Origin of the sequence: Nonomuraea sp. AD125B (assembly GCF_041402765.1) — a bacterium.
Classification (GTDB): Bacteria; Actinomycetota; Actinomycetes; order Streptosporangiales; family Streptosporangiaceae; genus Nonomuraea; species Nonomuraea bangladeshensis.
This window is the reverse complement of sequence record NZ_JBGLOU010000031.1, coordinates 1-56,035: the sequence shown is the minus strand read 5'-3', so window position 1 is coordinate 56,035 and position 56,035 is coordinate 1. Positions and strand designations below refer to the sequence as shown.

55 protein-coding genes (1 of these 55 cut by a window edge) are annotated in these 56,035 nt (G+C 70.0%); 24 read left to right on the top strand and 31 right to left on the bottom strand.

Going from position 1 to position 56,035, the window contains the following annotated elements; all coding sequences use genetic code 11:
- Positions 1-72, top strand: partial view of a hypothetical protein gene (locus tag ACBR40_RS45805; protein ID WP_371252811.1) — the 3' portion only. The gene continues 285 nt to the left of window position 1, outside the view; only the last 72 of its 357 coding nucleotides appear in the window; its start codon lies off the left edge, out of view; its stop codon occupies positions 70-72.
- A 405-nt stretch (positions 73-477) separates the two neighbouring features.
- Here the strand turns inward: ACBR40_RS45805 and ACBR40_RS45800 are convergent, their stop codons facing one another.
- Together ACBR40_RS45800 and ACBR40_RS45795 are read right to left on the bottom strand one after the other, a co-directional pair.
- Positions 478-1,119: an RNA polymerase sigma factor gene (locus ACBR40_RS45800; protein WP_371252810.1), complete on the bottom strand. Its 642-nt coding sequence runs from the start codon at positions 1,117-1,119 to the stop codon at positions 478-480.
- Positions 1,116-1,319, bottom strand: coding sequence for a hypothetical protein (locus ACBR40_RS45795; protein WP_371252809.1), 204 nt, complete (start codon positions 1,317-1,319; stop codon positions 1,116-1,118). Before ACBR40_RS45795 ends, ACBR40_RS45800 begins: the two co-directional genes overlap by 4 nt.
- Positions 1,320-2,559: 1,240 nt before the next feature.
- On the opposite strand from ACBR40_RS45795, the gene ACBR40_RS45790 reads away from it, so the two are divergent.
- Positions 2,560-3,075, top strand: coding sequence for a hypothetical protein (locus ACBR40_RS45790; protein WP_371252808.1), 516 nt, complete (start codon positions 2,560-2,562; stop codon positions 3,073-3,075).
- Between the two features lie 66 nt (positions 3,076-3,141).
- On the opposite strand, the gene ACBR40_RS45785 is transcribed toward ACBR40_RS45790, so the two are convergent.
- Both ACBR40_RS45785 and ACBR40_RS45780 read right to left on the bottom strand, forming a co-directional pair.
- Entirely contained in the window at positions 3,142-3,537 is a 396-nt protein-coding gene (locus ACBR40_RS45785; RefSeq protein WP_371252807.1) for an STAS domain-containing protein, read from the bottom strand.
- 67 nt (positions 3,538-3,604) lie between these two features.
- Complete coding sequence (locus ACBR40_RS45780; RefSeq protein WP_371252806.1) at positions 3,605-3,799, bottom strand: hypothetical protein; 195 nt, start codon at positions 3,797-3,799, stop codon at positions 3,605-3,607.
- 429 nt (positions 3,800-4,228) lie between these two features.
- Between ACBR40_RS45780 and ACBR40_RS45775 the strand changes: the two genes are divergently transcribed.
- Entirely contained in the window at positions 4,229-5,485 is a 1,257-nt protein-coding gene (locus ACBR40_RS45775; RefSeq protein WP_371252805.1) for a hypothetical protein, read from the top strand.
- A 104-nt stretch (positions 5,486-5,589) separates the two neighbouring features.
- Here the strand turns inward: ACBR40_RS45775 and ACBR40_RS45770 are convergent, their stop codons facing one another.
- Positions 5,590-6,087 carry a hypothetical protein gene (locus ACBR40_RS45770; RefSeq protein WP_371252804.1) on the bottom strand — a complete coding sequence of 166 codons (498 nt, stop codon included), beginning with the start codon at positions 6,085-6,087 and terminating at the stop codon, positions 5,590-5,592.
- A gap of 270 nt (positions 6,088-6,357) precedes the next feature.
- Here ACBR40_RS45770 and ACBR40_RS45765 point away from each other — a divergent pair, with 270 nt between their 5' ends.
- Positions 6,358-6,528 (top strand): hypothetical protein, encoded by a 171-nt coding sequence (locus ACBR40_RS45765; RefSeq protein ID WP_371252803.1) that lies wholly within the window; start codon positions 6,358-6,360, stop codon positions 6,526-6,528.
- A 344-nt stretch (positions 6,529-6,872) separates the two neighbouring features.
- Here the strand turns inward: ACBR40_RS45765 and ACBR40_RS45760 are convergent, their stop codons facing one another.
- From ACBR40_RS45760 to ACBR40_RS45750, 3 genes are all read right to left on the bottom strand, one after another.
- Positions 6,873-8,018 (bottom strand): hypothetical protein, encoded by a 1,146-nt coding sequence (locus ACBR40_RS45760; RefSeq protein ID WP_371252802.1) that lies wholly within the window; start codon positions 8,016-8,018, stop codon positions 6,873-6,875.
- A gap of 387 nt (positions 8,019-8,405) precedes the next feature.
- Positions 8,406-9,203 (bottom strand): hypothetical protein, encoded by a 798-nt coding sequence (locus ACBR40_RS45755; RefSeq protein WP_371252801.1) that lies wholly within the window; start codon positions 9,201-9,203, stop codon positions 8,406-8,408.
- Positions 9,200-9,415 carry a hypothetical protein gene (locus ACBR40_RS45750; RefSeq protein ID WP_371252800.1) on the bottom strand — a complete coding sequence of 72 codons (216 nt, stop codon included), beginning with the start codon at positions 9,413-9,415 and terminating at the stop codon, positions 9,200-9,202. The genes ACBR40_RS45755 and ACBR40_RS45750 overlap by 4 nt, the downstream gene beginning before the upstream one ends.
- Before the next feature lie 717 nt (positions 9,416-10,132).
- On the opposite strand from ACBR40_RS45750, the gene ACBR40_RS45745 reads away from it, so the two are divergent.
- Entirely contained in the window at positions 10,133-10,402 is a 270-nt protein-coding gene (locus ACBR40_RS45745) for a hypothetical protein (RefSeq protein ID WP_371252799.1), read from the top strand.
- Positions 10,403-10,451: 49 nt separating this feature from the next.
- Here ACBR40_RS45745 and mobF read toward each other — a convergent pair whose 3' ends face one another.
- From mobF to ACBR40_RS45730, 3 genes are all read right to left on the bottom strand, one after another.
- Complete coding sequence (mobF, locus tag ACBR40_RS45740; protein WP_371252798.1) at positions 10,452-14,609, bottom strand: MobF family relaxase; 4,158 nt, start codon at positions 14,607-14,609, stop codon at positions 10,452-10,454.
- A 440-nt stretch (positions 14,610-15,049) separates the two neighbouring features.
- Positions 15,050-15,457 carry a hypothetical protein gene (locus ACBR40_RS45735; RefSeq protein ID WP_371252797.1) on the bottom strand — a complete coding sequence of 136 codons (408 nt, stop codon included), beginning with the start codon at positions 15,455-15,457 and terminating at the stop codon, positions 15,050-15,052.
- Complete coding sequence (locus ACBR40_RS45730) at positions 15,454-16,131, bottom strand: hypothetical protein (RefSeq protein ID WP_371252796.1); 678 nt, start codon at positions 16,129-16,131, stop codon at positions 15,454-15,456. The genes ACBR40_RS45735 and ACBR40_RS45730 overlap by 4 nt, the downstream gene beginning before the upstream one ends.
- A 1,202-nt stretch (positions 16,132-17,333) precedes the next feature.
- On the opposite strand from ACBR40_RS45730, the gene ACBR40_RS45725 reads away from it, so the two are divergent.
- Complete coding sequence (locus ACBR40_RS45725) at positions 17,334-18,185, top strand: hypothetical protein (protein ID WP_371252795.1); 852 nt, start codon at positions 17,334-17,336, stop codon at positions 18,183-18,185.
- Here ACBR40_RS45725 and ACBR40_RS45720 read toward each other — a convergent pair.
- The 16 genes from ACBR40_RS45720 to ACBR40_RS45645 all read right to left on the bottom strand — a co-directional run bounded on the left by ACBR40_RS45720 (position 18,128) and on the right by ACBR40_RS45645 (position 33,343).
- Positions 18,128-19,756: a hypothetical protein gene (locus tag ACBR40_RS45720; RefSeq protein ID WP_371252794.1), complete on the bottom strand. Its 1,629-nt coding sequence runs from the start codon at positions 19,754-19,756 to the stop codon at positions 18,128-18,130. The two genes, ACBR40_RS45725 and ACBR40_RS45720, sit on opposite strands and share 58 nt — an antisense overlap.
- Positions 19,757-20,464: 708 nt before the next feature.
- The gene (locus ACBR40_RS45715; RefSeq protein WP_371252793.1) at positions 20,465-21,295 is read right to left on the bottom strand and encodes a hypothetical protein; all 831 of its coding nucleotides are present in this window, start codon (positions 21,293-21,295) and stop codon (positions 20,465-20,467) included.
- Complete coding sequence (locus tag ACBR40_RS45710; protein ID WP_371252792.1) at positions 21,292-21,786, bottom strand: Pycsar system effector family protein; 495 nt, start codon at positions 21,784-21,786, stop codon at positions 21,292-21,294. Before ACBR40_RS45710 ends, ACBR40_RS45715 begins: the two co-directional genes overlap by 4 nt.
- On the bottom strand, positions 21,783-22,355 hold the full coding sequence (locus tag ACBR40_RS45705) for a hypothetical protein (protein ID WP_371252791.1): 573 nt from the start codon (positions 22,353-22,355) through the stop codon (positions 21,783-21,785). The genes ACBR40_RS45710 and ACBR40_RS45705 overlap by 4 nt, the downstream gene beginning before the upstream one ends.
- A 252-nt stretch (positions 22,356-22,607) precedes the next feature.
- Positions 22,608-23,003: a hypothetical protein gene (locus ACBR40_RS45700; RefSeq protein WP_371252790.1), complete on the bottom strand. Its 396-nt coding sequence runs from the start codon at positions 23,001-23,003 to the stop codon at positions 22,608-22,610.
- 41 nt (positions 23,004-23,044) lie between these two features.
- On the bottom strand, positions 23,045-23,518 hold the full coding sequence (locus ACBR40_RS45695; RefSeq protein WP_371252789.1) for an ATPase: 474 nt from the start codon (positions 23,516-23,518) through the stop codon (positions 23,045-23,047).
- Positions 23,519-23,574: 56 nt separating this feature from the next.
- Positions 23,575-24,738: a M48 family metalloprotease gene (locus ACBR40_RS45690; protein WP_371252788.1), complete on the bottom strand. Its 1,164-nt coding sequence runs from the start codon at positions 24,736-24,738 to the stop codon at positions 23,575-23,577.
- A gap of 241 nt (positions 24,739-24,979) precedes the next feature.
- Positions 24,980-27,310 (bottom strand): hypothetical protein, encoded by a 2,331-nt coding sequence (locus ACBR40_RS45685; protein ID WP_371252787.1) that lies wholly within the window; start codon positions 27,308-27,310, stop codon positions 24,980-24,982.
- Positions 27,311-27,455: 145 nt separating this feature from the next.
- The gene (locus ACBR40_RS45680) at positions 27,456-29,171 is read right to left on the bottom strand and encodes a hypothetical protein (protein ID WP_371252786.1); all 1,716 of its coding nucleotides are present in this window, start codon (positions 29,169-29,171) and stop codon (positions 27,456-27,458) included.
- Complete coding sequence (locus ACBR40_RS45675) at positions 29,168-29,425, bottom strand: hypothetical protein (protein WP_371252785.1); 258 nt, start codon at positions 29,423-29,425, stop codon at positions 29,168-29,170. The genes ACBR40_RS45680 and ACBR40_RS45675 overlap by 4 nt, the downstream gene beginning before the upstream one ends.
- Positions 29,422-29,850 carry an ATP-binding protein gene (locus ACBR40_RS45670; protein ID WP_371252784.1) on the bottom strand — a complete coding sequence of 143 codons (429 nt, stop codon included), beginning with the start codon at positions 29,848-29,850 and terminating at the stop codon, positions 29,422-29,424. Before ACBR40_RS45670 ends, ACBR40_RS45675 begins: the two co-directional genes overlap by 4 nt.
- Positions 29,850-30,101 carry a hypothetical protein gene (locus ACBR40_RS45665; RefSeq protein ID WP_371252783.1) on the bottom strand — a complete coding sequence of 84 codons (252 nt, stop codon included), beginning with the start codon at positions 30,099-30,101 and terminating at the stop codon, positions 29,850-29,852. Before ACBR40_RS45665 ends, ACBR40_RS45670 begins: the two co-directional genes overlap by 1 nt.
- A complete protein-coding gene (locus ACBR40_RS45660) occupies positions 30,098-30,859 on the bottom strand; it encodes an SsgA family sporulation/cell division regulator (protein WP_371252782.1) in 762 nt (253 codons plus the stop codon). Before ACBR40_RS45660 ends, ACBR40_RS45665 begins: the two co-directional genes overlap by 4 nt.
- Complete coding sequence (locus ACBR40_RS45655; RefSeq protein WP_371252781.1) at positions 30,856-32,034, bottom strand: hypothetical protein; 1,179 nt, start codon at positions 32,032-32,034, stop codon at positions 30,856-30,858. The genes ACBR40_RS45660 and ACBR40_RS45655 overlap by 4 nt, the downstream gene beginning before the upstream one ends.
- Positions 32,031-32,993 carry a hypothetical protein gene (locus ACBR40_RS45650; protein ID WP_371252780.1) on the bottom strand — a complete coding sequence of 321 codons (963 nt, stop codon included), beginning with the start codon at positions 32,991-32,993 and terminating at the stop codon, positions 32,031-32,033. Before ACBR40_RS45650 ends, ACBR40_RS45655 begins: the two co-directional genes overlap by 4 nt.
- Positions 32,994-33,136: 143 nt before the next feature.
- Positions 33,137-33,343 carry a helix-turn-helix domain-containing protein gene (locus ACBR40_RS45645; protein WP_371252779.1) on the bottom strand — a complete coding sequence of 69 codons (207 nt, stop codon included), beginning with the start codon at positions 33,341-33,343 and terminating at the stop codon, positions 33,137-33,139.
- Positions 33,344-33,597: 254 nt separating this feature from the next.
- Between ACBR40_RS45645 and ACBR40_RS45640 the strand changes: the two genes are divergently transcribed.
- The 9 genes from ACBR40_RS45640 to ACBR40_RS45600 all read left to right on the top strand — a co-directional run bounded on the left by ACBR40_RS45640 (position 33,598) and on the right by ACBR40_RS45600 (position 40,622).
- The gene (locus ACBR40_RS45640; protein ID WP_371252778.1) at positions 33,598-34,344 is read left to right on the top strand and encodes a GntR family transcriptional regulator; all 747 of its coding nucleotides are present in this window, start codon (positions 33,598-33,600) and stop codon (positions 34,342-34,344) included.
- Between the two features lie 10 nt (positions 34,345-34,354).
- Positions 34,355-35,191 (top strand): phosphoribosylaminoimidazolesuccinocarboxamide synthase, encoded by an 837-nt coding sequence (locus ACBR40_RS45635; protein WP_371252777.1) that lies wholly within the window; start codon positions 34,355-34,357, stop codon positions 35,189-35,191.
- A gap of 473 nt (positions 35,192-35,664) precedes the next feature.
- Complete coding sequence (locus ACBR40_RS45630; RefSeq protein ID WP_371252776.1) at positions 35,665-36,477, top strand: AAA family ATPase; 813 nt, start codon at positions 35,665-35,667, stop codon at positions 36,475-36,477.
- Positions 36,474-37,334 carry a hypothetical protein gene (locus tag ACBR40_RS45625; protein WP_371252775.1) on the top strand — a complete coding sequence of 287 codons (861 nt, stop codon included), beginning with the start codon at positions 36,474-36,476 and terminating at the stop codon, positions 37,332-37,334. Before ACBR40_RS45630 ends, ACBR40_RS45625 begins: the two co-directional genes overlap by 4 nt.
- A 228-nt stretch (positions 37,335-37,562) precedes the next feature.
- On the top strand, positions 37,563-37,802 hold the full coding sequence (locus tag ACBR40_RS45620) for a hypothetical protein (protein WP_371252774.1): 240 nt from the start codon (positions 37,563-37,565) through the stop codon (positions 37,800-37,802).
- A gap of 252 nt (positions 37,803-38,054) precedes the next feature.
- Complete coding sequence (locus tag ACBR40_RS45615; protein ID WP_371252773.1) at positions 38,055-38,588, top strand: RNA polymerase sigma factor; 534 nt, start codon at positions 38,055-38,057, stop codon at positions 38,586-38,588.
- Positions 38,578-38,793: a hypothetical protein gene (locus tag ACBR40_RS45610; protein ID WP_371252772.1), complete on the top strand. Its 216-nt coding sequence runs from the start codon at positions 38,578-38,580 to the stop codon at positions 38,791-38,793. Before ACBR40_RS45615 ends, ACBR40_RS45610 begins: the two co-directional genes overlap by 11 nt.
- Before the next feature lie 432 nt (positions 38,794-39,225).
- A complete protein-coding gene (locus ACBR40_RS45605) occupies positions 39,226-40,170 on the top strand; it encodes a hypothetical protein (protein WP_371252771.1) in 945 nt (314 codons plus the stop codon).
- A 188-nt stretch (positions 40,171-40,358) separates the two neighbouring features.
- Positions 40,359-40,622 (top strand): DUF1883 domain-containing protein, encoded by a 264-nt coding sequence (locus tag ACBR40_RS45600; RefSeq protein ID WP_371252770.1) that lies wholly within the window; start codon positions 40,359-40,361, stop codon positions 40,620-40,622.
- Between the two features lie 151 nt (positions 40,623-40,773).
- Here ACBR40_RS45600 and ACBR40_RS45595 read toward each other — a convergent pair whose 3' ends face one another.
- Positions 40,774-41,073: a hypothetical protein gene (locus ACBR40_RS45595; protein ID WP_371252769.1), complete on the bottom strand. Its 300-nt coding sequence runs from the start codon at positions 41,071-41,073 to the stop codon at positions 40,774-40,776.
- A 210-nt stretch (positions 41,074-41,283) separates the two neighbouring features.
- Positions 41,284-41,619 carry a hypothetical protein gene (locus ACBR40_RS45590; RefSeq protein ID WP_371252768.1) on the bottom strand — a complete coding sequence of 112 codons (336 nt, stop codon included), beginning with the start codon at positions 41,617-41,619 and terminating at the stop codon, positions 41,284-41,286.
- Between the two features lie 878 nt (positions 41,620-42,497).
- Between ACBR40_RS45590 and ACBR40_RS45585 the strand changes: the two genes are divergently transcribed.
- The 3 genes from ACBR40_RS45585 to ACBR40_RS45575 all read left to right on the top strand — a co-directional run bounded on the left by ACBR40_RS45585 (position 42,498) and on the right by ACBR40_RS45575 (position 44,022).
- The gene (locus ACBR40_RS45585; protein ID WP_371252767.1) at positions 42,498-42,689 is read left to right on the top strand and encodes a hypothetical protein; all 192 of its coding nucleotides are present in this window, start codon (positions 42,498-42,500) and stop codon (positions 42,687-42,689) included.
- Complete coding sequence (locus ACBR40_RS45580) at positions 42,689-43,510, top strand: hypothetical protein (RefSeq protein WP_371252766.1); 822 nt, start codon at positions 42,689-42,691, stop codon at positions 43,508-43,510. The genes ACBR40_RS45585 and ACBR40_RS45580 overlap by 1 nt, the downstream gene beginning before the upstream one ends.
- A 377-nt stretch (positions 43,511-43,887) precedes the next feature.
- Complete coding sequence (locus tag ACBR40_RS45575; protein ID WP_371252765.1) at positions 43,888-44,022, top strand: hypothetical protein; 135 nt, start codon at positions 43,888-43,890, stop codon at positions 44,020-44,022.
- Between the two features lie 57 nt (positions 44,023-44,079).
- Here the strand turns inward: ACBR40_RS45575 and ACBR40_RS45570 are convergent, their stop codons facing one another.
- Together ACBR40_RS45570 and ACBR40_RS45565 are read right to left on the bottom strand one after the other, a co-directional pair.
- Positions 44,080-44,715, bottom strand: a complete 636-nt coding sequence (locus tag ACBR40_RS45570) for a recombinase family protein (RefSeq protein WP_371252764.1) — start codon at positions 44,713-44,715, stop codon at positions 44,080-44,082.
- Between the two features lie 4 nt (positions 44,716-44,719).
- The gene (locus ACBR40_RS45565; RefSeq protein ID WP_371252763.1) at positions 44,720-44,950 is read right to left on the bottom strand and encodes a hypothetical protein; all 231 of its coding nucleotides are present in this window, start codon (positions 44,948-44,950) and stop codon (positions 44,720-44,722) included.
- 708 nt (positions 44,951-45,658) lie between these two features.
- Between ACBR40_RS45565 and ACBR40_RS45560 the strand changes: the two genes are divergently transcribed.
- The 6 genes from ACBR40_RS45560 to ACBR40_RS45535 all read left to right on the top strand — a co-directional run bounded on the left by ACBR40_RS45560 (position 45,659) and on the right by ACBR40_RS45535 (position 55,939).
- Complete coding sequence (locus ACBR40_RS45560; protein WP_371252762.1) at positions 45,659-47,770, top strand: hypothetical protein; 2,112 nt, start codon at positions 45,659-45,661, stop codon at positions 47,768-47,770.
- Positions 47,767-48,180, top strand: coding sequence for a hypothetical protein (locus tag ACBR40_RS45555; protein WP_371252761.1), 414 nt, complete (start codon positions 47,767-47,769; stop codon positions 48,178-48,180). The genes ACBR40_RS45560 and ACBR40_RS45555 overlap by 4 nt, the downstream gene beginning before the upstream one ends.
- A gap of 372 nt (positions 48,181-48,552) precedes the next feature.
- Positions 48,553-48,942 (top strand): hypothetical protein, encoded by a 390-nt coding sequence (locus ACBR40_RS45550; RefSeq protein ID WP_371252760.1) that lies wholly within the window; start codon positions 48,553-48,555, stop codon positions 48,940-48,942.
- The gene (locus tag ACBR40_RS45545) at positions 48,939-52,358 is read left to right on the top strand and encodes a tetratricopeptide repeat protein (RefSeq protein ID WP_371252759.1); all 3,420 of its coding nucleotides are present in this window, start codon (positions 48,939-48,941) and stop codon (positions 52,356-52,358) included. Before ACBR40_RS45550 ends, ACBR40_RS45545 begins: the two co-directional genes overlap by 4 nt.
- A 274-nt stretch (positions 52,359-52,632) precedes the next feature.
- Positions 52,633-52,962 (top strand): trypco2 family protein, encoded by a 330-nt coding sequence (locus ACBR40_RS45540; protein WP_371252817.1) that lies wholly within the window; start codon positions 52,633-52,635, stop codon positions 52,960-52,962.
- Positions 52,963-53,047: 85 nt separating this feature from the next.
- Positions 53,048-55,939 (top strand): tetratricopeptide repeat protein, encoded by a 2,892-nt coding sequence (locus ACBR40_RS45535; RefSeq protein ID WP_371252758.1) that lies wholly within the window; start codon positions 53,048-53,050, stop codon positions 55,937-55,939.
- The last annotated feature ends 96 nt before the right edge of the window (positions 55,940-56,035 follow it).

Sequence of the window (56,035 nt, the reverse complement as noted above, 5' to 3'; positions counted from 1 at the left end):
AAGGTCCCAGGCAGCGCCAAGGTGGTCGTCTGTCCGCGCTGTTACACCGCCCAGCCCGGCCCTGCCGAATAGCTCCCGCCTTCGCTATGACCGGCGTTCGAGACGCTCGTCAGCACGCCTTCCGCGGCTCCTGCGCCTTCCAACCCACGTCCCCGGCCGCCGGCGTGCAAGGGCGAGTTGTCCGGCGTGATTGTCCGGGCTGGTGAAAGACAACGGCCTTCCCGGGGCAAATTGGGAAGGCCGTTGTGTGTCTCCCTGAGCGCTCGTCCGGACCAATGAACTGACGCCTCGGGGCGGTCGACCTGGGCCGACCTCGCCGCGGGGTCTAGACCAGCGGCTGTGGGTTCCATGATGCACTGCAAGTTGGTTGTCCAACCTCGCGACCGGACCAGACCGTCTGCAGCCGATGTTTCCCGGACCACTCCGATACCCGCAAGACCTGACCCGGCCGTGGCTCACACCTGGCTGACCTGTCGGTCAGGCAGCAGCCAGGCGCTCTCTTGCCGCCCCCCGCAGCTTCTTGCGGGCGTGGTGCAGGGTGACCCGCACGTTGTTGGGATTGGTTCCCAGGAGTGTGGCGATCTCGGCGGGCGTGTACCCGTCGTAGCGCAGGGCCAGGACGCGCCGCTGCTGGGGCGGCAAAGCGGCGATGGCCTCACGGACCATCTGCTCGTCGGCGCCGTCGTGGCGGGTGGCGAGGTCGCCATGGCACGACGGCGCCGTCGGCGCTTGGCGGAGCTTGAGGGCTTCCCGCTTCCGGAGAGCGAAGAACAGGTTGCGGGCGGCCGTGATGGCGTACGCAGTGGGGTGATCGATCCCCTGGCGGTGCTTGTACACCGCCAGCAGTGCCTCCTGGGCCAGGTCCTCGGCTTCGTCTCGCAGAGCTCCGAGCCCCTGCAGGTACTGCCGCAGCTGTGGAAAGGCCTCGGCGTAGAAGGCGGCGAACGTCCGCTCGTTGCCGAGCGCGCCGAACATGACCACGGCCCACCGGTTGGATGCCTCGGCGACGGCCGCAGCCCGCGCGCGCAGTTCCTTGCGTTGGGCAGGGCTCAGCTTTTCCAGCAAGGAGTGGGCACGCGCCTCCCACTCCCTCGCCGAGCCGATTTCGAGCGGCGTCATGGCGTGCTCTCGCGGGCGGACGTGACCGCCTTCAACGCCGGAGCGACGCCCAGGGCGAGGAGGAGGCTGAGGATCTGCTCGGGCGTCCAGTCCACGAGCGTGAGCACGATGATGACGATCACCACCGTCCAGGGCAGCGCGCCGGGACGGGGTCCCGGGAGGCCGGGCCGGTCGAGGACCGGCGGCACGTTCTGCGGCATGAGGCATCGTTCCTTCGTTGGGGGCCTTGATCGCCGAACGCTCCCGGCAAGAGATGCCAGCGGCTCAGGGCCACACGGATGACTGTGTGGCATCAAGGGTGAAGGGTGCTCCCGCGGGCCCGGAAGAAGCCCCGCGGAGACAGTTTTCGCACTACAGCCCGGTTTAATGCTGCCGGCTCTTCGTCACACTTAACCAGCGACGGACAACGTCTACCCGGCGTGCAAGTTGCACTGCATCACCTTGCTCCGCTGGAGACCGTCCTTCGTTGGGGGCCCGGCCGCCGAACGCTCCCGGCAAAGAGATGCCGGCGACCGGGCCATACCCCCTTCGTGCGGGCCCGGCTTGCCCTTGGTGCCCCCCAGCTAGCGTCGGCGCGCGGCCGGATCCCGGCTTTGCTGCCAGCGGCGCGGCTCCTGGGTCGTCAACGCCGACCGGCACTACGCCTGGCAGAGGCAGCAGTCAACGATCAGCTCGCTGCCCGCAGAGCGGAACAACGCGACCGTTGATCCACCCGTCGTACTCAGCAGCCGATCGCGGTCATGACGACGGGCCGTCAGCCTCGGTGGTCGGCGGTGGGCTCGGCGTCGGTCTGGCGCTCGCGGTCGACGGCGCGGGCGATCGCGTTGTACGCCTCGCCGGTCCGGGCCATCCGCAGGGCCGCACCCGCCATTTCTGAGGAAGCCGTGGTGGTCGACGCGGTGAGGGAGGGTCCTCATGCGCATGCCGCCACTCGCGGGTGGAAGCGGTTCAACCTCCGGGGGATGGAATAGCTCCCAGGGAGGATAGGACCGCTTCCATTCCCAGCAGCCTCGCAGGGGGCACTGCGGGCAGCCCGTACCGTGAGGTTCGGGTGTTTTCCCCTCCACGATCGGCAGCGTCCGCACGGCTTGCCGGAACGTCGTCGGAGGGATCACGCCTTGAGGGAGACGATCGACATCAGTGATCTCGGGCGGCCCTGGCGCTTGGCCGGCCGCCAAGCCGACAGAGACCATCAGTTGATCGTGCCGCCCAGTAGGGCGGACGGGCTTCCTGCCGAAGGATCTCCTGCCCCTGCTGGCAGGAAGCCCGGTCCATAGATCCCAAGCGTAGGCTCCGTTCGCGCCGGTGGTCCGCAAAGGATATTGAGCGGAGCCCTCTTACCCCTCTAGGGCATCCGGATTGCCTCCGCAGTACAAGTTCCCTCTACTCCGTTTTATGTGAAGCTCACATATGCCATGTGTGGATAACGTAGGAGAGGTTGTGCCGAACAAGACCCTGAGCGTTCGCAAGGACGAGCTGTCGCTGTGGGAGCGCGCCAGCCGGGCTGCGAAGGAGTCGCACACCACGGTGTCGGCGTTGGTAGCCTCCGCGCTCGCGCGCTACCTGGGGACCACCGAAGCCATCACCGTGCGCATGTACAGCAGCAACGGCGCGGATCGGCTCGAAGCCTTTACCGGCCGCTGGCTCGTCGACGCCCAACTCGACTCCGATCAAGACCCTGACCGGCATAAGACGGAGCTGCTGCGCGGCCGCTTCGGCCATAAGGGAGCCAGCGCGGAGTGGCGCACAGGCATCGCCGAGACCGGCCGCGGCCGGATCGCGGTCTACCTGCACCACTGGAACTACTTCAACGACTACCCGCCGGAACTGCACGTGTTCGACGACCTCGACCTCGCGCTGCACAAGCTCGCTGACGACGTCCGCATCCCTCCGGGAGTGTGGACCGACGCCAGGATTGCGCTCGTGCGTCGTCCCGTGGTGTGGCGCGACATTTAAGGCCTTCCCAGCGGCAGCGGACATCTGATCCCTCACGCATCGGCCTGGGCGTCGATGTCCTGTGGCTCACTCGGTACGTGGCGGTCCGTTATCGGAGGCCTGACTGCCGTGCAGCGCCGCGAGGATGGCCTGTTCCACGCTGCGATGCACAGTCAACAGGGGTCTGGCGCCGGCGTTGGTCAGCAGGCGCGCGGGTGACTGCTGCAGGGCGGCCAGGTGCAGATCGCCGCCGTGCTGACGGGACAGGGCCCGGACGTTGAGCAGCACGCGCAGGCCGGAGTAGCCCAGCAGTGGTACTTCGCTCAGGTCGAGGACCACGTGGTCATCGGGCTGGCGGCGCGCTCGGGTGATGAAGGCGTCCAGCCGGTCAGCGGCGCCGGCCTCCAGGTCGCCGGCCACCGAGATCACGGTGACGCCTGGCATGTGCTGGCAGGCGAACGTGGGTGGGGTCATCGGCATCATCGCGGCCCCCTGGCAGCGGACGGACCTTCCAGCAGTGCGGGAACAGGTGTGCAGGGTCATGCGGGGTTCAGCCCTGCGTGCGGGTCAGGAACGTCATGACGGCCAGGGCTAGGCCGACGAACCCGGCGAAGCCGGCCGCCCCGGCCAGGATGGCCAGCGGCGCGGGGGTACCGCCCAGCCAGGCCAGGCCGCCGCCGGCGAAGGCGACGACGAGACCGGCGGTGACGATCACGGCCACCCACAGTCCCCGGTTGTTGTTCATGGCGTTCCTCACGACGTGGTGAAGGTCAAGGTCATCGGGCGCGCCGACCGGTGATGGATGCAGGAAAGCGCGTGACGACGATCACGATGACGACGTTCGCCATGCCGTCGCCAGCGGTTCAAACAGGGTCGAACGATGTCGATGCAGGTACGCCAGAGGCGGTGCGAGCCGGAACGAAGTCGACCGGCCCCTGGCCGGGAGGGCGAGGCGTTCGGCTTCGTTCGGTCTTCTTCGATGCTCGTCGAGGTCCACCTGCACCTGCCGGGTGGACATGGCCTACTTTCCTGCAGGCCATGTCGAACAACCTCGAATGAATGATCAGCGCGCGGCTTGCCCTGTATCGGTGGCAACATGACTGCCGTCACGATTCGTAGATCCCTTTAATCACGGCGTGACTCCCCCATTAGAGATCACGAATCGACCGAAGCCATGACCCAAGAGCAAGGCGCTTCCCATCGCGCTTTCATCGGCCAGCTCAACGAGCTGCGGGACCAGGCCGGCAAGCCGCCCCTGGCCCAGTTGCGCAGGCTGTCTCGCAAACCGCTGCCCAACGGCAGGGAGGGGCGCGAGCTCGCCGCCAGCACCACCCAGGAGATCCTCAGCGGCAAACGGCGTCGTCTGCCCCCGTGGAGCTGGGTGGTCTCCTACGTCGCGGCCTGCCACGAGGCGGCCCAGGAGGGGAACCTGGACCTCGGCCCGATGGATATGGAGATCTGGAGGGCCCGCTTGCTGCACGCCCGGCGGGGTGATCGGCCGGTCACAGCCTCGGACGACCGCGCCGCTGTCCTTCCCGCCTTGCCCGGTCCCGCCACGATGCTGTCCGCCGATCGGCTGACCGCCGACGAGATCGTCCAGTGCTACCTCGACATTCACGGGCGTATCGCCGCGCGCCTAGCCCGCACGGCCCTGAGCGGTGACGCTGAGGCATGTTTTCACCTGGCGCTGTTCACCCTGCTGCGCGGCTGGGGCCACGACGGCATGGGCTGGCTTCAGCGTGCCGTCGACGCCGGTCATGAAGCCGCGCTGGCCCTGCAGGACGCCGACGACCTACGCCTCCAGGCCGCCGACGTCGCCTACCGTCACGGCTGCGCCCTGGAGGCGGGTGGCGTCACCAGAGCCAGCATCGCCCGTTGCTTCTACCGGCTCGCCGCCGAGACCGGCCACGCCGAGGCGATCGCGAAGATCACCAGCATGGCCGCGCCTTCCGCAGAACCGCCGGCCACCTCCATGGCTGCCCCTGCCAGCGACGCCTCCTTCGCAGAGGGCCTTTCCTCATCAGAGGACCTTCCCTCATCACTGGACGATGTCTGCGCCGAGCACTTGTCCTGCCGGCACGGCTTGCCATGGCAGCCTGCGCCGCACGTGATCAAATCGGCCCCGGACCAGACACGTCCCGCCAGCGCCCCACCTGCTTCTAGCAGGCTGCCGCACAGCCCCTCCCCAGCACGGGCGTGGTACGGGCCGGCCTGGCAGTCCATGATGGACCTTGTCGGGGCCATTAAAACGGCGCAAGCGCAAGCACAAGCCGTAAAGGAAAAGAAGAACGGCACCGCGTCCGACAACGCCACCAGCTATGGCAAGGACGTTCCGATCTGGCTGTCAGAGACCAACCAGCGCCCCTTCACCGTCTGGCCGGACGGTCCGCAGCTCCCGGAGCGGCCCACGCCACCGAGCACCCCCGGGTGACCAGGCTTCGGCGTGGTCACCCGCCAACGGTGACGAGCGAGGGATCGTGGGCGCTGCCGCGCAGGCCGCGCCGGACCGGCCGAACCCTCTGATCGCTGCCGCGGCTAAAACGGCGGCCCATCGCTGAGCCCTCCTCCAAAACCCCCCTGTGATGAAGCTGGCGTGGCGGAGGCCCATGGATCGTCCTGCGGGGCAGGGGCAAAGCCGCCTCGGGGCGGCACGTACTTCGTACGGGACGGGATGGGAAGGTCGTCGCCGTCCACCGTGGCGTTCCATCGCCGCTGCAGCTCTTCGCGATGTGTGATGCGGTAGGGGCCGTCGTACCCGTTGGAGTCTTCCTCGTACACATCGTCGGGGTCGATGTCGGCCAGGGCGCACAGCGGGGCGTAGATCGCCCACATGGTGGACCACCGTTCAGGCACCGTCAGCCCCTTGAGGACGCGCCGGATCGTCTCCTGGCTGGCGGTCCCTTCAAGGTCCATCCGATCGGCCTGCGCCACGATGGCACGCAGCACCGGGCGGCCGGCTTGCCGGTACATGTGGTGGAGTTCTGCCAGCAGGAGCCTGTGGGGTCCCTGGGGGATCTCCTCCTGGGACGGCATCCGGATGCCTCTGCCCTTGGCCATCGCGTCGCGCCTCTCTACGACCGTTGGTGGCAAGAGAAGTCTAGGTTTGACAACTCCTGACTCGCCGCGATTTTCGATAACCGCCGTGCGCGCCGGGCTGACCCTCTTTCACCTGATTAATCCCTCAGGTCCTACCGCTCTGAGCAGGGCTGAGCCTGGATCTGGGCGCCCTTCCGCATCAGGTTTCGGGGCGCTCAGCAGCGAAGACGAAGAGCGTCTTCGCGTAAGCACTGAGGAGAGAACGCCTTGGCTCTGCTGACTACCCGCGCCGCGCTCGTCTTCGGCATGGCCGCCGGCGCGGCCGCCCTCGCTGGCGCCCTGGTCCTGAAAGAGGGGAGGTCCTGGCCTACCGCGATCCTGGTCGGCGCTGGCGCCTTCGTGGGTGCCGTCACCTTCATGAACGGGGTGATCTCGTAACCGCTCACACGGAGCGCTGCCTGGCGGGCGGCCGGGACCGGCCGGAGAGCCGCATGCCCGGCCGTCCGATCCACCAACAGCGCCTGGTGCCGTGCGCGCCGGGCACTCTTGATGGCCCTCCGCCCGGGTCCGTGCCATGAGCCCCAAAGTAGAACGTTGCCGCAGGCCACAGCGGGTGACGGCTGCGGTACCCGACTGCGGGTTTCGGCCTGGACGGTCGGGGGCCGGAGCGGATCGGGGAGTCAGGGGCGCGGCGCTTACGCCCGAGCGGTGGGTGGTGGGGATTGATGTCGCCAGCGTTCGGTTCATGAGTAGTCGTAGTGGGGGCTACCACCGAATTCCTTTCACGGTTTGTGCTCTTCACATCGCCACCCACAGGCATACAGGCGCGCCGGCGACCTGAGGCATGGCCCTGTTCCCGCGCCGCACACGTAGCGCCGGATCTTCGGTGGCGGCAACGAGACGTACGGCTCCACCTTGGTGATCAGCGGTAGGTCGGCATCGTCGCTGTCTCGGGCAGGCCTTGGGGCTGCACGGATTCCACTGTCCTCGCCGTAGCGGCATTCGTCGTCGAGGGGCCGCGGGTTGGGCGGCTCGATCACCTTGAGCCTGCGTCGTCGTTGCAGGTCTTCCTCGGTGATCAGACCGCCGACGCTGTCGGCGTATTGGTCGCGGTCGGTGGCTCGGACCCACCATCTGCGGTTCAGTCGCTTACCGACGACGATGACGGGAACATAGTCGCCGGCCGCAGTGTCGCGCACGAGGTCATCAAGCTGATATGGGAAGGCGGGCACCCACTTCCCGTGGAGTCGGCCACACTTGCCGCGCACGCGGACCGGGCAGGGTTCAGGGTTTCTGATGTTGCAACGCTCCATTTCCAGGGTGCGGACGCCGCCACGAATCTGGAGGTTCCCGCCCTCGGAGATGTACTTCCACGGGAAGTTGTCGGTTCGTGCCCAGGGGACATGGTTGATGAAGTCCCGTTGTGGGTCCACGGTGGTCCACAACGACGTTATGCCGTCGTCGCGGGCCAGCTTGGTGCGCTTTTTGACCGATGTCAGGCTGGCGTAGGCCAGCTGCACTTCGTGGCCCACTATGAGATCCCCGGCGCCCTTGACGAGAACGTCGGTTCGCCGACGGCCGTCCCGGGCACGGTCCTCGACCTCAACCGTGAACCCGCCGAGTTCGGCGGCCCGGGCGATGCGCTCCTTGAACGCCTTGTGTTGATCACCCTCGCCTGCGGGGTGGTCGGCGATCGTGGTGTTGAAGTGGCTGGCGAACCGGACGCCGTCGCGCTCGGTGAGGAACATCCACTCGGGGCACTCTGGCCGCGCTTCCCGGCATTGCATGCACTGAAGCTGGCGTTGTGGGACCGGCCGTTTGTCGGCGCGCAGGCGCTCCCACAGTCCTGGCAACTCCGGGTGGCCCAGGTCTGGTTCCGTGAGGTTGAGCTCGAGGTCGAGGCCGACGTGATAAACGCTGGAAGCCATAACCCGCACACCTCTCTGCGGTCGGGGGACATTTCAAGGATCCGCCATGCACCCGACAGAAAACCTGAGAAACGTTCCCGCAGGTCAAGGCCATGATTGTTTGCGTTTCTGCAGGTAAACGCGCATGAATTGGGCCCGTGAAACGCCGGGAGGTTTTGCGATCAAAGCTCGTTCCGCTCTGTTGGGCGGGACGGCCCGGATGCGCCGTGATATCGACGGGTGGCTCGGCGAGCCTGGCCGCGGCCTGGCGGCCTTGTACACAAGCTGCGCCCGCGCCCCGGCTGAGGAGGAACCACCTCAGCCGGCCGTGTCAGCGGCTGCGGCCATCGTGGGCCGCAGGGGCCGGGGGCGAAGTGCTTCGCCTCCCGGCCCTGGAGGCGGGGTGGATCATCCAGCTCGGGGAGGCCAGACCAGCTCAGGCTTCGTGCGCTGAGCGCTGTTGGCACGGTTGGCGCGGTCCAGGAGACGCCAGGCGCTGGCCCACCGTTGCTGTTCTTGGGCGTCACCGCCACACCCGCGGATCAGGCCGATCAGGTACTGCATCGTGAGGGCCGGCCTTCCCGGCTTCTCATAGATGATCCTCGCGATGGTGGCGTGGGAGAAGGCGCCTCCTGAACGCTCTGCAAGATGGCGACTGGAGGGCTTGTCGACCCATCGCCAAAACTCTCGGGCCAGTTCTTCCAGTTCAGCCACGGATCGCGCGGTGAACGGGTCCGGCTTGAGGTCATACCCGGGTGCGTCCGGGATCGCTGGTTCAGCGAGCCGTTCCGCCCGCCTGGAGTATCGGCGTTCGGAGTGGAGATGGATCGTGCCACCGGTGTTGTTGATGACGTACGTTCCGGCCTGATCATCCGCGTGGGAGATACGGACGGTGTCGGACCAAGGCCGGTAGAGCTTGGCCCGCTCGTAGGCGGCGTGGAAGGCCGTGTAGCTGGATTCTGGCGCTCCCAGCTGGTGCAGGAGACTGTTGATCAGGCGCCAGGAGGGAAGCTGCTTTGTGGGGCTGAGTGATTGCCGCAAAGCGCTGATCATCGTTCCAGGGGGCCATGTGTGCTGCTGCCAGTCTCGCCCATCGGTGTGACGGTCGATCAAGGCCTTCATGAGCCCTTCGAAGGTGGCGAGGCTCTCAGAGGCAGCGATGGGCGTCGGGACGATCGGCGACGCCGGGGGTTGAGGCGTCGTCACGCGCGTTTCCTTTGGGCCTTGGTCGCCCTGCGCCCGGTCCAGTTCAGGATCCGTCCGTAGGACACGCCCATGATGAACACGATCGCGGTCGTAACGACCGTTGGCAGATAGGCGATCTGCATGAAGGCCAGGCCTCCCCCCGTCATCACGGTGTGGACCACGGGCACCAGCCAAGGTGGTGGGCTGATCTCGGCTTTGAAGGTGAGCTTCACCTAACGTTCCTCCCTTGCTAGGAGCACAAGGGAGGGACCCGTCAGTCCACTCCCTTGTGCGACTGGAACACTTCGGCGCGAAAATGTCCGCGTACGCGAACAGGTCGGCCTGGCACAGCCGACCTGTCACGGGAAACACTCGCTCCGTTAACGGACAATAGTGGCCCTCTTCGCCTCAGGACGCAAAGTCGTAACGATTTCCTTCTCTATTACGGAAAACCGTATTTGCAGAGTTTCGGCTATCTCGTAAAACCATCGGCTGTATAGCCATGTCAACGGGTCGACTTTATCCGTATAAACCTGTCTGCTGCTGTATCAACCTGTAAAAGCTACTTCCCAGTACATGGCGCATAATCGATACTCGGACAGGTCCGCGACGCGCTCAGCGAGGTCGCGGGCCGTGTGCGTTCCGGCACCCCTTGCTCGACTGGAACACGACAAGACATCGGACGCGCATCACAGGGAGACGCACCCGTCTGGCACCGGGTCCTCCCGGACATGAGCGGAGGCAGCTTCGAGGCCTCCGCTCTTTGTCGTTCCGGCCGGTACCGGCCAAGCCGCCGGTAAGAATCGCGCCACACGGCCCAAACGAGCGGCATCGCCCCAGGTCACGGTGCGACTGCGCCACCCGCCAAGGGCCAGTTTCGGTCCGGGTACGACGCGATTCCCACCGGCACCCCAACATGACCAACGATGCGATGGCGAGGGGAGACGAGCATGCAACGTCCTGGACCGTTCGGGTTCCTGCTGGAGGGCTGGGAGAACCGGAGCGTGTGGGGCTGGGATGAAGGCACCGGCAGCTGGTGGGCGCAACTGTGGCGCAACGATCTGCCCGACGACCCGGTCGCCGACGCTCCGCACGTGAGCATCGGCCCGCTCGCCGGGCAGCACATCTCCGCGGTGAGCGGCCTGGTGCCGCTGATCGCCGCCGCCACGGGGCAGGATGCGGATCACATCGACCAGCTGCTGGCCGAAAGCATGCGCTGACCACCCCGGTCCCCGCCGCCCGTCGGCGTAGCCGGCGGGGGCCGTGTGGTCAGCGGCTCAGCCCCGGGCCGCGGTCGACGCCCCGGCTGGGTGGCGGCCAGTAGGCCTGGCGGCGCTCCTGTTCACGCTGCCGGCCGGGTGCCGGGATGGTGGGGCCGTCCGGCCGGGCGGCCGCCTCTCGTTGGCGTTGGGCGTGCTCGGCGCGGGCGGCGCGTTCGAGCTCGCGCCGGTCGGGCGGCAGGTCGGCGCGGCGCTCCCGTTCGTCGTGGAAGGCGGCCAGCTCGGCTTGGAGGAGCTGGTGCTCGTGGCGGGCGCGGCTGGCCCGGTGGGTGGCGTCGTCGACGTCGCGGGCCCGGGCAGCACGCTGGACGGTTTCCAGGTCGCGTTCGAGGTTGTTGCGCTGGCGCCGCACCAGCGGCCAGGCCGTACGGGGCGGCGCCGCGGCGGCGGCCTGCTGGGCGGCCTGCTCCAGGGCGGGGCCTTCCTCGAGGACGGGCGCCAGGCGCTCGTGCACGGCGGCCAGGTCCTCGCGGATGCGGGGCAGGATCGCGTCCAGTTCGCGGCGGCGGGCCCGGTGGGAGGGGCGCAGGTTGCCCAGCCCGTCGAGTTCGCGCTGCAGGTCGGCCTCGCGCCGGCGTAGCCGGCGGATCTCCTCGCGGCCGTCCAGGACGCTCTGGCGGGCCTGCTGCAGGCGGCGGGCGGCGTGCTCGGCGGCGTCGACCTGGCGAACGTGCTCGGCGAGCCGGGCCCGCGTCTGCTGCAGCTGGCGCTCGGCGGGGCCGCCGCCGTCGCGGGCGTAGCGGTGAGCTTCCTGTTCGGCGGCCGCGAGCGCAGCGGCCGCCGACGCGACGCGTTCGGTCAGCGGCTGCATGCGGGCGGCCAGCTGTGCGTCGGACAGCAGTCCGACCCCGTGCGGGTATTGGGTCAGGGTCAGCAGGGCGCTGGCGCGCCGGACGGCGGCCTTCGCCTCGCGCTCGGCGTCCTGCAGCTGCTGGCGGGCTTGGCGCAGGCCTTCGTCGTCAGCGTCGACCGGCCCGGTGTCGACCGGCCTGGCGGCGGTCGCCGGCGCGGCTGCATCGCGGTCGGCGGCGCGGTCGACGGCGCGGTCCACGTCGATCTGGCGGCCCGGGTCGCCGGCGCGGTCGGGGGCCTGGCCGGTCAGCCGCTCGACCGTCCGCGGTCGGCGGGCGGGCTCGGCGTGTTCATGCTCGGCGTGCCGGCGGGCGATCGGCTCGGGCTCGGCGGTCACCAGCCGGTCGGCGCGATCGCCTCGCAGGGTGGCGGCGTAGGCGGCCAGCGCGCGCTGCAGCTCGACGGCGTAGCCGGCGGGCTCGCCGAGCCGGGCCCGGTCGGCGTCGCTCTCCAGCAGCTCGCGCGGCAGATACAGGCGGGCCGTCTCCCGGTCCCGGGACATCGCGGCGTAGAGGCTGTGCGGGTCCAGACCGTGGCCGTAGACGAGCGCCTGGTCGACGGTGGCGCCCTGGGCGGAGGCGACTGTCAAGGCGGTGCCATAACCGAGCCCGCCGGCAGCGATGTAGCCGGGGGTGATCCATTCCTGTTCCACGCGCGGCCCGTCGGCGTACGAAGCGCGCCATGCGACCAGCACCCGCCGCTGGTCGTCGATCGCCATGACGCGGCCGCGGTAGCCGTTGAGCACGTTGGCGCCCTGGCCGCGCCGGGCCCGGTAGTCGTTGGTGTGCACGCGCACGTGGTCGCCGACCGCCAGCGCGATGCTGCGGCCGCCGGTCTGGCGGTAGCGCACGTCGGGGCCGATGATCTCACCGGCGGCGCGGCGCACCGCCCGCGCCGCAGCGTTTAGCCGGTCGACGTCGGCGTTGGTGGCGGCCAGCAGCGCCACATTCGCCAGCTCGGCGTGCACGTCCCCGGCGTAGGCCTGGCGGGCGTGCTGCCAGTCGGCCAGCATCGCCGCCATCGTGTCGTCCGCGCCCCGCCCGGCGTGCACCCGCCCGGCCTGGCCCCAGGTGCGCAACGCCTGCTCACGCCGCCCGCCGCGCCACAAGGCGAGGGCGGCCCGCTCGCCGACGTCACGCTGGCGCCGGTTCTCGCCCAGCACCAGGCCGTCGACCTGGCGGTGGATCGCGGCGAACAGGCCGCCCACGCCGATCGCCCGCAGCTGGACCGGGTCACCGATCAGCACCACCTTCGTGGCCGTGCGCTGCGCCTCAGTCAGCAGCTCGGTCAGCTGCCGGTCATCGACGATCGCGGCCTCATCGACGACCAGGACGTCGACGCCGTCCAGGCCGGGACCGCCCTTGATGCGCAGCAGCCAGGTGGCGATCGTGTCGGAGGCGATACCGGACTCGGCGGCCAGCCCCATGGCCGCCACCGCGGCGGTGGCCGCGCCGGCCACGACCAGGCCGCGACTCTCCCACGCCGAGCGGGCGGCCGCCATGATCATGGTTTTGCCCGCGCCGGCCACGCCGATGACCGCGTCCACCGCGTGCCCGCCGCCCACCAGGCGTTCCAGCACCTCGCGCTGGGAGTCCGACAGCGTGATCCCGGCGCCGGCCTCGAACGCGCCCACCGCGAGCTCGGCGGCCGCGGCGTCGACCACGGCCAGACCTGCGCCATAGCCGACGCGGGCGGCCGCCAGCGCCGTCTCCTCAGCGCCGGTGACGTCGCTGGAGGTGTAGCGCTGGCTGTTGGACAGGTGCACCGCCCCGGCCGGCGGCAGCTCGACCACCGGGCCGTGCGCCAGCACCTGGTCGGTGAGCGCGTCGGCATCCGCCAGGCCGGCAACGCCGTCCGGCAGCGCGTCCATCACCGCGGCGAGCACGTCGGCGCGGGAGACGATTTTGGTGTGGCCGGTCAGGCCGTCCTCGGGTCGCCAGATCCACGCGGCGATCGCCTCCGGGCTGGGCCGCTCAGGCAGGCCGGGCGCGGCGGCCAGGCAGGCGGCGGTCAGCGCGGCCGGGTCGACCCCGGCGGCGCGGGCCTGCCCGGCCCAGGAGGTGCGCAGGTCCACCGGCCCGGCCGGGGCGGAGTCCTTGGCCTCCCGGGTACGCGCGGCGGCGTTCTTGGCCTGCGCGGTGCTCGCGCTGCCGTCCAGGCCCATCGCGGCCAGCAGCTCGGCGACCTGCCCGCCACGCTTGCTGAACAGGGCGCGCAGGTCCTGCCCGATGCTGGTGATCTCCCACGCGCCGGTGTGCTCATCCCGCTTCCAGGCGATGCCGTACCGCTCGGTGAGCAGGCGCCGTAACCGCGCCTGCACCAGCGTGCCGGCGGCCTGGACGTGCCGGTGCAGATCGCGGCCGCCGGCGCCGAGCGTGGACCACGTGCCGTCCTTGCCGCGCAGCATGTTCGCGATGACCACGTGGGCATGCAGGTGCGGGTCTGGCGCCTGGCCACGGACCGGCCGGGCCGCCCGGTGCCACATGACCCACCCCAGCAGACCGGTGCCGGCCACGCGTTCGGCGCGCTTGCCGTCGCCGTGGTGGCCGCGCATGCCGTACCCGGCCCACTCCTCGACGGCGGTCACCGTGTCGGCCACCGCTTCGGCGAACGCGTCCTCGATGCCGCCGGCCAGCTCCGGATCGGCCAGCCCGTACAGCACGGACACGCTCTTGGGCAGGTCCAGGGTCAGGTCATAGCCGCGGTTGCCCACCTGGACCCGGGCGTCACGGTGAGCGCGGGCCTGTCCCAGCGGGTCCGGCTCATACAGGCCGTCCAGGTCGAGGCCGGCGGCGGCCGCCAAGCGCTCGGCGTCGCCGACCGGGATGCTGTGCGCCTCGCCCTCCCGCTCGACGCCGCGGATCAGGCGGCCGGCCCGTTTGGCCGCCCACTGCACGCCGGCGAGCATCCGCTCGACGCTCAGCCCGCGGGCGTCGGCGGCCTGCTGCAGCGCCTCCAGCAGCGGCTGGCCGGGCAGCAGCGCCCGCGGGTCCACCGCCTTCTTGGGCTTGACGAGCTGCTCTCCGGTGCCGGGGTGGCACCCGGCCATGAGCGCGCGGGCGGCCTTGTGATCCTGGGGCGTCGCCAGCGCGGTGCCGGGCTCGATGCCGACCTCCCGCAGACCGCCGCCGATCCACGTCAGGCCGCGCCCGGCCTCCTGCCCGGCCGCGAGCTCCTGGCCGCCGTTGCCGTCGGCGGCGGCGAGGCGGTAGGCGACCTGGTCGCAGCCGGCGCCCTCGCTCAGCCGGTAGTCGACCTGAACCGCTGAGGGGCCCAGCACGGTCAGCCATGCCACTCCGTGCCACCCCCTCCATACCCGTGCATGACCGGGCGGGTGCAGCCCGCGTATCGCTTAGCGATACCTGGGTACTTCGATCTTGAAGCTGGTAGATAAATGGTGACATTTGTGAGTAATGAGTGGCAATGCGCCTTGTCGGACTCGTTCGTGGCTGGGGTCCCGGTAGTCATGGCGGAGGATCCAACGGATATGCCGGTTACCTGCGCTTATGTAGAGGTCTCCGGGGGGTGGACCAGACCTGAGCCCGGCTCGTCCATGCAGGCCAGAGGTATATGTGTTGGATATTTCAGCCGAAGCTACGGGGACCCCTGCTACGGGGCTCAGTACTGGAACGGAATCCGGAGTTCACGGCGTTCCCGCTAGTCAACGGGCCGAGCGTTCCCTGCCTCCGAACGCCTACCGGACCCTCCACGCCTTTCGCGGACGTGGCGAAGGGGCTACCGGCGAAATGTGGAGGCCGCGGCGATGATGGTGTGAACGACAGCCTGCGCAGCGAGGATTAGGACGGCACCGGCGGCGAAGCCGGTTCCCGCCCACTGGGTCAGGTGAGGCGCGAACAGGTCCAGGCCGAAGATGAGCAGCGCGGCGGTGAACTCTGCGGATAGCGCCGCCGCGGCCTTGGTCTCGTGCGTATTGCCGCCTGCACCGGCCACCTGCTTAGCGATCACCGCAGCCGTGCCGATCGCGATGACGATGAAGACCCACAGCGCAGACGCATGAAACACCGACTGCAGCAGCCAGCGGCTGATGGAGAACAGCACCGTGGCGATTACGCTGACGAGGCAGCCGACACCCACCTGGTCCCCGAACGTCTCGTCCCCGCCGGTGACCTCGTCGTTGGTCATACGTCGCCCGTCTCGTCGGCATTCTTGTCGCTGTCGCCTGTGATCAGGAAGAAGAGCCCGATGAGGAGCAGCGTCGCGATCGGGATGGCGACGATACCGCTCCACTGCAACCAGTAGAGCGCCTGCCCGATTGCCTTCCCTGTGGCTCCTAGACCTGTGTCGGGTAGACCTGAAGTCGCCGGCTGCTGCCACAGTGCCACCACGAAGTAGAGCAACAGCACCCATCCAGTGGCCAGCGTGGCGAAGAACGCAATCACGTCCTGGACGCGGCGCACCCGCATCTTCTGACCGGTCCGCGCCCTGTAGGCCACCGCGCAGAACATGAACAGTGACCACAGCAGCAGGTAGGAGCCCACGAGGAGTGCCGGACGGTGGAGCAGCCACGACACGTAGAACAGCACCGCCGCCGCGACAATGTTGCCGAGCACGCCTGCCAGCATTGAGAACCGCCGCCACCACCGCCTACCGGCGGCAACTCCGATCACGATCATCGCGGCGGCGAAAAGCAGGTGTTGCACCGTCGTCGAGGACAGGCCGGTGATGAGCTTGCCGAGGATACCGAGACCGACAACGACGAAGTTTGTGAACAGGGCGACGATGATGTCGCGGCCAGCCCTAGCGGCACCTCTGCCTACACCGTGACCGCTGCCATCGACGTTCTCGGCACCCGCCACAGGCAACCTCCGAATCGTTCCAGATCGACAGTAGAACCGCTCCGCTACGATTTCGAACGGAGAGGGGTGGAAGTTACCGAAATGGGTGCACTGGCAGTCCGGCACCGCCCAACTGCTGCCCCGCCTACTCAAGGGCCGCACCCGTAGGCCGGTCTTCCTTCTTGGCTTATTGATCGTCTTCGATCAGGGACCCTGATTTACCATTTTTGCCGCTGCTCTCCATGATCACTTCGCTGTGATCATTCGAGGTAAAGGCGTACTTGATGCCTACCTTGCTGCTGCCCTTTCTCATGATCATCGCTAGAGGCCGTCCGACGTATCGACGCCAGTTACCCTGCCGCCGTGTCCTCCCCGGGGGGGAGATCCCCTTTCGGACATAGGACGCAGCATCGCACCAACGCCTATTCGAAGCCGCCCACGATCGCGATGCCAGCTGATGCCTCGGATGCCGGGAACGTTCCCTCCGGACGTCCTGGACGTCTCGCAGGACGTCCGACTGGTCCAGCCGTCATCATTCCCCATCCCCGGGCCCATAGGACGGGACTGGGCGACAGCGACCTGTGTCTGTGTGGCGCGCGGTCTCTGCGCGGAACGTGGCCGGCGCCAAGACCGCCCTGGCTGCCGCGATCGAGGAGTTGACCGGTCCGCGCTGTCACCGGGACCAGGACGTCTCCAACTGCCGACCCGCAGTAAACACTGAAGGCCGCCGTCTCTTCGACGGCGGCCTTCAGCCGAGTCGTCCTGGCGGGGCGGCGCCGGAGGCACGACCGGCGGAGGATCCCGCTGTTCCGAGCCGCTCTGCAGCGAAGCCTCTTCCTCGGAGGACGACCTGACAGAGCAGCTCCCGTGGGCCAGAAGTTCTCTGACTCCGTACCTCGCACCGGCCACCCCGGGGGCACAACCCGGAGCATTGGACGCTCGTGGTGAGGAGCTGACTAAAACCATACCCTGAGCGGCAACGCCTGCAACCGGGGCTTTCGGCGAACCTACCGGCCATACCCATACCTTTGTACCGGCAGTACCCGGTTTGTAACCGGAGTAACTCCTACGCTTGTACCCGACTGAGATGCGCGTTCTTAGCCAAGACTATGTAACCTAGTAATACTTCCTCTAACTTATCCAGACTCCATAGGACGGCGATGGCCCCGGCGCAAGCCCCACGAATTCCCGCGGAGCCGTTCGGCGCGGCCTCCGCTCAAGCCTTGGACGCCGCGAAGAAGGCCGCCAGGATCGCCCGCAAGCGCGCACAGATCCGCCTGAGCTTCATCTCGCGGCCCTCCTACGACCCGCAGGCCCCACTTCCTCCACTGGCCCGGAGCCTGCGTGGCGGACGTGGCGGCAAGGTCCGGCTCAAGCTCCTGCTCACCTATCTCTGGATGCAGACCAAGGACCGCGGAGTCGCACTCGCCTACCCCGCGCAAGTCTGGGCCCGCCTACTGGATCTCGAGCAGCCCGAAACCGCCGGCGCCCGGCGCATCAACGAGGCCCAAGCATGGCTGGAAAAGCACGACTTCATCACCACCCAGGCCCAGCCCGGCCGCGCCAACAAAGTGACCGTCTTGAGCGAGGCCGGCGACGGCAGCCTCTACGTTGCCCCCGGTGCCGCTGCCAAAGCCCTCAGCAGCGACCCGAATAAGGCCAGGCATCACTACTACGCCCAGATCCCGGCCACCTTCTGGACCAACGGCTACATCCAGCTTATGACCGGCCCGGGCCTGGCCATGTACCTCATCCTGCTCGACCAGTACGCCCTCACCAACGGTCCGCCCCAGCCGGTCTGGATCAGCCCGGCCGCCTTCAAGGCCTACTACGGACTCAGCCAGGACACCCGGGCCGCCGGCATCAAAGACCTCACCGAACTTGGACTGGTCACCACCGGCCGCCAGTCCATCAACCCCGACGACTTCGACCTCGAACGCATCCGAAACGTCTACACCCTCAAACCTGAGCAACTCGATATGCCAGCCCGCCGCCAGCCCCAAGCCATCCGCGGCTCTCACGACGAGTTTCTCGACCTCGTAGACCCACCCCCACTAACACCGGATCGTGAGTAGGGCTCACCGTAGCTTCGGGAGTACCTGCCCTGGTTGGCGGTCTGGGTGGCCACGACGCGGGCCAGCCAAGCGCGGTCGGCCGCCACGGTCGCCGGGTCCTCGATGCCGGCCGGCGTCCGGCCGGACAGGGCATGCCGGTCGACGACGCGCTGGAAGACCTCTTCCGGTTCGCGCAGGGTGATCGATCCCGGCGAATCCTGGCTAGCGGGGCGCTGAGCGCGCCGTGAGTGGCCAAACTCGCCGCTCCCGGTGTCAGGGGCCACGGAGGGGGGTTGCATGTCGTCAGCGGGGTCTGAGACGGCTCTGTGCGACGCGTCCGTCTTTACAAAGTTAAGGCGGGTTCGTCGCTGATCTTGCTGCTGGATGAGGGCGGCGGTCTTCGGGCTCGCGGCCGTCAGTGCGGCGCGGGCCGCGGCGGCCGGGGCGGCGGCGTCCACGCGGCGGGCCAGGAGGCGCTCGCGCTCGGCGGCAGCTGCCGCGCGGGCCTCGGCGATGGCCTGGTGGCGGGCGGCACGGCGCTGGGAGGGGGAGGGCGTGATGCCGCCGTCGGGCGTGCGCCAGGGGGTGAGCCGGTAGCGGATCCAGCCGGGCAGCCAGCGCGGATCGCTGGTGAGCGTCCAGGCGGTGCCGTCCGGGGTGTGGTCCAGGGCGTGCAGCACGTCGGCGGGCGTCCAGCCGGCGCGGAAGTGCTCACGCAGCAGCGACCGCAGGTGCTTGGCGGTGATCTTGCGCAGGATCGGGGACCGCACCCGGAGCGCCTGGGCCGCCTTCAGCATGTCGATCTTGGATTCCGGCGTTGCGGACATCGACCACGTCCAGGCGGTGCCGCCGCTGTCGCCGCCCTGGCCGGCGTCGGCCTCGCGCGCGCCTGCGATAGGGGATCTCACCTCTGGGGTTCTCTCTGAAGAGAGAACCCCAGAGGGGGGTCGCTTTTCTTCCACAGGGCAAGGCGCGGGGGCACCTAGAAGGGCTGGACCGGCAGTGTCCTGCGGGGCCTCAGGGCGGGTCCGGCAGGGGCGGGGGCGGTGCATGGCCACCGGGATGGTCAGCGCGTACTCGGCTCCCAGGTTCCCCGCGCCGTCGTCGTCCTGGCCGCATCGGGTGCCCGGCCGCACCCTCGGGGTGGAGCCCTCGGTCACGGTGGCCAAAAAGCCGCGCTCGCGCAGCCACGCCGTCCACTTCTTCACCGTCGTCTCGCTCAGGCCGGTCAGCGCCATGATGCGGGCGCGGGTCGGGATGGAGGTCCACACGGCCGGGTCGACCAGCGACCGCTTGGCGCACCACCGCACCACTTCGGCCACCGCCAGCAGGTGGGTGCGCCCATCCCGGCGGTTCACGTCGAAGTCCGGGTGCGCCTGGACCGCGCGCAGCCACACCTGCTGCGACCGCGCCGAGACCGCGCCGCCCACCAGGCCGCTGACGGCCCGGATCGCCACGGCGATCGCGTCGCGCTTGAGCCGGCGGCAGGCCAGGCAGGTGTGCTCGAAACCGACGCCGTGCACCTCGCACGGCGGCGGGGCCTCGGCCCGCGGCCGCCGATCGGGCCGACGCTCCCGGCGCAGGCGGAACACGTGCGCGGCCGCGGCTCCCAGCAGCTGGCCACCACGCTGATGGCTGCCGCGCTGAGACGCGTACCGACGTGCGAAGCCCCCCGGGTGGACGGACGGGAAAGAAAGAGCGGTTGGCGAAGCCCCCGGCGTGTCTTCAGGGCGCAGTGGGCTAACCGCCTGGCTGCCTGCTATCGTCAACTCCAGACGTGACAAAACCCGTCGAGGACCGATCCGCTCTCCGCCGGCCAAAGCAGTCGAGCTGATCGATTCAGACGCGTTCTACGGTTTGCAGTTATCCACGCCCCGCAGCCAGCGGGGCTTTTTTCTTTGTCTAGGGCGACTCCTGCGATGATCGACAGTGAGTAGTCAGTGACGCATCCTTCCATGAACCCGCTGCCAGTGCCGCCGTGCACGGCGATCCCGTGCAGGGCGTGTCGCGCATGGCGAGGGCAAACGGGACGGGAGGGGCGTAGATCGGGCACCGACACACGGGGGTGGGGCGGGCCGGCCGCGTACAGCGCCGACATGGCCAGATCACTACCAGACTTCTTGACAAACCGCGCGAATCTCTTTACAAACAGTTCGTGATCTTTGTCAGATTCGCTGGTTGTGCCCCTTTTTGGAGGGTTTACGGCGTGTCGGACCGGCACGTCCTTCACGCGGCCGCGTCGGCGGCTCCCCGCCAGTGACGGGACCCGGAGCCGCGCGGAGGGGGAGGCAGTCGGCATGTCAGGCCGTGCCGATCTCGGACGGTGCGGCCGGTGTCTCGTCGTCGTGGCGGGCGAGCCGTTCCTCGGCGTCCTGGTCCGGCTCACGACCGGCCCCCCGCCGCGGCTGCCCCTGTGACCGCCTCCGTGGCCGCTTCTGGACTGTCGCCGGGTCCGGCCCGGCCGCTTGCTGGGCGCGCATGGCGTCGATCACGTCGTCGGGCACGTACGGGCCCGCCGCGGGCAGGACATGGCCGTAGCCGTGGGCCTTGGCCCAGGTGCGCGCCTGCTTGGTGTCGTAGTCGGTGCCGGGCCGGTAGCGCCGACCCGGCTCGCCGAGCAGGGCGCGGGCCTTGGCCAGCGTGGCCTTGGCCCGAGCCAGCCGCTTCCGCACGTCGTCCAGCTGCGCCTTGCTCTGGTCCTGCTGCGCGGTCAGGCGGGCGATCTGCCGTTCGGCCTCGGCGGCCTGCTGCACGGCGGCCGCCCGGAGCTCTTTGCGGCGGGCGGCCTCGATGAGCGTGCCGCGCAGCACCTGCGCGGCGTGCTCCAGCTTGGCTCGGGCGCATGTGACCTGAGCGTCGTCCGATGCTTCCGCCAGGCGCAGCAGCTCCCGCAGCTCGGCGCGGGTGATGGCAGCCTGGCAGGCGCTCATGCCCACCGGCCGCGGGATGCCGCTGTCGTCGACGACCAGGTACTCGCGCGCGGCCAGCTTGCGCACCGCCACGAGCGGCCAGGTCGTGATGTCACTGATCCGGGAGATCTCGCGGCCTTGCCGTAGCAGGGCCAGGACCTGGGCTTCGCCCTGGACGGCGGCGCGGGCGGGGGTCGAGCGGGCGGAGGTCGAGGTGGTCATGCGGCCCTCCCGACGAGGAGCAGCGGCAGCGTGACCGCCAGGAGGACCAGGTCGGCGAGCATGAGGTCGACGGCCAAGCGGATCAGGCCGTTCTTGGCCAGGGCGATCGTCGACAGCAGGTGCAGGTTGCCGGCGGCCTCCAGGGCGCCGTTGCCCTGGGCGGCCAGAGCGGTCAGCAGTTCGGCGCCGTCGTGGGCGCGAGCGTGGGCCACGAAGCCGGTGCCGCCGGTGCGGGGCAGGCGCGGCCGCACGCTCCACAGCAGCACCGCCGCGACCAGGACCAGGACCAGCCCGGCCGTCCACAGCGCAACCGCGCCGAGCATGGTGGTGCGCGGACCGGCGGCGGCCAGCGCGACGATGGCCGTCAGCCACCCGAGGGTGAAGGCCAGCAGCGTGTTGGCCTTGGCGTCGATGCGGGCGAGCTCGGCGCGCACCGCGTCGGTTTCGCGTGCCAGCACCGCCAGCGCGCCAGGGAAGGCGGGGGCGGTCATCGCGTCACCTGCCGCGCGCCGGCCAGATCGGCGTAGCGGGTGATCTGGACGGCGAGCACCGTCAGCGCGGCCGCCTCCAGGACGGACACGGCCAGCACCGCCGGCGCGTGCGGCCCGGCGGCCCACACGATAATCAGAGCGGCCAGCGGAGGCACGCAGAAGGCCGCCAGGGTCACGGCCAGCTGCAGCCACTTGCGCGACCGGCGGCGCGGGTCGCTGCCGTGGTCGGTCTCCCACTCGAACATCGGGATGTCGGTGGCGTCGTCGACCAGCGCGTGCAGGCGCGGCCCCAGCCGGGTGCGCACGTACCGGCCGATCTCGGTGATCATGTGGTCGTTGTGCAGGTGCGTCCAGCCGAGCACGATCCCGGCCAGGGGGAGCACCAGCAGTAGCTCCAGCCGGGCGGCGGTGGCGGTGACGGCGGCGATCGCGGCCGCCGCGGTGAGCACGGCGTACAGCAGCTGGTCGCGGGTGCCGATGCGGCAGCGCTGTTCGGCCTTGAGGGCGTCGTACTCGCTCAGCAGCACCGTGACGGCCCGCTCCTCGAGTGTGCGGTCTTGGTCAAGCACGGTCATGATGGGAGGTGCCTCTCTGATCTGGAGATTGGTGGGGTGTGCGGGCGCGCCCGCCGCGGGTTGTCTTGGCCGATGACCGCGGTGATGCGCGCCCGTCCTGCTGTTCAGGCGGCGATGAGGCCGCGAGGTATGGCGATGGCCAGCACGACGGCCAGCACGACGACGGCCGCGACCACCAGGTCGATCGCCGGCGGGCGGGTGCTCATCGGCTGTCCCGGGAGGCCAGCAGGGCGTAGGCCAGGCCGGTCAGCGCGCACAGCACGAGCGCGTCGCCGCCGTCAGGGCCTCATCGGCCTCGATCAGGTCGTTCGCGTCCTGCAGGTGCCGGTGCGCCTGCGTGTCCGCGTCGGGGTCCAGCGCGTGCAGGATGGCCAGCAGGGTGTGGGCCACGGCCGCGTCCTGGTGGTGGGCCTGGCCGTGCTGGACGTGATGCCGCAGCTGGTCGCTGGCCACCGCCAGGCGCTCGCCGCCGCGCCGGTCTCCCAGCAGCGCGCCGCTCGCGCCGAGCACGGCGTTGACGACGGCGCGGTCCACCGGGTAGCTCAGCAGGTCGTCCTCCTGGCGCAGGCGCTCGGCGGTCGCGGCCAGGAAGCTCCGGGCCTCGTGAAGGGCGCCGGGGCGCTGGATGGTCGTGGTGGTCATGGGGATCTGCCTTTCGGGTCGGGTGGATCGTGGAGGAGAGGTCAGCGCTGGATGACGGGCCGGGCGACGTCGCGGTGGACCAGGGTGACGGGCAGGCCCGCGGCGGCGAGCTCGGTGGCGATCGCCTGGGCCATGGCCACCGAGCGGTGGCGGCCGCCGACGCAGCCGACGGCAACGGTGACCGGCCCGCCGGCGGCGGTGGCGTGGGTCAGTTCGGCGGCGAGCTGGGCGGTGCGGCGGACGACGGCGGCCACGCCGGGGGTGGCCAGGACGTGGGCGCGCACGCTCTCCTGCAGGCCGGTCAGCTCGCGCATCGCCGGGTCGGCGTGCGGGTTGCGGAAGCGGCGGCGGGCGTCGACGACGATGTCGGCCTCGGGCGGGGCGGCGTGGCCGTACCCGAACGAGGTGATCTCCACGGCAGTCGGCTGCTGGGGAGTCGGGGTGCCGGCCGTTTCGGTGGCCCGCTGAGCCAGGAGCTCGGTCAGCCACTGGGGCAAGGTGGTGTTGGCGGTCATGATGGAGATCTCCTTCGGTTCGGTCGCGGTTGGACGTGGTGCGGGGGTTGGTGTCATCACGCCGACAGCACGGCGGCCGTGGTCAGCGCCGCGGTGATGGCGATGGCCAGGTAGACGGGCAGCGGCGCGAACCGGGCCCGGACGGCGGCGAGGGCGGCCACGACAGCGGCGGCGATCACGCCGCCGTACACGATCAGGGCGGGGATGCCGCCCAGGCCGAACATGGCGGCGAAGCGGGCGTGGGCCAGCAGGGCGCCGAGCGCGGTCAGGCCGCCCAGCCCGGCCAGGACACGGGCGACGGCCAGCGGCGCTCCCGTGAGCTCGGCGTCGGCCGTGGCGGCGACGTCGACCAGCCGGCGCCGCGGCTCCGGCGTGATCTTGGCCAGGCGGCGGGCGCGGGCGCGCGGCGTCGGGTGGCCGCCGAGCAGCCAGCCCCCGGCCCGGTACCACAGCGTCTCTTGCGGGATGCACTCCAGGGTGGTGGCGACCATGCGGTAGCCGTCGTGGCCGATGTCCGTGAGGATCTTGGCGGACAGGGCGTCGGCGGCGTACTCCTCGCGGCGGCGGTTGCGGGCGTCGCTGAGCATGAACGCCAGAACCAGGGCCAGCGCGGTCAGCATCGGCCACCAGGGCAGGCCGCCGGCCATCGCCGTGCCGCACAGGACGGCCACCAGCAGGGCCGAGAGGTGGACGGCCACGTGCCAGCGGTGCGGGCCCTGGCAGTGGCCCAGGGCCAGATGGGCGGTCTCGTGTGCCAAGGTCGCGCCGAGCCGGGCCGACGTCGCCGACAGCACCGACGGCGAGAGCGTGACGCGGCCCATGGCGGTGCAGGCGTTGACGGTGGACTGGGCGTGGTCGGCCAGCTCGGCGGGGGCGATGGTCACCAGGACCTCGCCGGTTCCGGCCGCGCGGGTGATGGACCGGGTCAGCATCATGGCGCCGGCCAGCTCGGCGTCCAGGTCGGTCTCGGGCGCGTCCTCCTGGTCGACGTCCTGGTCGAATTCCTGGTCGACGTCCTCGACGCCGGCGGCCGGGGCCGGTCGGCCCGCCGGGCCGGGCTCGCCGGGGGCGTCGCCGGGGGCGTCGTCGGCCTCGGGCGGGGTGGCGGCAGCGGCTTGGTCGTCGCGGAGTTCGGCCAGCAGGTCGGGCCATTCGTCGGCGTTCAGGATGCGGCCGGTCAGCTCGTCGGCGGGCGCGGCCTGGGTGGTCGAGTCGGTCATGGATCGTCCTTTCGGGTTTCCCGGGGTGTCCGGGTGTCCGGGGGACACGGCGGGGGGTGCGGGTGTCCGGGGGACACGGCGGGGGGTGCGGGTGGGTCTCGGAGCGTTTGGAGAGGGTGCCCTCCCCCGGACGTCCGGGTGGCCGGGCCACGCAACCGCTGGTCGAGGGCCGTACGGGGGGCTGTCCGGGGGGTGTCCGGGTGTCCGGGGTGGACGTCCGCCCCGGACACCCGGCCGGCTGCTAGGCGGCGCTCCAGTCGGCCACTTCCGGCGGCACCTGGAGCCGTCCGGCGCGGATCGCGTTGGCGGCCGCCAGGACGTCATCGAGGGCGTAACCGCGGGCTTCCTCGCCGTTGACGCTGAAGGCCCGCTTGAGCGGGGTCACGCCGAGCGGGCGCAGCAGGTCGGCCAGCGCGTTGGTGTTGGGCTGGCCCTGGCCGTCAACGATGTGCAGTTCGCGGGCGAGCGTCTCGGAGTGGACGCGCTCGCGGCGGGCCTGCTGGAACACCTCCAGCACGGCCTCCACGATCGGCGGGAGCGGGTGGCCGTCTTCGACCAGCCGAGCCGGGGCCGGACCGGGGGCGTGCCGGATCGCCGGCACGTTCGGTGAGCCGGTCCCGGCCGGCCCGGCCGGGACCGGAGCCGAGCTGGCCGCCGGCACCCCCATCAGGTCGGGCCAGTCGGCGGCGTTCACCGGCAGCGCCGGGGCGGCCCGCTCGGCGGGGGGCGCCATCAGGTCAGGCCAATCGGCTGCGTTGCCGCCGGGCACGAGCTGCAGGTGCGGCGCCCCGCCCGTCTCACCGCCCGGCGGCATGACGGGCGGCACGGCGGGTGGCACGTGGGCCGGGTGCGGCGTCGGCTCATACGCGCGCCGCGCCGCGGGCACCGCGCCCCCGGCCTGGGCCGTCCGGGCACTGGCGGCCGGGGCCTGGGCGGCGTCATCCTGCGTCTCCTCCTCCAGCTCCGCCATCGCGGTGAAGGTGGCGCGCATCCGCTCGTAGCGGGTGGCGTACCAGTAGCCGGCGACGTCGGCCGAGGCCTGGTCGAGGTCGGGCCGCATGCGGGCGATCGCGATCGCGGCCCGCTCGACCAGCTCGGGGGAGACGTTGAACCCGCGGAACGGGCGGGCCCGGGAGCCGCCGATGCTGATCAGACCGGTGCCCGGCCCGCCGAGCGCGTCCATGGTCAAGCCCTGGCCCCACTGGCCGAACATGTGCCCGATCTCGTCATCGTCGGGGCCGTGCATGAGGATGCGCACGCCCGACTGCTTGCGCATGTTGACCGGGACCAGGTCGGAAGTGGGACGCAGCGCGGAGACGACCAGGTTGACGGCGGGCTCGCGGCCGATGTTCTGCAGCTCGCCCAGCAGCTTGGCCAGGCGCGGGTCCTTGAACGGCTCGGCGCCTTCGTCGACCACGATCGTGATCTGCGGCAGACTCGCGCTGACCGGCAGCAACGTTGTGTTGTGCTTGCGCTTGAGCTTGCGGTAGGCGGTCTTGCGGTACTTGGCGATCGCGACCGCGACGGTCAGCATCAAGATCGCCTCATCGATGTCGGCGGCGGCCCAGTCGATCGGGCAGCGCTCGACCTTTCCGTCCAGCCACACGTCGATCCACATCTGCGTGACGCCGCCGCCGTTGAGGTCGATGTGCCAGGTCAGGTTGTCGGTGGAACGCCCCAGCGCGATCGACAGGACCTGCAGCAGGGTCGTCTTGCCCGACCCTCGCTTGCCCGCGATCAGGGTCGCTTCCTGGCGGATGGAGATCTCGGTCGGGTCGGAGTTGGGGTGCTCACCGAGACCGAGCGCCCCCAGGATCGACAGCGGCGTGAAGTCGTCGGGGCAGTCGATCGGCATAGCCATCCGGTTGACGGTGGACACGCGCAGCACGACCAGGCCCCGGTCGGCACCGGGCGCGACCTCGATCCCGCAGCCCATGGCCAGGCGAGCGTCGGTGGCCAGCGCCTCGGCGTAGTTGGCGAGCTGCTGGCGGGTCACACCGGCGCCGGGCAGCACCAGGTGCACGTCGTAGCCGGCCCGCGTCGGCCACGGCACCACGGCCGTGACCTGGACACGCATCCGGCACACCCGCATGATGCGGGCCTCCCAGTCGCCCGCCACCTGCACGGCCTGCCGCGACAACAAGGCGGTGCTGGCCCGCGCCGGGGCCGTGGCGCTGCGCAGGCGCCGGTCCTTGGTCGGCTTGCCCAGCGGGGAAGCCAGGCCCGCCACCAAGGCGCCCACGGCCAGCGACCCCACGGCGTACTCGGAGAACACCGTGGTGGCTGAGGTGTAGGCCAGCCAGCCCGCCGCCCCCAGCCAGCACCCCATCCGGTAGAACAAGGCGGCCGGGCTCAGATTGTGCCGGGTGGCGGTCAAGATGGTGGTGCCGACGCCGCCCACGCCCGCCACGGCGGCCCACATCGGAGACACCGACGCCAGCTCGCTGCCCACGCCCAGCACGGCCAGCGCCAGGGCGCCCTGAACCGTCGCCTGGACAGGCCCGCGCGGGGTCAAGGACCAGTCAGCCTGGGCGGCCTTCGCGGTCTTCGCGGTGGTCTTGGTCGAAGTCACCGGAGATCTCTCCTTCACTGCGGATAGTGCAGGTCGGTGCAGGTCGGTGCTGTGGTGAGGGCCGGTCGTGCACCGGGGGCGCCCCGTCCCAACCCCCCTTCGGGGGAGGGGCTGGGAGAGGGCCCTCAGAGCACGCTCGGGCTGGTCAGACGTTCCAGAGCGGCTCGTTGGTGCGGGGTGCGTCCTCGCGCTTGAGGTCGTCGGCGTGGATCTGCTTGAACAGCGGCCCGACCTCTTGGGCGATAGTGATCAGCACCCGGTGCGCGGCGTAGAACTGGCCCAGCTTCTCCACGACGGCCGGGTGGATCGGATACTCGCCCTGCAGCCGCACCAGGTAGGCCCGCACGGAGTTGGCGACGTTGGCGGGCAGCTCGGGGAGCTGATCCAGCTCCCGAGAGACCTGCCACATGTCGACCGGGGCGTAGGCGTGGGCCAGGGCGTTCATCTCGGCGGCGGCTGCCACCAGCGGGAAAGAGCCGGACATGTGGAGTGACCTCCTGGTTGTCGCGCCACCGAACGGCGGCTGATACGGGTGACGGCGCCGGCGTTCGGCGCCGTCCTGGGTGGTGCTGGCCTGGTCGGTCTCGGTGGCCGTCCCGGTGGTCGTCTCGGTCGTGGTCGAGCCGGCCCGTGCATCGGTCCCTGGGTTGGCCTGGGCGCGGGCCTTGCGGCGCTTGCGCCAGCGCTCGCTGATCAGCGCCACCAGGGCCACCGCGGACGCGGTCAGGCCCGCGTCCCAGCGCCACAGCCCGGCGGCGGCGCGGCGGCGCAGCTCACGGAACCCGCCGCCGGAGCCCTGGACGGCCTTCCAGGCGGCTGAGACGCGGCTGCCGGTGCGCCGGTCGACGTACGCGCCGGCCCGGCGCGCGCCGCGCCCCAGCACGTGGCCCAGGCGCCGGCCGGCACGCCCGATCGCCCTGGTCGCGCGGGCGCTGTGGCGGCCGGCGAACCGGGCGACCCGGACGGGCCGGTCCCCGGCCGTGCGATTGACCCACTTCGCGCCCCGGGCGACGCCCTGCGAGCTCCGGACGATGCCGCGCCCGGTGGCCTTGCCCGCCCAGCCGACGCCGCGTCCCGCTGCTCGGCCAGCGCGGCCGATCGTGCGACCGGCTCGGCCGACCTGGCGAAACGCGGTCCGCGCGGGCGTGTGCTTGGGCTTGACGGCCTGGCCGGTTTTGTCCGCCCTCGGCGCCTGGGCCTTGCTGCCCGCCGCGCCGCCACCACCGCCGCCGCGGCCGCGGCCGGTCGACGTCGACCGGCCCGCCGACCCATGCCCAGCGTTACCGTCGGCAGCGCGGCGGCGTCCTGCGAGCGGGCCGCCGTCCCCGGAGCGGCGGGTACGCCCCCCGCCCCCGAGCAGGGACATCACGCCGTTCCGGGAGGAGCGGCCCCCGCTGAACAGGGCGGAGCGGGCAGGCCCGGAGCCGCCGCCCCTCGACGGCCCGGACTCGCTGCGGGAGCGGGAGCCGTTGCGGTCCTGGCGCCGGCGCGCCACATACAGCGCCGCGCCGGTGGCGGTCACCACGGCGCCGCCCACGACGCCCGGCAGACCGAGCAGGTGGTACAGGGTGCCGAGCACCGTCGCGGCCCCGGAGGCGCCACCGAGCGCGAGCTGCCCGGCGGGCAGGCGGCCGCTCTGCTCAGCGGTCTCCTGGGCGGAGCCGTCGTCGTCCGCGTCCGGGGGCTCCGCGCTCGCCGCCTCCTCCGGGCTGCGGAAGTCCTCGCCAGGCGCCTGGGCCGCTCCGGCCGGGGCGGCCTGCCCGGCGTCGGACGGCATCGCGTTGTCGCTGGTCGCGGGCGGGGTGTCCCCCCGGACGTCCGGGGGGACGTCCGGGGGGACAGTGATCGTGCGGTCGGTCATGAGGTCCTCCGCGAAGTGGTCCCGGCGCCGCGGCGCCGGGTCGGGCGGGCAGGCTCGGCAGCCACGGCGGCACGCGCCTTGCGCAGCAGCAGGGACAGGCCGGGCAGGCAGAACAGGCCGGTGACCAGGCCCGCCAGCCAGGCCGCCGCCAGCGGCGGCAGCGACGTGGCCTGCAGGCCCCACCAGGCCAGCGCCGAGACGATGCCGACGCCCACCAGGTGGCCGGTGACGCTCTCGCTACGGCGGGCGCTCATCGCGGCCCCCCGTCAGCGGCGGCGGGGCGCCAGTCGAGCCAGCAGCACACGGTGCGGCTGGTCGGCTCGGCGAGGACCTCGTAGGTGTCGGCCAGCTCCCGAACGAGGGCCAGGCCGCGGCCGCCCTCGCCCTCCCGGCGGGCCGCCGGCACCAGCGCGGGCCCCAGATCGATGCAGGTCACGCCCACCGAACCGGCGGCCGCGTCCACCTCGATCTGAACCGCGTACCGGCCGCCGGACGCGCCGGACGCCGAGTGGAGCACGGCGTTGGTGGCCAGCTCCGACACCACCAGGGCGACGTCGCCGGCCCGGCCACAGCCCACCGGCAGCAGCGCGATCGCCCACGCGCGGGCCTCGCCGATGGAGGAGGCCAGCCCGGCGAAGCTGCGCGAGACGGTCACGGGCGCCGAGATCGCGATCGCCATCACGCCACCCCCGTCCGGTGCGTCGACGGGACCGCGGCCTGCGCCAGCAGCACCACCGGCCGGGCGCCGGCGGGCGGCACCTGGCCGTGCTCGGCAAGGTGTTCGCGCACGTAGACGAGCGGGTCCGGCTCGCCGGCCGCGGCCGCGGCCACGCTCGCGCGGGCGGCGGCCAGCAGCTCGCTGTAGGCGGCCGCCAGCATGACCAGCTCATCGCGCGTCAGGGCGCACGTCGGCGCCAGCACGGCGGTCATGACGCACCATCCAGCGCGGTGTGGAAGCTGACCAGCAGGAACTCCTGCACGGCCCCCACGCCCAGCAGCAGCTCGGCGTCCCCCGGCACGGCCAGCCGGATGACCCTGCCGCGGGCCTGGACGACACGGCGTGCCTGGTCGACCATGCGGGCCAGCTCATCGCGGCTGACGCGCCAGACGACCGGCGTGCCCACGCTGGAGGGCACGGTGATGACCACCAGGTTCCGATCGTCGGGAGCGGCGGCCAGCGTGCCCTCCCGGCTCCCCCAGGGAAAGTCGGTCTCACGCATCCTGACCTGCGCCTGGTGGCCCAGCAGCGCGGCCAGCTCCCGATCCCAGTCGATCCGCTCATGCTCACGCTCGATGGGGACCACCTCGACGGTGGCCTCGACGAACTTGGCCACCAGCGCGCGGGCGACCAGGAACCTCAGCTGGACGCCGTGCTCCGGCATCAGCGTGAGGACCAGGTAGCCGGCCGCCTCGTGCGGGGCGACCGTGACGTCGCCCTCACCTGCGGCTGTTGCCTGTCCGACGACCAGCAGCGCCCGGGCGAACTGCCAGGACACCATCTCGCCGGCGTCGCCGCGCGAGTACGGAAACAGCAGGTGAACCGCGTACGGGTCGTCGGCTTCGTAGGCCAGCACGGCCTGCACCGGTTCCTGGCCCTGCTCCCGGGAGCGCCGCCGTCCGGGCCGCAGTTGGCGCTCGTCGACCGGCCAGAGCGTCAACGCCTGCGTCACCGAGGTCGCGGGCTTCATGCCGCACCTCCCGTCTCTGCCGCCAGAGCCTTCTTGACCTGGCTGGCGTAGGTGGTGCCGCATCCCAGTGCGTCGCGGAACTTGCCGACGCCCGCGTCCGCCGACAGCTCGCCGGCGGCGATCAGAGCACGCGCCCGACGCTTCAGCGCCTCGACGTCGACCCTCGCGGGGGTGGGCGGAGCGCTGTACTGGCGGCTGGCATTTGTCCTGTACTGAGGGGCAGTACGGCCCCCGGTACGGCCTGTACCGGAGGTCTCCGGTACGGGCAGCACCTGCAGCACCGACCACAGCGCCGGCAGCACCCACACGGCGGTCACCGCCGCGATCGGGCCCAGGCTGTGCACGACCAGGGTCAGCGGGCTGAAGTCGACGCCGGGCGCGAACGCGGGCCAGCAGTTGAGGATCAGCGTCAGCGCCAGCAGCAGCGCCTCGGCGCGCAGCAGCTTGCGGCCCGGGCCGTCCTTGTCCTTACGGTCGACGACCTGACCGCGCATCGCGGAGTATGCCTGCACCGCCACGGCGGCCAGCAGCGGAAGCGACAGGGCCGGCTCCACGCCGAACGCCGCCCACCAGGTGAAGGTGTGCCGCTCCAGCTTCAGCGCCGTGGCCACCGAGGCCTGCACGCCGATGCTGGAGACGGCCAGGCCGATGGTCGCGGCCGCCATCACCATCACGGTGGTCGTGCGACGCACCTTGGCGTCGCGGTAGGCCAGCGCGACCGGGTCCTGGGCGAGCTCGTGCAGCCGGGCGGCCTCGTAGACAGCCAGGCGGCGCTTGCGCACCTTGTTGGTGTCGATCAGCAGCGGCGCCTCATCGGCCTGCAGGCGCGCCAGTTCGTGCGCCTCAGCCACCTCCAGGCGCAGCCGCTGCACACGCCGGGTCTCCCCGGACACCATGGGCAGGTCTGGGACGATCTCGCCGTCGACGATGTCGTCGTCCGCGTCGTCCGCGTCGAACTCCTCATCGTCGCCCTGGGTGTCGACGTCGGCCTGAGTGGCGAGCAGGGGCTCGAGGTCACTCTGTCGGTCGTCGACCGGCTGGGGGTCCTCGGGCAGCGGTGCCGGCGGCAGCGCGGGCGGGGCCTGGTCCAGCACCAGCCGACGCTCGATCTCCGCCAGCACCCGGTCCAGGTCGCCGTGGTGGGAGGACTCGCGGTTGGGGGTCGCGATGCTCATCGCCCGTCCACCTCCGCCCGCGCCGCCACGGCCTCTGCGGCGACGACCTTGAGTAGTTCGGTGAGCCGGTCGCTGACGGCCCGCACGGACTCCATCGACGGCACCCCGGCCGGGCCCATCTCCTGCAGCGCCGAGCCCAGGCGCAGCACGGCGTCCTGCACCGGGCCGGAGACGCTGGAGTCCACCACCTTGGGGATGACGGCGTGCGTGGCCTCCCACGCCTCGTAGACCGTGGCGGCCAGGCCCTGCCGCAGCCCCGACCGGTTCGGGTTGTCCGGCAGCGTCACCGCCCAGTCCGCCAGCACCTCCCGCAGGTAGGCCAGCCGCTCCAGGGCGTCCTGGCCGGCCGGGATGGCGGGCACCACCGGCAGGGGCGAGTCGAGCGGCGGGAGCGAGGGCGTCGAGGCGGCCATGGAGTCGGGAGTGGCGCCAGGCCGCGTCGCGCGGTGGTTGATGCGCCACCACAGCAGCCGCGACCACCAGCCGCCGCGCCGGGCTTCGAGGACGTCGGTGACGTCGGCCAGGCCCTCCTCAACCGCCCCCTTCACGGCCAGGACCTGGTCGGCCTGGTTGTCCATACCCTCAGCGAGGGTGCGGTGCAGGTCGCGGATCGCGCTGGCGGTGTCGGCGTCCTGTGCGGCCGCCGTGGCCACCGCGGTGGCCAGGTTGCGCACCAGACTGGCGAGCTGGGCCAGGTCCTCACGGGGAGCGGCGGCCGTCTGGCGCAGCTCGGCGCGCAGCCCGGCCAGCTCGTCGACGACGGCCAGCATCGCGTGCGCGGTTGCGGCCTGCGCCGCGTACATCGCGGTCGCGGCGTCGTCGCCCTTGCGCAACGCGTAGCGAAGCTGCTTGTCGCAGACGGAGGAGTTCTCGTAGAAGCGGTCCCTGTTCGCCGCGTCGGCCAGCAGGGCCTTGGACTGCTCAGCAGACGAAGGGATCTGTACAGACGAGGCGGTCATCGGGCCGCCTCCTGACACTGGGTGCAGGAGGCCTGGTGCTCCATGACCTCTGCGGGCGTCGCGGTCATCAGGACCAGCGCGAGGGCCGTGCACTTGATCGCGCTTGAGGCAGCGGCTCCCGCGATGCTCATTCGCTTTCCCATTCAGGCCACCGCCTCATCAGTGGCCAGCAGTTCCGCAATGTGCGTGGAACGGAAGCGGCGGAGCCGCCCCCCGGGCGTCGGCACAGCCTTGAGCCGCCCGCTCCTTACCCACCGGCGAATGGTCCCGGGGTGGACACGGAAGACGTCCGCCACCTCGGAGGGCAGCAGCAACTGTTCCTGAGCCAGCCCCTCTGTAAGGATGGTCATTGGGTCGTTTCTCCTGTTCTGAAGGGGACGGGTGCGACCCTGTGGGCGGCCTGGTGGGTTCAGCACCAGGCCGCCCTTCGTTGTCTCGTCCAAATCGGACTCGGTGTACTAGCACGCAACCTAGATGGTGTACTAGAACACTGTCAATCACGAGGGGCGAGCTGTATCGCCAGGGTGACTTACCACTGCCCTTTGGTGTACTAGTACGCTTGGACTAACACCACTCGCCAACCCAGCTCACAGGAGGAGTTGCCGTGGCACCTGAGGTTCACCGACCTGAACCCCCCTATCTTCAGGTGGTCCGACACATCAGGGACCAGATCGAACGTCGCGAGTTGCAGGACGGTGACACGATTCCTTCGGCGCGCCAGCTCAGCAAGGACTGGAACATTGCCTTGGCCACCGCCACAAAAGCCCTGGCCACCCTGCGAGCGGAAGGCGTGACCCGTGCGGTGGTAGGCGTGGGGACAGTCGTCAACACGGCAAGCACATCCCACTCACCAACGGACCGTGCAGTGTCTATCAGGCGGACTGGGCGCATCTACCCACCCGACGAGCACGCCAAGATCCAATCGGCAACGTTGGTCGAGGCGCCAGAGCATGTAGCTGATGCACTGGGAGTCGAAGCCGGCACCCCCGCGATTCGGCGGCATCGAGTGACATATCGCGGCAACCAGCCTGTTTCGGCGTCCACGAGCTGGTTCGACGGTCAGCTCGCCGAGCTCGCCCCCCGGCTACTGCAGACCGAGAGGATTGTGCAAGGCACGTTTGGCTACGTGGAAGAGATGACGGGCCGGGCCATCACGACGTCGAGGGACCAGCATGCTGCTGACGCAGCCACTGAGCAGGATGCGCTAGACCTGGGGATTGTTGTCGGGTCGCCCGTCCTAAGGGGCCGGAACTGGATTCTTGACGCCGACGGCCTGGTGCTGGAGTACGGCGAGTACGTCTCCACCGCGGGGCGTTGGCAAAGCTACGAGTTCGAGATCACCAACAGCTAGAGGATCTTCTGTGGAACTTATTCATTCAGGCAAGGTCAGGGACGTCTATCTGGACGGCCAGGACCTCATTTTGGTCGCTTCGGACCGTGTCAGCGTCTACGACGTCGTCTTGCCCACCCCCATCCCGGACAAGGGGAAGATCCTCACGGCTCTATCGCTGTGGTGGTTCGACCAACTCGCCGATGTCTGCCCAAACCATGTGATCAGCGGCACAGACGTGCCTGCTGAGTGGGCCGGTCGTGCCGTACGATGCCGCCGCTTGGAGATGCTCCCCGTTGAGTGGATCGCCCGCGGTTACCTGGCTGGCCTGGGCCTGCAGGAGTACCGCGCGAAGGGCACGGTCTCCGGAGTGCCGCTCCCGGCCGGGCTGGCTGAGGGTTCGAAGCTCCCCGAGCCGATCTTCACGCCGACCACGAAGGCCACAGTCGGACACGACGAATTCATCACCTTCAACGACGTTGTCGACCAGATTGGCGCAGACACCGCCGCTCGACTGCGAGACATAACCCTGGAGATCTACCGGCGCGGAGCTGAGATCGCCGCCGAACGGGGCATCATCATCGCCGACACCAAGCTCGAGTTCGGACGCGCGCCGGACGGCACGCTGGTCCTGGCCGATGAAGTGCTCACCTCCGACTCCAGCCGCTTCTGGCCAGCCAGCTCCTGGCAGCCAGGACGCACCCAGCATGCGCTCGACAAGCAGTTCGTCCGCGACTGGTCCTCCACACTCGACTGGGACCGCACCCCGCCCGGGCCGTCGATTCCCGACGACATTGTTCAAGCCACCCGAGCCCGCTATATCGAGGTCTACGAGCGCATCACCGGCCACAAGTGGGAGGAAAAGTGACGACCGGCCGACAGTACTTCGACCCGACGCACCTGGTGCGCGAAGTCCGAGAGCTGCTCCACTCGCATGGGCTCGACACTGCCACCTCGGGTGATGACCAGCTGGCCAGAACGGGGGCATCGATGCTTCTGCGAGGGTTGGGAATCACGCCTGCTATGGACAGTATCGACGCTCTCGCCAGAGCGATGGACAAGCCATGGGTGGACGCTGACGATCTAGCTGCAGAGCATCGAGAAGGGCGTTGAGCAGCCATCCGGTTGTAACCCGAACGGGCCAACGCAAGCAGCGAGTATCATCGCCGTAACTTCTGTGATGAGAAGCCTGGAAAGGCCGCCCCTGCTCTAGGTGGCGGCCTTTCTGCGTGCCTGCCGGTGCAGGTCTCCCTAGGATGTCGGTTGTCACCGACGCCGGTGACAACTCATCACAGGAGGACCTATGACCGTCAACCTTGGTCGCCACGGCAGGATGACGCCGTGACTACCCCACCCCCAACCTCCGTACAGCTTGACTCCGCAGCCGTCCAGGAACAGCTCGCTGCCATCTGGGCCCTCCTGGCGCCCGCTGACCGGGCTCTGTTCGAGAGCGTCGTCGCCGCCATCGCTGGCCGGCCCATCCGCGTCACGATCGGCAACATGAAGGGCGGCGTCAACAAAACCACGACCGCCGTCCATCTGGCTCTTGCCCTCGCGCTCACAGGCGACCCCGTCCTGCTCGTCGACGGCGACCCGAAGAACCAGAGCAGCCTCATGTGGAAGCTCGGCGCGGGTGACGAGTGGCCGGTCAACCTGACCGTCATGCCATGGGCCACGCCGGACCTGGCTAAGCGGGTGACCGCGATGGAGGGACAGTTCACACATCTGGTCATCGACACCAGTCCGCAACACGATGACATCCTGCGGGCCGGGCTGATGGTGACAGACACCTTCGTGATTCCCTGTCAGCCCACCCCCATGGACACCGCCCAGCTGGACTCGACGTTCAAGGTGGCCGAGCAGATGGACTCGCTCAAGGCTGCTCACGGTGGCGAGCTGGCCGCGATCGTCTTGTTCGCCCGAGCCAAGCAGGCCGGCGGCAACGACACGAACCTGCTGCGCACCTCTTACGCCCGGGTAGAGAAGAAGGACTACCCAGTGTTCTCCACACCGCTGTATGACTCCATCCGGTACGCCGAAGCGTTCGGCATGTTCCCACGCGCTTTTCGCGACTACGGCAAGGTGTTCGCCGAACTGGCAGCTTTCGCTCTCGGCATGGACGAAGTACCTGGCCTGCAAGGGGAGCGGAAGTGACACCTCCGGCTGACGCCCGCGAGCAGCATCGCCCGCCGCAGCGCAGGCGGGCAGCCGACCGAGGCAACGCCGCCGAGGACGCCTTCGAGCGCCTGGAGAGAGCACAGCAGGAGGCTGCGGCCCTGTCCGCCCAGGCCGACATTTCTTGGACAGCTCCGGCAGGCTCCGGTGCAGAGGTTGTGGTGAGTAGTCGCCCCGAGGTAGCTCCAACCGCCACGGCCCCGACCGACGCCTTCGTGGAGAAGATTTCCAGCGGAGTGGTACCGACGCTGGAAGATTGCGAGCGACACATCACCACGGTCACTATGCAGTGGCTGCTGGCGGTGGGTCGCGCTCTTGAGGCGATCCGCGAGCACGAGTTGTTCAAGGAGAAGGGCTACACATCGTTCACGGCGTACATCAAGGCCGAACACCCATGGCATCCGTCGTACGTGTCTCGCGTCATCGCTGACATTCCCGTTGTAGAGGCACTGGCCGAACACGGCGTGGACCGTGATGTAAACGAGGGCCAGGCCACCGCTGTGAGACCCGTGCTCGAGGAGTACGGTCGAGAGGCGCTGTACGAAGTGTGGGACTCAACCCAGGGCAAAAAATCAGCCGCCGCGCTCGTGCGGGTGGCCCGAGCCAAGGGATACCTACCCGCCGAGGAAGATGCCGGCGAACTCGCGCAGGAAGGGAGCGTCTACTCCAGGAACCTGAGCCGCTTCCGAGAGTTCGCCATGCTGGTTACTGACGGCGAAGGAAAGCGCCTCATCGAGGCCGCGAAGGAAGACCCAGACTGGGGCAAGGACGTACTCTTCCCAGCGCTGCAACAAGCGGTGTGGGTGTTGGAGTCGGAGTTCGGCAAGAACGGTTGATCTTGATGACAAATTTGTCATCAAGATCAACCGTGGGTGCCCCGCCAGTACTGGTTGGGCACCCTCTAACGTAGATCGCCTCGGCCGAACCTCCTGGTGCACTCGGACCTCCGCGTGCGCCGAGGCTCTCCAGATCGCAGCGCTGGAGTTGCCTCTGCCGACGACTTGCACGCTGGTGCCTCCCGCATGCACTTGCTCCTCCAGAACTGGCCACCAGAGGAGGAACACATGCACGAGGACACCACCCCTACAGAAAACGCTCAAGATTCCGAGGCCATAGAGGGCCAGTTCTCCACGACGGCCAGCTCGTCCGCTGCTGATGACCCGGCGGGGCGACTCGTGGTGGTCGCCAACGCCGCCATGGTTGGTGTGCCGGCCGCGTACATGACCACGCAGTCCGTCCCGGTCACTCTGACCACGGCGGGGGTTGCTGTCGCCTTCGCGATCCTGGCCCGCCGGCGACGCTGAGAGTCCGGCTACCAGACTTTCCCGGACCGGTTTTGCACGCTGGCCTCCCCGATCGCACTCTTAGACCAAACGGGGCGGGACTCGTTCGCCAACGACTCCCGCCCCGCCATATGCCGGAAAGACCGGCAGAGCTGCCGGAACCCTCCAGCGGCAGCCATCTCGAGAGGAAACGGCTCACATGCTCAGGAGTCTGCAAGCGGCGACCACCTCTCGCCTCGAACCAACAGGCGAGAAGACAAGGAGCACGATTCAGTGTCCACGTTCGAGCAGCTGGAGACGAAGACCCAGGACGTCCTGCGGGATGAGTTCGAGGACTTCTACCGGGGCAACTTCGCAGATCTCGTCTGGTTCCTGATCCGCTGGGGCGCGCGGGCAGAAGCGGAGGACGCTGCCCAAGAGGCCATGAAGGACGCCTTCAGGAACTGGTCGAGCATCCACTCCGCCCCCAGGTTGTGGGTGCGCGCTGCGGCGACGAGGATCGTCCTTCGTCACCGTCAGAAGAACAAGCTTCTCCAGAACAAGCTTTTCTTCAGTTGCCTTGCGGATCACGTGTCCTACAGTTCCAGCGCCTTGCTGGTGCTGGAGATGCTGGACACGCTGCCCAGGGAGCAGCGCGAGGTCATGGCGTGGATCATCGACGGCTACGAGCCCGGAGAGATCGCGGCGATGACGGGCCAGAAGCCTGCCACGGTGCGCTCCCATGCCCGTCACGCCCGGGAGAAGCTCAAGGCACTGCACCGCCAGCACATCGAAGCGGCAGGAAAGGAGGCAAGCGATGGACCGTGAACGAGACCTTGAACTCGACACTCTTCTCACACTGGCATCCAGGTCCGCGCTGGAGTCCTTGGACGCAGTGATCGACGTCGAGCAGCGGTTGCGCGACCTGTACCACGACATAGCCGACGAGCCTGACGCATCCGCCAGTAATGTCGTCTACGACGGATCGGCCGACCACACCGCCAGCTGGTCCGGCCCTTCGTCGCCTCGGTAGGTCGCACAACGCGGACGAGCCTCCTGGGCTACTGACGAGGTGACCCAGGGGGCTCATCTATGCCCGAGATTGCCTCCTGACATGGGTCTTGCTGGCCTTCCGGGAGGATCAGAACTGATTATGGCGCTACGGTCCGTTGATGACGGCAGGCGTGGTGATGTGGTGGCCGGGGTCGGGCTTGCGATCGGGAGTGGCCTGGCTGTAATCGCCGAAGGGTCGATCGCATTCGGCGATGGCGGCGCTGGCCCCGTTGTGGGCGCGAGCTCGGGTACACGCGATGGTGTTGATCCGCTCCGGAGCACTGGCGTGAGCTCGGGCAGGTGGTGTTCGGAGAGGCCCACGGGGAGCTGGCTGTGCAGGAAGATCGGCGGTAGCCGATGAATGCGCCGTACGCTCCGAGACGACCATCCTTTGCCGAGGGGAGCGACGGCCATGCCCTTTTCCGCCTTACGGTTCAGCCACGACAGTGCTTTCGAGCGCTACGTTCTAGATGAGATCGCGCCTGCCCTCCTCCTCACCCCCGGGCTGCAGGTGGTGGACTACCGGGATGAGAGCCGTGACAGTCCGCGGATCCACGCTCTGGTGGGCGGGGCCCCGGCGCGCGCCGTCGCGCACGTCAACGGGCAGTCGGTCGGGGTCGACGTCACTCCAATGGTCTTTGGAGCCGCGTGGAAGGTTGTGGATCTCGTTCTGGACGGCATCTTCAGCCCTACCCCGAAACCAATGTCGATCGAGGCCAAGTGCAGCAATGCCGTCACTGGGAATGGCCCGCAGCGCCTGCCGCCCTTCAGAGGCGAGGTGGACCTGTGGCGGCGTGTCATGTGCCTGTACGCGCACACGGCGGATCTGCGGCATTCTGTCGTGCACCGTGAGTTGATTGTGCACGCCGATGGACAGCTCGAAGCCTCGCCGGATCCGGCACAGACAAGAGCGCCCACGATCATGACGCGGGAGGAGCTGGGCTATTTCTTCCGTGCCGTGCAGGGCTTCACGGCGGCCTTGATCAGCGGAAGTGTCACTGCGCGCGAGCGCGCCAATCTGCTGTTCCTGCTCGACCAGTTGCAGGCGCACCATGGCCTAAGTGCGCTGGGCGGCCGGGAAGTCACCCGCATGGTCCTCATCCTGGCCACGCCCCAGGTGACCAGCGACGGCTTGAGTTTCGACGCCAGGCCGGTCCTGCAACTGGTGCGCGGCAAGTGGCCGTCCGCCGGGATCGACCTGCTGCTGCGCCTTCCGGACGGCACCATTTTGGGAGGCGAGTTGGAACAGGCGCCTGACGACAGGCCAGCCGTCATCCGTGTCCAGCGCCCGCCCAAGTGGCTCAAGGTCCGCCCGGCCGCCGAGTGGAGTAGGTGGGATCGCCTCGGAACTCGCTGACCTGATGGCCCACACTCGGGTCGGTTCGGCGCGGGAGGCCTTCGGAAGGAGAGAGATCGTCAGCGTGAGGGGGCGGCGTCTGCGGCGGCGGGTGGATCGTCGCTCTCTAGCGCCCGGTACAGCGTCGAGCGTCCGACACCGAGCTCTCCCACTTTCCGCCTCATGCGTGACCGGCTACTAATGGCTTTGTGAGGCATCTGTACTGGGATCTCGGAGAAACCGGGGCCGGCGCCTGCTTCGAGGTGGACTGGCGCGGCTCGACCGCCCGGGTGGCCCTCATGGACAGCGACGACTACCAGGCATACCTCGACGGGGACGACTACGAGTACTACGGCGGCTTCTACGACTACAGCCCCCTAACTCTGCAGGTGCCCTACGACGACTACTGGTACCTGATCGTCGACAGCTACGACCGGGTCAAGAAGGTCATGGTCGTCCAGCTCTTCGACTGACCGCGACGCAAGCCGCGCTCCCAGCCTCTGCCGCGCGCGTGCGCGTAGACCGGTCCGGAAAGTCCAGAAACCCTCCCCCTTCCAGGGGACCCGGCACGAAGAGAGCCCCCGGGCCCCCTCAAAAATCAAGGGCCCGGGGGCTCTCGGATGCTCAGGCGGGGGTGTCGCGCTGACGCAGCAGCGCCAGGACCTCGCCGGCGCGAGCGTCGGCGGCCTCGGCACGCTGGACAGCCTCCCGGGCCGACGCCTCTGCGGCGGTCTTGGCCTCCTGGAGAGCGGCGGCCCGCGTCTCGGCGACCTCCGCCCGCTGGATGGCGGTCTGGATCGCGGACTGCGCGGCGGCCAGCTGGCCGCGCGTCTCCTCCAGGCGCTCCCCGGCGGTGGTCAGGTCCTCGCGGAGCCGGGTGGGCCTCCTCGGCGTGCTGCTGGCGGACCTGGTCCAGCTCGGCACGCAGACGCTCGGTCTCGGCGCGGGTCTGCGCAGCGGCGGTCTCCGCGGCCGCCCGCGCCTCCTCCAGCGCGGCCACCTGGGCGCGGACGACGGCCAGGTCCTTGCCCAGCTCCCGGTTGGCTTTCTCCAGCTCGCGGTTACTGCGCTGCAGCTGCTCGGAGCGTTCCCACTCCTTCTGCTGCTCCTGCTGGGCATGCACCGCGGCGGCGGTCACCTGCCGCTCGCGCTCAGACTCGCGTCACGGACCATCCGCTCGGCGACGCGTTTGGCCTCCACGGCCTGCTCACGCTCCCGCGCGGCTGCGGCCGCCGCCCGTACGGCGCGCTCGCGCTCGCCTTCAGCCGTGACGGCCGCGGTGCGGGCTTCGGCGGCGGCCTGCTCGGCAACGGCGATGCGAGTCACCGCGTCATCGCGCACGACGGTCAGCGCGTCGGTGTGGCGCAGCAGGGCCTGCTGCAGGCCGTTCAGGCCCGCGCTGAGCGTGGTGGTCGCGGCCAGCACCGGGCCGGCCGGCCGCGTCGAACAGGTCCAGCGCGCCGTCGCCACGGCCGCGCGCTCGGCGGCGACCTTCTGCTTGCAGGTCTTGCCAGCTCGTCTCCTGAGGACGAACCCGTCGATGCCAGCCGCGGCCGGGTCGGCGGGGGCGGGCGCGAGGTACTCGGCGATGGCCCGGCGACACCAGGCGGTCCCTGCGGGGCCCGCTCTCGCTGTCGAGCTGGGACCCCTGTGATGCGCTCGGCGTCGGCAGGTGCCGGTCGATGAGGTCGTCCAGGGCGTGACGGATGGCGGTGCGCTCAGGGCTCTCAGGAAGAGCGCGGCGGGCGGTGTGCAGGGCGCGGGCAATAGTGGCCTGCCCCACGTCGAGGAACGTGCGGTACGTCCGCCCTGCGCCAGTCGGCCGACTGTAGGCACCGGGTCAGGCCGCCCCGCTCAACGAGCGCGTTCACCAGAGCTCCTCGTGCACAAGGCGTGGAGGGGGGCCCGCCGGTTGCAACAGCGAACCCCCCGATCTTCGACATCCCTGCCTGCCCAGACAGTTCGACATCAAAGGGATCCCGCGAGATGCAGGACTATGACAGGCAACGCAGTGCACCACTGGTTGTGTTTCTGCCTTGATGGCCATTGTGCAGGGAAAGTTGTTATCGGTCGCGAGGGTCCGAGCATCTTGGAGCACGGCCGGATGCATCCGAACGTTTCTGAACGTGGCTGACCCATCGGGAACGACGCTGGACACCACCTGCACGCCACACAAACACGCTGCCCCACTTTGTCCAAATTTGGGCGAATGGCGTTCCGGGACGCTTAGTCACGTACGTACGCCATCATGGTTACATGCGTGGACGCAAAGGGGTTGCAACCTTGCGCTGCGCGAGACACCAATCCCTGCCTGCCCAGGCAACAGACATCCAAAGGCGGTGTTGCGCATGCGCACGTTGTGCATCCGCATCCCGAGGATCGGCGACGTCCCCGCGTGGCTGATCCTCATCATCATCCTGCTGGCCTTCGCAACTGTGGCGCACGTCGTCGGCATGACCACCGAGGTGATCGTGCTGCTCATCACCACGGTCACCGGCGCGGCGGCCCGGCTCGGCAAACCGCAGCGAAAGACTGTTTGATGGGGGCGCGCGAGCTCGGCCGCGACAACCTCCAGGCGAACCTCTTCTCCGAGACGGTCGCCGTCAACATCTCCCCCCTCTTCGAGGTCTCTCAGGACCCAGACCCCTCAACCAAGGCTCAGCAAGCCCACAACCTCCAGCAGACGGCCCTCCCCCGCGATGTCTCCTCGGCCGCTGCACTCGCTCAACTAGGCGCGCTGATCACGACCTACACGCTGGCCCGGGGCATCACGTGGAAGGCACTGGGGGAGCGTGTCAATCTGCGCCCCCTCATCCTTCAGGGAATAGTGGCTGGAGAAGACGCCAAGGCACCCTGGTCGGTGTACGAGCGCATTTTTAACGCTCTCAAGATTCCTCACGAGCACCGGACGCACGCCCGCGAGCTGTGGATACTGAGTCGCGACAGCAAGAAGGCCAGCGACAGGGTCCGCCCCGTCTTCACCCGCCCGGACACCCTGTATCGGCTGCGGGCCGACATCGCCGGACATGACCTTGAGCCGGACCCGCTGCGGGCCTCCACCAAGGAGGAGTTCCTCGAGGTGATGCGGGAGTTCCACGTCTGGGCGGGCGAGCTGTCCTACCGCGAGATCTCCCTCAACTCGCGCAAGAGCGTGGGCGCCAGCACCTTGTGCGAGGCATTGGACCCCAACAAGCGCCCGCGTCTGCCCACCCTCAAGCTCGTCCAAGCCTTCATCCAGGGGTGTGGTGGCGACGAGGACACCGTGGCCAGGTGGACCACGGCCTGGCGCCAGGTGCGCATGGGCAGATGCGCCGCCGCAGTTTCCCCGCTACGGCCCGTCCAACAGCAGGACGCCAGCTAGCAGTCCCGGCAAGGAAGAGACCCCGCGCAGCGGCCCTCGGACGCACGTTCGAGGGCCTGCTCGCTGTTTCCGGAAGGAGCAAGGGCCACGAGGGTGACCGTACGCGTGACCCTCGTCCAGCCCTTCGACGACTGATCGCATACAGCTCATCTCCGGGGGCCAAACCGGGATCCCGTAATCGGCAACGGCCGGCATCAGGCGGTCGACCTCCGCAGCCCCCTCTCCGCCTCGATCCCCACGGTCGAGCTGGGCGGCGGCGATGCATTCAACGTCGGCTTCACCCACCTTCGCGGGCCGGGGGCCGTCACTCGCGCAGCGCCTGCAGCAGGTCGGCGGCCCGGCTCTCGGCGGGCGGCCTGCGCCTGCTGCTCGAGGCTGTGCGCCGCGGCCTGGGCGGCGGCGAGCTGCCCGCGCACCTCGCTGACTGTTCGCTGGGCGGCGGCCCGGTCCTCGCGCTGCCGTGCGGTCTCCTCAGCGTGCTGTCGGCGGGCCTGGTCCAGCTCGGCGCGTAGACGCTCGGACTCGGCGCGGGCCTGCGCGGTGCGGGAGGCCTTTAGAAGGAGGGATCGTCAGCATGAGGGCGCGGCGTCCGCAGCGGCGGGCGGATCGTCGCTCTCCAGCGCCCGATACAGCGTCGACCTGCCGACACCGAGCTCCAGGGCGATCTGGGTGACCGACTGGCCGCGCTCGCGCCGGGCCCGGGCGGCGGCGAGCACGTCGTCGGTGACTGTGGCCGGGCGGCCGCCGACGCGGCCGGCGGCGCGGGCGGCGTCCAGGCCCTCCAGGGTGCGCTCGGTGATGAGGTCGCGTTCCATCTCGGCGGCCATAGCCGCGACCAGGAACAGCATTTTGTCGGCGATGGACTGCCCGTTCGGGCGGTGGATGCCGGCGCAGATGCCGGTCAGGATGTGCAGGTTGATGCCGCGCGGCGCGAGCTCGTCTTCGAGGAAGACCAGCAGTTCCTTGACGCTGCGGGCGACGCGGTCGGGCTTGGTGATGACCAGCGTGTCGCCGGCCTTCATCGACGCCAGGGTGGCCTGGAGCTTGGGGCGGTCCTTGCGGCGGGTGGAGATGGTCTCCTCCACGACCTCGCGGCAGTCGGCGGCGCCCAGCAGCTCCAGCTGGGCGGCGTGGTCCTGGCCCAGGGTGGAGACCCTGGCGTAGCCGACGCGGATCGCGTTCGACGACTCGGCGGGCCCAGTCATGGGCTCAGTCACAGGTGCTGCGTCTCTCGGCTCGCTCCTGGCGGGCCTGCTGACGCCGGCGCCGGTCCTGCTCTTCCATGTCGGCGTCGGCATCGATGATCATGGCTTGCTCGGTGGGCGTGAGATCCGTCCAGGCAGGGCTCCGGAAGAACGGCGCCGCGACATCGGGCGGCATCATCCTGAGCAGCGCGGCGGTCAGGCGGGCGTGCACGCGGTCCATGTTCGGCTCGGCCATCTTCTAATCGGTCCCGGTCGGGTGGTCCTCCGTACTGTCCCGAAATCCGTCCCGAAACTCAACGCCTTGACCAAGATTTCCAGGACGGGTGTCAGTTTGGAGCCGTCTGCACGGAATGCGCGCAGTGGTCTGCACGCCGGCACCGTGAACAAGCTGCCGTCGACCCGACGATGGGGACCATGAAGAGCCCGACGACCTCGCTGCGGGAGGGGGCGTCCGAACAGGAGACGGATGATCTCGTAGAACAGGCGGGGCTAGACTCGTGCTCCGGCGCGTGGTATCGGCGGTCGAAGACGGCGATGAGCCAGTGGCCGTACGGGGTGTCTTCACGCCGGGCCCGAGCGCTGGAGGCCCTCCGGCCCGGACGCCCGCCCCGAAATTGTCGGTGGGAACGGGTAAGGTCGCGCCAAGCATTCAGGCCCGATGCCTGATCCATCTCCTGACTCCCAGTGGCGGTCTTCCGCCGGGGGTGTCCGCAATTCTCGCTGCTTGCCCCCGATTGTTCAGGGGCAGCACGGGCGCGGCGACGGAAGTTGGAGTAGGACGGGATCCGAACACGCGTGCCATCGCGATCGATGGGGCGTGGCCGGGAGCTGGAAGCCTCCGAGAGCCAACGGAGGTCCGGGCCTTGATGTCCTGTCCGGACCAAACCGGGTCCGGCAGCCCGACCTCGTCGGCGACTGCCGACGCCTTACTCGGAGGTTCCCCATGACCATCACGAGCCCGCCCCCCGACGACAACCCGTTCCCGGGCGCCGACAAACGCGAGTGGACCGATCGCTTGTCGACTGCCCTCGCCGCGGAGATGAACCTGCCGCTGCACATCACCAACGCCATCGCGGCGTACTTCGTCCATCCCAAGGATCTCCTGACCAAGCCGCGCGGCGACAGCCGGTACTGGCTGAGGCCCGAGGCCATTACCCGCGAGGGCAGCCTCAAGATCCTCAACGGGACGGTGCACGGGTTCGCCGGCAGTCCCAGCGAATACAACGAGCGGATTCGCTCGGCCTTCCACTCGCCCGTGCGTCCGGGCGCCGATCCCCTCCTGATGCTGCCCGCTCTGGAGACGGGCCACCTCGCCGGGAGGCCCGCCCCGTTCCTCACCACCAGCCCAGTCACGCCCAACCACCTGGCGAGCCTGCTGGAGACGATGGAGAGTGCGCTGGACCAGGCCGACGGAGACCGCGGCTACCGGCTGGCCGAAGACGTCGCCACTCATGGCCAGCAGACCCAGACACTGCACGTGCCGCTGGTCCGCCGGATCCACGAGGAGGGTTCCGGCGACGCGGGAGAGCGGTCGGTCGTGGACCTGATGTCGATCAGGGGCGCGAACCGGTCCCGCGCTCGTCTCACCCTCCATGGCCTCAAAGCTCGGGACATCGTGTTCGGGATCCGGCCGCAGGAGATGTTGCGCAACAAGAACAAGCAGGACGGAGCCTGGCTCGACGACCCGATCAGCGCCGACCCGTACTACTGGGTTCCGATCCTCGCCGACCTTCTGCGGGAGATCTACGCCGACCCTGGCCACTCCGAGCACGAGGCCGTCCGGCGGGCCGCGCGGGTGGCCACCGTCCCGTTCCAGCTCGTCATCGGCGCCGACGACCTGAGCAGCTTCCACAACGCGGTGTTCGATCCCAACCGCGTCGACCACCGCAGGCCGCCCCTGGACTACGGCCTCGCAGACAAGGCGGCCTCGGACGTGCGCGCTCTGCTGCGCGAACTGACCACAGCCGGACGCCTCACTGAAGCCAACCGTGCCTGGCTCGCCGGCGAAGGCCCCGATCCCTCCCCTCGCCCCGGAGAGTCCCCGGTCGACGCCCGGGATCGCCGCGACATCGCGCTCTTCAACGCGGTGTTCCCGGAGGACACCGCCGACCGGGCCCTGGTCCGTGAGGTGATCGGAGAGCCTGCGCCGTACGCCACTGGGAGGCGCCACGTGGAGAACCGCACCCGCATGATCTCTGCGGTGATCAGCGACGGCTACAGCCAGCGGTGGAACCCCCGCGTGCTCGACGGGCTGCTGCCCGCCGGAGCCATCAAGAACGGCGGCTTCCGCGCCTCCCCGGACAGCTGGTCCACGTTGCTGGAGCGGGCCGAGAAGGGCGACAGCGACGCCCTGGAGACCTTCCTGGTGACGCGGGGCATCCACTGGCTCGCCGAACACAAGATCGTTGAGGCCGATCGCGGCTCCATGGGGGCGCAGGCTCAGGACGGCACAGAAGGTGAGAAGAACGCGCCACGGATCCGCCGCGGGGGCGTCAACGTCCGCGCGGCCTTGCTGCTCGCCCCCGTCCGCGCCATCGCCCTCATGCGGGAGCTGGCCCACGCCACCAACACCGGCGCCCTCCCCCGCCAGATCGACGAGCAGGGGTGCCCGATCCCGGGCACGGTCGCGACCCGCACCTGGTTCGACGCCGACGACGTCTTTCCCAAGACTGGCACGAGGCGTCCCAAAAAGCCCACGCCGTCTCCCGAACCAGGCGACGCCCCCGCTCAGCCCGATCCCACCCCGCAGGAGCTCGTGCTCCGGGCACTCACTGACTTTCAGGCAGTCGTGGCCTTGGGCCTGCCGACGCAGGTCGCCGGGGCAATCCAGGCAGCCCGGGAGTTGCATGACAAAGCGACCGGCGCAGGCCTGCCCGCCTTCCCGGTGAACGTCGCCGACACCGTCATCCCCGTGCTGATCGACGCCCTGAACGCGTTGCGAACCGACGTGAAGGGCCTGAGCACGCTCTTGATCGCTCTCCAGGGCGGCACCGCCGACATCGACGACTTCAACTCGGCCTGCATGACCTACCTCAACCGGGCGGCCGACCAATGATCCCGGCCACCTCGCTGCCTGCCGGCCCCGTCCTGACCCGGCCCATGCTCGCCGCCCTCCCCCTGACGGCAGGCCCTTACCTCATCGCCCCTTACCTGGCGCCCACCCGCTTCAGCGACTACGAGGCATTCACCGAGTTGGGCATCCTCACCGCCATCTATCTGATCACCGACTCCGACAGCCGCATCCGCTGGCTGGGCCAGGCCAGCCGCGATGACGGTCTCGCTGCCCGCCTCGCCGAACATCACCGCGATCCCGGCCGCCGCGCGGTGTTCGCCACCATTCGCGCGCTGCACCTGCACGACCACACCCCGCCCAGGGTCCTCAACTCCATTGAAGGACGTTGTGCAGACCAGTTGCAGCTGCGATCGGTGATGGCACCCCGCCGCTGGCCGACCTCCCATACCTGACAGCACGAGGTCGCCGGCCTTCGGTTCATCCCTGTCGCCGCTTAGACTGCCGCCCCACGGTCTGAGCGGCGACCTCTACCAGCCTCCGTCAAGGCCCGCGGTCGCCGTCCCTCAGCGGCTGGAGAACCAGGCGGCGAGGCGGTCGGCGAGGCCTCGCCTACCAGCTCCTCCAGCGCGGGGTGCGCGGGGTGCGCGCCGAGCTCGGCGGCCAGGGCGCGCAGCGCGATCGCGTACGCCCGTGCGGTGTTGGCCGCAGCTCCTAAAGCTCCCGCAAGCCGCCGCTCAGAACGACCCCCATAAGGCCGGCTGAGGACAGGTAACGCGTTCGTCACTATGCGTCCGTTCCTGCCGATACGGGAGCACTCTGGAGGCATGTCGAAGACGCCCGGGAATGAGCGAGTGGCGGGTTCACGGCTGTGGCGGGTCGTGGCGATCGCCTCGATCGTCGTCCTGGCAGTCTGTCTGGTGGCCGTGCTGGTCTGGTTCTTCGCCGATCCACTGCACCTGCCCGACGATCTGCTCCAGGTGCTGGATCAGCGGGCCAGCGTGGTCGGCATGTTCACCGGCATGGCGCTGGGGACGGCCGCCCTAGTGGTTTCGGTGGTGGCGTTGCGGGCGCAGCTGCGCGCCGAGCACGCCCCGAGCACGCCGCCCGCGGTCTCGACCGGTGATGTCGCACGAAATGTACGAATGGAAGGCAACGCCTCCGGGCAGGGGCGGGTGTATCAGGCAGGCGGCGACCAGACCATCAACGAACGATGACCATCCCGCCAGCCGCCCCTCGGCAGCGGCCGGACGTCCGGATGGACGGGGCCGCTCGTGAACACGGCCGCACCTACCAGGCGGCCGGTGATCAGACCATCAACGAGATCACCCAGCAGGATCCACGGCGGCCGCTGCCGCAGGCCGGCACCGTGCCGGTGCCGGCGGGGCTGTCGGGCCTGCCGCGCCGCCCCACGACGACCTTCGTCGGCCGGGACGAGGCCCTGACCGCGCTGCGCCAGACGCTGCACGACACCACGGCCGCCGGGGTGATCAGCCAGGCCGTGCTCGGGCTAGGCGGCGTCGGCAAGAGCGAACTGGCCCTGCAGTACGCCCACCACCACCGCGGCGACTACGAACTGGTGTGGTGGATCGACGCCGACGGCCCCGAGCGGATCCGGGCCGGGCTGGCCGCCCTGGCCCGGGAGCTGACCTGCGGCATCGACTCCGTCGCCGCCGAACAGGCCACCACCGCCGAAGCCGCCGCCTGGGCGCTGAACTGGCTGGCCACCCACCCCGGCTGGCTGATCATCCTCGACAACGTCGAAGACGTCGCTGACGCCGAGCCGTACCTTTCTCGCTTGGCCCACGGCCACGTGCTGATCACCACCCGCCGCGACATCGGCTGGCAGCACCTGGACATCACCCCGCTCCGGCTGGAGCTGTTGTCCCGCCCGGCCGCGATCGCCCTGCTGGCTGGCCTGATCGGCCCGCCGGACTCAGCCGACGCCGACGGGCTGGGCGAACTGGCCGAACAGCTGGGGGATCTGCCGCTCGCGCTGACCCAGGCCGGCGCCTACATCGCCCGCACTCCCCGGATGCCCCTGACCAGATATCTGGAGCTGCTGACCACCACGCCCGCCCGCATGTACGCCACCGCAGCACCAGCCGGCGGTGACGCCGAGCGGGTGGTGGCCACAGTGCTGACCCTCAGCCACACCCGCATCCAGGCCATCAGCCCGCTGGCCATCGACGTGCTGAACCTGCTGGCCTGCTTCGCCCCCGACAACCTGCCCTGCTCCGTCCTGGACGGCCTGCCCGAGACCGACCCGCTACAGGTCGGCGAGGCGCTAGCACTGCTGGAGTCCTACAGCCTGATCACCCTTACGCCCAGCCCCGTCGAGCTCGTGGCCGGCCAGCCAGAGGACCTGGTCAGCGTGCACCGCCTCGTCCAAGCCGCCACCCTGCACCAGCTGACCCCCGACCAGCGCGATCAAGTCCACAGCACTGCGGCGGACCTGATCCTGGCCGCGCTCCCCGACGATCCGCACACCACTCGCACCTGGCCCGCCTACCAAGCGCTCCTGCCACACGCCCGCACCGCACTGCCGCCACACTCCCACGGGCTGTACCAGCTGTTCGACTACCTCCATGCCCGTGGCGACCACACGACCATCGTCCAACTCCAGCAAGACGCCTATTCCCATGTTCTGGGAACACTGGGCGACGACCACCCTGCCACCTTGACCGCCCGGTACAACCTCGCCTGCGGGATAGGAGAGGCAGGGGACGCGGCCGCTGCCCGCGACCAGCTCGCCGCCCTGCTCCCCGTCGAAGAGCGCGTCCTAGGCCCCGACCACCCCTCTACCCTGAACACCCGGAACCAGCTCGCCCGCTGGACGGGGCAGGCAGGGGACGCTGCCGCTGCCCGCAATCAGCTCGCCGCCCTGCTCTCCGTCGAAGAGCCCGTCCTGGGCCCCGACCATCCCGACACCCTGCGCACTCGGCACCAGCTCGCCGACTGGACGGGGGAGGCGGGGGAGGCGACGGCCGCCCGTGACCAGTTCGCTGCCCTGCTCCCCATCCACGAACGCGTCCAGGGTGCCGACCACCCCGACACCCTGACCATCCGGCACCAGCTCGCCCACTGGACCGGGCAGGCCGGAGACGCGGCCGCCGCCCGCGACCAGCTCGCCGCCCTGCTCCCCATCCACGAACGCGTCCAGGGTGCCGACCACCCCGACACCCTGGCCACCCGGCACAACCTCGCCGCCTCGACGGGGGAGGCCGGAGACGCTGCCGCCGCCCGCGACCAGCTCACCGCTCTGCTCCCCATCCGTGAACGCGTCCAGGGCCCCGACCACCCCAACACCCTGAACACCTGGCACAGCCTCGCCCACTGGACCGGGCAGGCCGGAGACGCGGCCGCCGCCCGCGACCAGCTCGCCGCCCTGCTCCCCATCCGTGAACGCGTCCAGGGCCCCGACCACCCCTCCACCCTGAACACCCGATACCAGCTCGCCCACTGGACCGGGCAGGCCGGAGACGCGGCCGCCGCCCGCGACCAGTTCGCCGCCCTGCTCCCCATCCACGAACGCGTCCAGGGCCCCGACCACCCCGACACCCTGATCACCCGGCACCAGCTCGCCCACTGGACCGGGCAGACCGGAGACGCGGCCGCCGCCCGCGACCAGCTCACCGTCCTGCTCTCCGTCGAAGAGCGCGTCCAGGGTGCCGACCACCCCGACACCCTGATCACCCGGCACCAGCTCGCCCACTGGACCGGGCAGACCGGAGACGCGGCCGCCGCCCGCGACCAGTTCGCCGCCCTGCTCCCCATCCACGAACGCGTCCAGGGCGCCGACCACCCCGACACCCTGATCACCCGGTACCAGCTCGCTCGCTGGGCGGGGCAGGCGGGAGACGCGGCCGCCGCCCGCGACCAGCTCACCGCCCTGCTCCCCATCCACGAACGCGTCCAGGGCCCCGACCACCCCTCCACCCTGAACACCCGGCACAGCCTCGCCCACTGGACCGGGCAGGCCGGAGACGCGGCCGCCGCCCGCGACCAGCTCACCGCCCTGCTCCCCATCCACGAACGCGTCCAGGGCCCCGACCACCCCTCCACCCTGAACACCCGGCACGACCTCGCCCACTGGACCGGGCAGGCCGGAGACGCGGCCGCCGCCCGCGACCAGCTCACCGCCCTGCTCCCCGTCGAAGAGCGCGTCCTAGGCCCCGACCACCCCTCCACCCTGAACACCAGGCACAGCCTCGCCCACTGGACCGGGCAGGCCGGAGATGCGGCCGCCGCCCGCGATCACTGCACCGCCCTGCTCTCCGTCGAAGAGCGCGTCCTGGGATCCGACCACCCCTCCACCCTGAACACCCGATACCAGCTCGCCCACTGGACCGGGCAGGCGGGAGACGCGGCCGCCGCCCGCGACCAGTTCGCTGCCCTGCTCCCCGTAGAAGAGCGCATCCAGGGTGCCGACCACCCCTCCACCCTGAACACCCGGCACAGCCTCGCCCACTGGACCGGGCAGGCCGGAGACGCGGCCGCCGCCCGCGATCAGTTCGCCGCCCTGCTCCCCATCCACGAACGCGTCCAGGGTGCCGACCACCCCGACACCCTGACCACCCGGCAGCAACTCGCCTACTGGACAGGGGAGGGGGAGGAGCCGAGTGGGGGGTGACGGTTCTTCACTTAACGATCGGTTGATGAAGACGATCACTTGGCCGTCCAAGGGCAGGTGGGAGGCTTCAACAACTCGTTCATCTACCTGCCACGTTCAACAACCTCTGACTACCGATTTCCGAGGCCGCGTAGCTGATCACTGCTTCGCTGCCTTCGCCTCGCCACGATCGGTCCCGAGGATGGGGGAATCTGCGGTATCTCCTCCTGGTGGCGATGGGTCTGCTTTACGGTGAGAACTCCCGGCGGTGGCGGATGAGCGGAGCGTGAACGAGATGGACATCGAGCTAGCTCAGGCGGTAGAGGGGCTGCGTGATGAGCTGCTGGCGGCGGCGATGGCCGGGGCGGGCAGCCAGATCGCCTTCGCGGTGGGACCGATCGAGCTGGAGTTCGCGGTGGAGCTGAAGGCCGATGCCAAGGCCAAGGCGGGTTTCAAGGCATGGGTGGTCACGGCCGGGGCGGAGGCCGGGGTGAGCCGGGGTCGTACGCACAAGGTGAAGGTCACGCTGACGCCCAAGCACCCCGACGGCGGCGACGTGCTGATCGCCGGCAGCGAGAACCGCCCGGCCGGGCCCGGCGATGTGTCCGGCTACCTCGAACCCTGACCCATATGCCAGGCCCGGACACGACCGGTGAAGGTGCAGTCCGGGTGGCAACCCCGAAGAGACAGGCAACGGCTGGGGAGGGCGGATGCAGCGGCAGCGGGTGGTGGGCGTGGACGCGGCCAGGCCGGGCTCGGGCTATGTGATCGGGCCGCGGCTGGTGCTCACCTCCGCGCACGTCACCGGCCCGCCTGGCACCCCGGCACGCGTCTACCGGCCGGGCCACCCGGACACCTACGCCGGCGAGGTGGTGTGGCAGGGGACCCCGGACGGGCGTGACGACGCGGCGTTGGTGCTGATCGGCGATGACGCCTGGCAGCCGCCGCAGGGCAGGCCGGTGCGCTGGGGACGCGCCATCACCTTCCGCCCCGACATCCCCTGCACCACGTGGGGGCTTCCCGCCGTGGTGCAGGCCGAGGGCCGGGCGGCCGAGCTGGCCCAGCCCTCCGGAACACTGAATCCCGGCGACCGCCTCATCGGCAACCGGTACGTGATGACGGTGCACGGCACCGCGCCCGCCGATCACCTGGAGGGGTCCTCGCCATGGGCGGGCCTGTCGGGAGCAGCACTGTTCTGTGGCCAGTTGCTGGCCGGGGTCATGGCGGCCGATCCAGCCGGCCGGCAGCACGGCCATCTGGAAGCGGTCCCCGCCTACGTGCTGCACCACAACCCGGAGTTCCGCCGCCTGCTGACCGAGCACGCCGGGCCGGAGACGCCGGAGCTCGAACCGATCGAGTACCAGCACCTGGCATCGGCACCCGAACCCGCCATGGCGGCCTGGGGCGGCTCCCCGGCCGCCCTGCTGCGCGCCCGCCGCCAGGTGGTCCCCTTCCACGGCCGCGATGAGATCTTGCAGGCTCTGCTGGCGTGGGCGACGCTGCCGGGTTTCGGCGCGCATCTGGTGCACGGCCCGGCCGGGCAGGGCAAGACCCGGCTGGCCGCCGAGCTGGCCACCCGGCTCACCGGCCGGCGATGGGCGGTGCTGTGGCTGGACGCCGGCGCCGACGAGACCCAGCTGGCGGCATTGCAGGACGCGGCTGCCCCGCTTCTGATCATCATCGACTACGCCGAATCCCGCCTCCTGCAGCTGCAGGCCCTACTGCAGGCCTGCGCCCGGCGGGGCGAGGAGGCGCCGCTGAAGCTGCTGCTGCTGGCCCGCACCGCAGGCGGCTGGTGGGAGGGCGCGCGGTCGGCCTCCCCGCAGAGCGAGACACTGCTGGACGGCGCCGGCGTCACCCCGCTCCCCGTCCTGGACGACACGCCAGACGGCCGCGTGGCCGGCTACCGGGATGCCGCGCACGCCTTCGCCGCCGAGCTCGACCAGGTGCGGCCTCGTCCTGGCCGGTCGTGGGCCGAGATCGCCGCCGCCCTGGCCGCTCCGCCGGCGGCGCGGATCGCTTCGGGCAATGCGTTGGGCGTGCACATGCTGGCGCTGGCCGACCTGCTGGACATCTCCGCCGGCCTCCCCGACCTCGCTCTCACCGACGCAGCCGCCATCGGGCACCAGCAGGCCGCGGCCATGCTGGTGTCCGCTGAGGAGGTGGAGGATCGGCTGCTGCTTCACGAACGCCGGTACTGGACTAGCTGTGCCGGCGCATATGGACTGCATACTGATGGACAGGTCCTGGCTGAGTGGCTGCTGCACGCGCTGGCGGTTGCCATCGCCTTTGGTGCCCCTGACCCCGGCCAGGCAGAGACCGTACTGGCACGCATCCCAGCGCTGGCCGATCCCGCCATTCGCAGCCGGGTCAGCACCTGGATCGCCGCGCTGTACCCACCGACGGGCCGCCACACGCCGTGGGGCGAGTTGCAGCCCGACCGGCTGGCCGAGCGGTTCCTCGGCCGCCACCTGTGCGCTCATCCCTATCTGATCGATACCTTGCTGCCGGCGGTCGGTAGCGATCAGGTCGATCGACTGCTCACCGTGACCACGCGCGCGGCCGCGCACTCGGTGTTCGCCGGTGAGCTGGACGAGCACATCATCGGCTGGTGTGTGCGCCGTCCTCAGCTGCTAGCCAGCCTGGCGATTCAGGTGGCTACTCGAGTGGAACAGCCCAGGCCTCTGCTGCAGGCGCTGCATCGCCTGCTCGACGAGCCCGCTATCGAGCTTGCCGAGCTAATGGCTTGGTCGGACAGCCTGCCCGAGGCCAGCTTCGCCCTGGCAGAGTGGGCAGCCCAGCTCACCAATCGGCTGCTGGCCGCCTTCCGGGCACAAAACGATCTGAGCGGGCTTGCTCAGAGTCTGAACAACCAATCGGTCCGGCTGGGAGTGCTGGGCCGGCACGAGGAGGCCCTCGAGGCCATCACCGAAGCCGTCGACATCCGCCGCCACTTGGCCGAGGCCCGCCCCGACGCCTTCCTGCCCGACCTCGCCATGAGCCTGAACAACCAGTCCGCCGACCTGGGAGCGCTGGGCCGACGCGAGGAGGCCCTCGAGGCCATCACCGAAGCCGTCGACATCCGCCGCCGTCTGGCCGAGGCCCGCCCCGACGCCTTCCTGCCCGACCTCGCCATGAGCCTGAACAACCAAGCGAACCGGCTAGGAGACCTCGGCCAGCACGAGAAGGCCCTCGAGGCCATCACAGAAGCCGTCCGCACCTATCGCCACCTGACCGAGGCCCGCCCCGACGCCTTCCTGCCCCACCTCGCCGGCAGCCTGAACAACCAAGCGAACCGGCTAGGAGACCTCGGCCAGCACGAGAAGGCCCTCGAGGCCATCACAGAAGCCGTCCGCACCTATCGCCACCTGACCGAGGCCCGCCCCGACGCCTTCCTGCCCGACCTCGCCGGCAGCCTGAACAACCAGTCCACCGACCTGGGAGCGCTGGGCCGGCACGAGGAGGCTCTCGAGGCCATCACCGAAGCCGTCGACATCCGCCGCCGTCTGGCCGAGGCCCGCCCCGACGCCTTCCTGCCCGACCTCGCCATGAGCCTGAACAACCAATCGGTCCGGCTTGGAGAGCTCGGCCTGCACGAGTAGGCCCTCGAGGCCATCACAGAAGCCGTCCGCACCTATCGCCACCTGACCGAGGCCCGCCCCGACGCCTTCCTGCCCCACCTCGCCGGCAGCCTGAAC

Bases quoted from the DNA above. Each gene is read 5' to 3' on its own strand.
- ACBR40_RS45565 (WP_371252763.1), bottom strand. From the start codon at position 44,950: ATGGCCGAGCCGAACATGGACCGCGTGCACGCCCGCCTGACCGCCGCG.
- ACBR40_RS45785 (WP_371252807.1), bottom strand. From the start codon at position 3,537: ATGATGCCGATGACCCCACCCACGTTCGCCTGCCAGCACATGCCAGGC.
- ACBR40_RS45760 (WP_371252802.1), bottom strand. From the start codon at position 8,018: ATGGCTTCCAGCGTTTATCACGTCGGCCTCGACCTCGAGCTCAACCTC.
- ACBR40_RS45555 (WP_371252761.1), top strand. From the start codon at position 47,767: ATGATCCCGGCCACCTCGCTGCCTGCCGGCCCCGTCCTGACCCGGCCC.
- ACBR40_RS45585 (WP_371252767.1), top strand. From the start codon at position 42,498: ATGCGCACGTTGTGCATCCGCATCCCGAGGATCGGCGACGTCCCCGCG.
- ACBR40_RS45735 (WP_371252797.1), bottom strand. From the start codon at position 15,457: ATGACCAACGACGAGGTCACCGGCGGGGACGAGACGTTCGGGGACCAG.
- ACBR40_RS45580 (WP_371252766.1), top strand. From the start codon at position 42,689: ATGGGGGCGCGCGAGCTCGGCCGCGACAACCTCCAGGCGAACCTCTTC.
- ACBR40_RS45610 (WP_371252772.1), top strand. From the start codon at position 38,578: ATGGACCGTGAACGAGACCTTGAACTCGACACTCTTCTCACACTGGCA.
- ACBR40_RS45715 (WP_371252793.1), bottom strand. From the start codon at position 21,295: ATGACCACCTCGACCTCCGCCCGCTCGACCCCCGCCCGCGCCGCCGTC.
- ACBR40_RS45665 (WP_371252783.1), bottom strand. From the start codon at position 30,101: ATGACCGCCGTGCTGGCGCCGACGTGCGCCCTGACGCGCGATGAGCTG.
- ACBR40_RS45645 (WP_371252779.1), bottom strand. From the start codon at position 33,343: ATGACCATCCTTACAGAGGGGCTGGCTCAGGAACAGTTGCTGCTGCCC.
- ACBR40_RS45695 (WP_371252789.1), bottom strand. From the start codon at position 23,518: ATGACCGCCAACACCACCTTGCCCCAGTGGCTGACCGAGCTCCTGGCT.
- ACBR40_RS45650 (WP_371252780.1), bottom strand. From the start codon at position 32,993: ATGACCGCCTCGTCTGTACAGATCCCTTCGTCTGCTGAGCAGTCCAAG.
- ACBR40_RS45710 (WP_371252792.1), bottom strand. From the start codon at position 21,786: ATGACCGCCCCCGCCTTCCCTGGCGCGCTGGCGGTGCTGGCACGCGAA.
- ACBR40_RS45540 (WP_371252817.1), top strand. From the start codon at position 52,633: ATGGACATCGAGCTAGCTCAGGCGGTAGAGGGGCTGCGTGATGAGCTG.
- ACBR40_RS45660 (WP_371252782.1), bottom strand. From the start codon at position 30,859: ATGAAGCCCGCGACCTCGGTGACGCAGGCGTTGACGCTCTGGCCGGTC.
- ACBR40_RS45605 (WP_371252771.1), top strand. From the start codon at position 39,226: ATGCCCTTTTCCGCCTTACGGTTCAGCCACGACAGTGCTTTCGAGCGC.
- ACBR40_RS45745 (WP_371252799.1), top strand. From the start codon at position 10,133: ATGCAACGTCCTGGACCGTTCGGGTTCCTGCTGGAGGGCTGGGAGAAC.
- ACBR40_RS45560 (WP_371252762.1), top strand. From the start codon at position 45,659: ATGACCATCACGAGCCCGCCCCCCGACGACAACCCGTTCCCGGGCGCC.
- ACBR40_RS45690 (WP_371252788.1), bottom strand. From the start codon at position 24,738: ATGACCGACTCGACCACCCAGGCCGCGCCCGCCGACGAGCTGACCGGC.
- ACBR40_RS45570 (WP_371252764.1), bottom strand. From the start codon at position 44,715: ATGACTGGGCCCGCCGAGTCGTCGAACGCGATCCGCGTCGGCTACGCC.
- ACBR40_RS45680 (WP_371252786.1), bottom strand. From the start codon at position 29,171: ATGACCGACCGCACGATCACTGTCCCCCCGGACGTCCCCCCGGACGTC.
- ACBR40_RS45535 (WP_371252758.1), top strand. From the start codon at position 53,048: ATGCAGCGGCAGCGGGTGGTGGGCGTGGACGCGGCCAGGCCGGGCTCG.
- ACBR40_RS45675 (WP_371252785.1), bottom strand. From the start codon at position 29,425: ATGAGCGCCCGCCGTAGCGAGAGCGTCACCGGCCACCTGGTGGGCGTC.
- ACBR40_RS45700 (WP_371252790.1), bottom strand. From the start codon at position 23,003: ATGACCACCACGACCATCCAGCGCCCCGGCGCCCTTCACGAGGCCCGG.
- ACBR40_RS45795 (WP_371252809.1), bottom strand. From the start codon at position 1,319: ATGCCGCAGAACGTGCCGCCGGTCCTCGACCGGCCCGGCCTCCCGGGA.
- ACBR40_RS45620 (WP_371252774.1), top strand. From the start codon at position 37,563: ATGCACGAGGACACCACCCCTACAGAAAACGCTCAAGATTCCGAGGCC.
- ACBR40_RS45545 (WP_371252759.1), top strand. From the start codon at position 48,939: ATGACCATCCCGCCAGCCGCCCCTCGGCAGCGGCCGGACGTCCGGATG.
- ACBR40_RS45780 (WP_371252806.1), bottom strand. From the start codon at position 3,799: ATGAACAACAACCGGGGACTGTGGGTGGCCGTGATCGTCACCGCCGGT.
- ACBR40_RS45770 (WP_371252804.1), bottom strand. From the start codon at position 6,087: ATGCCGTCCCAGGAGGAGATCCCCCAGGGACCCCACAGGCTCCTGCTG.
- ACBR40_RS45670 (WP_371252784.1), bottom strand. From the start codon at position 29,850: ATGGCGATCGCGATCTCGGCGCCCGTGACCGTCTCGCGCAGCTTCGCC.
- ACBR40_RS45775 (WP_371252805.1), top strand. From the start codon at position 4,229: ATGACCCAAGAGCAAGGCGCTTCCCATCGCGCTTTCATCGGCCAGCTC.
- ACBR40_RS45800 (WP_371252810.1), bottom strand. From the start codon at position 1,119: ATGACGCCGCTCGAAATCGGCTCGGCGAGGGAGTGGGAGGCGCGTGCC.
- ACBR40_RS45550 (WP_371252760.1), top strand. From the start codon at position 48,553: ATGTCGAAGACGCCCGGGAATGAGCGAGTGGCGGGTTCACGGCTGTGG.
- ACBR40_RS45655 (WP_371252781.1), bottom strand. From the start codon at position 32,034: ATGAGCATCGCGACCCCCAACCGCGAGTCCTCCCACCACGGCGACCTG.